The organism is Streptomyces sp. NPDC087901 (genome assembly GCF_044742205.1).
Lineage (GTDB): Bacteria > Actinomycetota > Actinomycetes > Streptomycetales > Streptomycetaceae > Streptomyces.
On the sequence record NZ_JBIUUC010000002.1, the window covers coordinates 628,440 to 685,503 of the forward strand.

Annotated in this window: 53 protein-coding genes (2 of these 53 only partly in view); 30 read left to right on the forward strand and 23 right to left on the reverse strand. The window is 70.0% G+C overall.

Going from position 1 to position 57,064, the window contains the following annotated elements:
• From ACIOEW_RS08210 to xylB, 5 genes are all read right to left on the reverse strand, one after another.
• Positions 1-680, reverse strand: partial view of a PQQ-binding-like beta-propeller repeat protein gene (locus ACIOEW_RS08210; protein WP_401962453.1) — the start only. 1,606 nt of this gene lie to the left of the window's left edge; the window shows 680 of its 2,286 coding nt (coding positions 1-680); the start codon lies at positions 678-680; the stop codon falls past the left edge of the window.
• A gap of 141 nt (positions 681-821) precedes the next feature.
• Positions 822-2,402 (reverse strand): aspartate:alanine exchanger family transporter, encoded by a 1,581-nt coding sequence (locus tag ACIOEW_RS08215; RefSeq protein WP_401962456.1) that lies wholly within the window; start codon positions 2,400-2,402, stop codon positions 822-824.
• A 210-nt stretch (positions 2,403-2,612) separates the two neighbouring features.
• On the reverse strand, positions 2,613-3,443 hold the full coding sequence (locus ACIOEW_RS08220) for a hypothetical protein (protein ID WP_401962458.1): 831 nt from the start codon (positions 3,441-3,443) through the stop codon (positions 2,613-2,615).
• The gene (locus tag ACIOEW_RS08225) at positions 3,443-4,717 is read right to left on the reverse strand and encodes a VWA domain-containing protein (RefSeq protein WP_362541997.1); all 1,275 of its coding nucleotides are present in this window, start codon (positions 4,715-4,717) and stop codon (positions 3,443-3,445) included. Before ACIOEW_RS08225 ends, ACIOEW_RS08220 begins: the two co-directional genes overlap by 1 nt.
• Before the next feature lie 169 nt (positions 4,718-4,886).
• A complete protein-coding gene (gene xylB / locus ACIOEW_RS08230) occupies positions 4,887-6,371 on the reverse strand; it encodes a xylulokinase (protein WP_401962462.1) in 1,485 nt (494 codons plus the stop codon).
• 257 nt (positions 6,372-6,628) lie between these two features.
• On the opposite strand from xylB, the gene xylA reads away from it, so the two are divergent.
• Entirely contained in the window at positions 6,629-7,798 is a 1,170-nt protein-coding gene (gene xylA, locus ACIOEW_RS08235; RefSeq protein WP_362541991.1) for a xylose isomerase, read from the forward strand.
• Positions 7,799-7,886: 88 nt separating this feature from the next.
• On the opposite strand, the gene ACIOEW_RS08240 is transcribed toward xylA, so the two are convergent.
• From ACIOEW_RS08240 to ACIOEW_RS08255, 4 genes are all read right to left on the reverse strand, one after another.
• Positions 7,887-9,131 carry an ROK family protein gene (locus ACIOEW_RS08240; protein ID WP_362541988.1) on the reverse strand — a complete coding sequence of 415 codons (1,245 nt, stop codon included), beginning with the start codon at positions 9,129-9,131 and terminating at the stop codon, positions 7,887-7,889.
• A 101-nt stretch (positions 9,132-9,232) separates the two neighbouring features.
• The gene (locus ACIOEW_RS08245) at positions 9,233-9,880 is read right to left on the reverse strand and encodes a DUF305 domain-containing protein (RefSeq protein ID WP_401962466.1); all 648 of its coding nucleotides are present in this window, start codon (positions 9,878-9,880) and stop codon (positions 9,233-9,235) included.
• Positions 9,877-10,527, reverse strand: a complete 651-nt coding sequence (locus tag ACIOEW_RS08250) for a DUF3105 domain-containing protein (protein ID WP_401962468.1) — start codon at positions 10,525-10,527, stop codon at positions 9,877-9,879. Before ACIOEW_RS08250 ends, ACIOEW_RS08245 begins: the two co-directional genes overlap by 4 nt.
• Before the next feature lie 74 nt (positions 10,528-10,601).
• Positions 10,602-11,030 carry a hypothetical protein gene (locus ACIOEW_RS08255; protein WP_362541979.1) on the reverse strand — a complete coding sequence of 143 codons (429 nt, stop codon included), beginning with the start codon at positions 11,028-11,030 and terminating at the stop codon, positions 10,602-10,604.
• Between the two features lie 122 nt (positions 11,031-11,152).
• Between ACIOEW_RS08255 and ACIOEW_RS08260 the strand changes: the two genes are divergently transcribed.
• On the forward strand, positions 11,153-12,037 hold the full coding sequence (locus ACIOEW_RS08260) for a phospholipid scramblase-related protein (protein WP_362541976.1): 885 nt from the start codon (positions 11,153-11,155) through the stop codon (positions 12,035-12,037).
• 432 nt (positions 12,038-12,469) lie between these two features.
• On the opposite strand, the gene ACIOEW_RS08265 is transcribed toward ACIOEW_RS08260, so the two are convergent.
• The gene (locus tag ACIOEW_RS08265; protein WP_401962471.1) at positions 12,470-13,426 is read right to left on the reverse strand and encodes a phosphotransferase family protein; all 957 of its coding nucleotides are present in this window, start codon (positions 13,424-13,426) and stop codon (positions 12,470-12,472) included.
• A 37-nt stretch (positions 13,427-13,463) separates the two neighbouring features.
• Positions 13,464-14,243, reverse strand: coding sequence for a VOC family protein (locus ACIOEW_RS08270; RefSeq protein WP_401962472.1), 780 nt, complete (start codon positions 14,241-14,243; stop codon positions 13,464-13,466).
• 142 nt (positions 14,244-14,385) lie between these two features.
• Between ACIOEW_RS08270 and ACIOEW_RS08275 the strand changes: the two genes are divergently transcribed.
• Positions 14,386-16,077 carry an FUSC family protein gene (locus ACIOEW_RS08275; protein WP_401962474.1) on the forward strand — a complete coding sequence of 564 codons (1,692 nt, stop codon included), beginning with the start codon at positions 14,386-14,388 and terminating at the stop codon, positions 16,075-16,077.
• Positions 16,074-16,580, forward strand: coding sequence for a MarR family transcriptional regulator (locus tag ACIOEW_RS08280; protein ID WP_362541964.1), 507 nt, complete (start codon positions 16,074-16,076; stop codon positions 16,578-16,580). The genes ACIOEW_RS08275 and ACIOEW_RS08280 overlap by 4 nt, the downstream gene beginning before the upstream one ends.
• 89 nt (positions 16,581-16,669) lie before the next feature.
• Here the strand turns inward: ACIOEW_RS08280 and ACIOEW_RS08285 are convergent, their stop codons facing one another.
• Positions 16,670-17,425, reverse strand: a complete 756-nt coding sequence (locus ACIOEW_RS08285) for an IclR family transcriptional regulator (protein WP_401962477.1) — start codon at positions 17,423-17,425, stop codon at positions 16,670-16,672.
• Between the two features lie 517 nt (positions 17,426-17,942).
• Here ACIOEW_RS08285 and ACIOEW_RS08290 point away from each other — a divergent pair.
• From ACIOEW_RS08290 to ACIOEW_RS08315, 6 genes are all read left to right on the forward strand, one after another.
• Complete coding sequence (locus ACIOEW_RS08290) at positions 17,943-19,541, forward strand: ATP-binding protein (protein ID WP_362541958.1); 1,599 nt, start codon at positions 17,943-17,945, stop codon at positions 19,539-19,541.
• Positions 19,538-19,945 carry a roadblock/LC7 domain-containing protein gene (locus ACIOEW_RS08295; protein WP_148016885.1) on the forward strand — a complete coding sequence of 136 codons (408 nt, stop codon included), beginning with the start codon at positions 19,538-19,540 and terminating at the stop codon, positions 19,943-19,945. The genes ACIOEW_RS08290 and ACIOEW_RS08295 overlap by 4 nt, the downstream gene beginning before the upstream one ends.
• Positions 19,942-20,313, forward strand: coding sequence for a DUF742 domain-containing protein (locus ACIOEW_RS08300; protein ID WP_326740158.1), 372 nt, complete (start codon positions 19,942-19,944; stop codon positions 20,311-20,313). The genes ACIOEW_RS08295 and ACIOEW_RS08300 overlap by 4 nt, the downstream gene beginning before the upstream one ends.
• Positions 20,294-20,908, forward strand: a complete 615-nt coding sequence (locus ACIOEW_RS08305; protein ID WP_401962481.1) for a GTP-binding protein — start codon at positions 20,294-20,296, stop codon at positions 20,906-20,908. Before ACIOEW_RS08300 ends, ACIOEW_RS08305 begins: the two co-directional genes overlap by 20 nt.
• A 105-nt stretch (positions 20,909-21,013) precedes the next feature.
• Positions 21,014-22,591: a cytochrome P450 gene (locus ACIOEW_RS08310; protein WP_401962484.1), complete on the forward strand. Its 1,578-nt coding sequence runs from the start codon at positions 21,014-21,016 to the stop codon at positions 22,589-22,591.
• A 183-nt stretch (positions 22,592-22,774) separates the two neighbouring features.
• Positions 22,775-24,115, forward strand: coding sequence for a 6-phospho-beta-glucosidase (locus ACIOEW_RS08315; protein WP_401962485.1), 1,341 nt, complete (start codon positions 22,775-22,777; stop codon positions 24,113-24,115).
• A gap of 479 nt (positions 24,116-24,594) precedes the next feature.
• On the opposite strand, the gene ACIOEW_RS08320 is transcribed toward ACIOEW_RS08315, so the two are convergent.
• Positions 24,595-28,206 (reverse strand): DUF4132 domain-containing protein, encoded by a 3,612-nt coding sequence (locus ACIOEW_RS08320; protein ID WP_401962488.1) that lies wholly within the window; start codon positions 28,204-28,206, stop codon positions 24,595-24,597.
• A gap of 91 nt (positions 28,207-28,297) precedes the next feature.
• Here ACIOEW_RS08320 and ACIOEW_RS08325 point away from each other — a divergent pair, with 91 nt between their 5' ends.
• Entirely contained in the window at positions 28,298-28,645 is a 348-nt protein-coding gene (locus ACIOEW_RS08325; protein WP_401962490.1) for a carbohydrate-binding protein, read from the forward strand.
• 65 nt (positions 28,646-28,710) lie between these two features.
• Here the strand turns inward: ACIOEW_RS08325 and ACIOEW_RS08330 are convergent, their stop codons facing one another.
• Positions 28,711-29,154 carry a hypothetical protein gene (locus tag ACIOEW_RS08330; protein WP_362541940.1) on the reverse strand — a complete coding sequence of 148 codons (444 nt, stop codon included), beginning with the start codon at positions 29,152-29,154 and terminating at the stop codon, positions 28,711-28,713.
• On the reverse strand, positions 29,148-29,606 hold the full coding sequence (locus tag ACIOEW_RS08335; RefSeq protein WP_362541937.1) for an ATP-binding protein: 459 nt from the start codon (positions 29,604-29,606) through the stop codon (positions 29,148-29,150). Before ACIOEW_RS08335 ends, ACIOEW_RS08330 begins: the two co-directional genes overlap by 7 nt.
• Positions 29,607-29,811: 205 nt before the next feature.
• Between ACIOEW_RS08335 and ACIOEW_RS08340 the strand changes: the two genes are divergently transcribed.
• From ACIOEW_RS08340 to ACIOEW_RS08350, 3 genes are all read left to right on the forward strand, one after another.
• A complete protein-coding gene (locus tag ACIOEW_RS08340) occupies positions 29,812-30,672 on the forward strand; it encodes a helix-turn-helix transcriptional regulator (RefSeq protein ID WP_362541934.1) in 861 nt (286 codons plus the stop codon).
• A complete protein-coding gene (locus ACIOEW_RS08345; RefSeq protein WP_350992886.1) occupies positions 30,672-30,908 on the forward strand; it encodes a DUF397 domain-containing protein in 237 nt (78 codons plus the stop codon). The genes ACIOEW_RS08340 and ACIOEW_RS08345 overlap by 1 nt, the downstream gene beginning before the upstream one ends.
• 78 nt (positions 30,909-30,986) lie before the next feature.
• Complete coding sequence (locus tag ACIOEW_RS08350) at positions 30,987-31,793, forward strand: SAM-dependent methyltransferase (RefSeq protein WP_401962493.1); 807 nt, start codon at positions 30,987-30,989, stop codon at positions 31,791-31,793.
• Between the two features lie 47 nt (positions 31,794-31,840).
• Here the strand turns inward: ACIOEW_RS08350 and ACIOEW_RS08355 are convergent, their stop codons facing one another.
• Complete coding sequence (locus ACIOEW_RS08355; protein ID WP_401962496.1) at positions 31,841-32,980, reverse strand: M48 family metallopeptidase; 1,140 nt, start codon at positions 32,978-32,980, stop codon at positions 31,841-31,843.
• A gap of 181 nt (positions 32,981-33,161) precedes the next feature.
• On the opposite strand from ACIOEW_RS08355, the gene ACIOEW_RS08360 reads away from it, so the two are divergent.
• Positions 33,162-33,602, forward strand: coding sequence for a YchJ family protein (locus tag ACIOEW_RS08360; protein ID WP_401962498.1), 441 nt, complete (start codon positions 33,162-33,164; stop codon positions 33,600-33,602).
• A 42-nt stretch (positions 33,603-33,644) separates the two neighbouring features.
• On the opposite strand, the gene ACIOEW_RS08365 is transcribed toward ACIOEW_RS08360, so the two are convergent.
• Together ACIOEW_RS08365 and ACIOEW_RS08370 are read right to left on the reverse strand one after the other, a co-directional pair.
• Entirely contained in the window at positions 33,645-35,717 is a 2,073-nt protein-coding gene (locus ACIOEW_RS08365; RefSeq protein WP_401962501.1) for an MDR family MFS transporter, read from the reverse strand.
• Positions 35,718-35,772: 55 nt separating this feature from the next.
• The gene (locus ACIOEW_RS08370; protein WP_401962504.1) at positions 35,773-36,600 is read right to left on the reverse strand and encodes a hypothetical protein; all 828 of its coding nucleotides are present in this window, start codon (positions 36,598-36,600) and stop codon (positions 35,773-35,775) included.
• A 78-nt stretch (positions 36,601-36,678) separates the two neighbouring features.
• Between ACIOEW_RS08370 and ACIOEW_RS08375 the strand changes: the two genes are divergently transcribed.
• The gene (locus tag ACIOEW_RS08375) at positions 36,679-37,935 is read left to right on the forward strand and encodes a cytochrome P450 (RefSeq protein ID WP_362541916.1); all 1,257 of its coding nucleotides are present in this window, start codon (positions 36,679-36,681) and stop codon (positions 37,933-37,935) included.
• A 7-nt stretch (positions 37,936-37,942) separates the two neighbouring features.
• Here the strand turns inward: ACIOEW_RS08375 and ACIOEW_RS08380 are convergent, their stop codons facing one another.
• The 5 genes from ACIOEW_RS08380 to ACIOEW_RS08400 form a co-directional block, all read right to left on the reverse strand.
• The gene (locus ACIOEW_RS08380; RefSeq protein WP_401962506.1) at positions 37,943-39,157 is read right to left on the reverse strand and encodes an acyl-CoA dehydrogenase family protein; all 1,215 of its coding nucleotides are present in this window, start codon (positions 39,155-39,157) and stop codon (positions 37,943-37,945) included.
• Positions 39,158-39,162: 5 nt separating this feature from the next.
• Positions 39,163-39,636, reverse strand: a complete 474-nt coding sequence (locus ACIOEW_RS08385; protein ID WP_401962509.1) for an SCP2 sterol-binding domain-containing protein — start codon at positions 39,634-39,636, stop codon at positions 39,163-39,165.
• Between the two features lie 97 nt (positions 39,637-39,733).
• Positions 39,734-39,997: a hypothetical protein gene (locus ACIOEW_RS08390; protein ID WP_362541907.1), complete on the reverse strand. Its 264-nt coding sequence runs from the start codon at positions 39,995-39,997 to the stop codon at positions 39,734-39,736.
• 216 nt (positions 39,998-40,213) lie between these two features.
• Entirely contained in the window at positions 40,214-41,431 is a 1,218-nt protein-coding gene (locus tag ACIOEW_RS08395) for a helix-turn-helix domain-containing protein (RefSeq protein ID WP_362541905.1), read from the reverse strand.
• Between the two features lie 549 nt (positions 41,432-41,980).
• The gene (locus ACIOEW_RS08400) at positions 41,981-42,355 is read right to left on the reverse strand and encodes a hypothetical protein (RefSeq protein ID WP_401962513.1); all 375 of its coding nucleotides are present in this window, start codon (positions 42,353-42,355) and stop codon (positions 41,981-41,983) included.
• A 28-nt stretch (positions 42,356-42,383) separates the two neighbouring features.
• Between ACIOEW_RS08400 and ACIOEW_RS08405 the strand changes: the two genes are divergently transcribed.
• The 14 genes from ACIOEW_RS08405 to ACIOEW_RS08470 all read left to right on the forward strand — a co-directional run.
• Entirely contained in the window at positions 42,384-42,653 is a 270-nt protein-coding gene (locus ACIOEW_RS08405; protein WP_401962516.1) for a hypothetical protein, read from the forward strand.
• 361 nt (positions 42,654-43,014) lie between these two features.
• Positions 43,015-43,650 carry a hypothetical protein gene (locus ACIOEW_RS08410; RefSeq protein ID WP_401962519.1) on the forward strand — a complete coding sequence of 212 codons (636 nt, stop codon included), beginning with the start codon at positions 43,015-43,017 and terminating at the stop codon, positions 43,648-43,650.
• Between the two features lie 166 nt (positions 43,651-43,816).
• Positions 43,817-45,340, forward strand: a complete 1,524-nt coding sequence (locus ACIOEW_RS08415) for a DUF6801 domain-containing protein (RefSeq protein WP_401962522.1) — start codon at positions 43,817-43,819, stop codon at positions 45,338-45,340.
• A 75-nt stretch (positions 45,341-45,415) separates the two neighbouring features.
• Entirely contained in the window at positions 45,416-46,369 is a 954-nt protein-coding gene (locus tag ACIOEW_RS08420) for a hypothetical protein (RefSeq protein WP_362541895.1), read from the forward strand.
• 846 nt (positions 46,370-47,215) lie between these two features.
• Complete coding sequence (locus ACIOEW_RS08425; RefSeq protein WP_356318569.1) at positions 47,216-48,211, forward strand: ATP-binding cassette domain-containing protein; 996 nt, start codon at positions 47,216-47,218, stop codon at positions 48,209-48,211.
• Entirely contained in the window at positions 48,208-49,056 is an 849-nt protein-coding gene (locus tag ACIOEW_RS08430; RefSeq protein WP_362541892.1) for an ABC transporter permease, read from the forward strand. Before ACIOEW_RS08425 ends, ACIOEW_RS08430 begins: the two co-directional genes overlap by 4 nt.
• A 3-nt stretch (positions 49,057-49,059) precedes the next feature.
• Positions 49,060-49,863, forward strand: a complete 804-nt coding sequence (locus ACIOEW_RS08435; protein ID WP_359082202.1) for an ABC transporter permease — start codon at positions 49,060-49,062, stop codon at positions 49,861-49,863.
• Positions 49,863-51,176 (forward strand): MCE family protein, encoded by a 1,314-nt coding sequence (locus ACIOEW_RS08440; RefSeq protein ID WP_401962527.1) that lies wholly within the window; start codon positions 49,863-49,865, stop codon positions 51,174-51,176. Before ACIOEW_RS08435 ends, ACIOEW_RS08440 begins: the two co-directional genes overlap by 1 nt.
• On the forward strand, positions 51,173-52,204 hold the full coding sequence (locus ACIOEW_RS08445) for an MCE family protein (protein WP_401962530.1): 1,032 nt from the start codon (positions 51,173-51,175) through the stop codon (positions 52,202-52,204). Before ACIOEW_RS08440 ends, ACIOEW_RS08445 begins: the two co-directional genes overlap by 4 nt.
• Positions 52,201-53,220 (forward strand): MCE family protein, encoded by a 1,020-nt coding sequence (locus ACIOEW_RS08450; protein WP_401962533.1) that lies wholly within the window; start codon positions 52,201-52,203, stop codon positions 53,218-53,220. The genes ACIOEW_RS08445 and ACIOEW_RS08450 overlap by 4 nt, the downstream gene beginning before the upstream one ends.
• A 1-nt stretch (position 53,221) precedes the next feature.
• Complete coding sequence (locus ACIOEW_RS08455) at positions 53,222-54,337, forward strand: MCE family protein (RefSeq protein ID WP_401962536.1); 1,116 nt, start codon at positions 53,222-53,224, stop codon at positions 54,335-54,337.
• A complete protein-coding gene (locus ACIOEW_RS08460) occupies positions 54,334-55,488 on the forward strand; it encodes an MCE family protein (RefSeq protein ID WP_401962538.1) in 1,155 nt (384 codons plus the stop codon). Before ACIOEW_RS08455 ends, ACIOEW_RS08460 begins: the two co-directional genes overlap by 4 nt.
• Positions 55,488-56,750 carry an MCE family protein gene (locus tag ACIOEW_RS08465; protein WP_401962540.1) on the forward strand — a complete coding sequence of 421 codons (1,263 nt, stop codon included), beginning with the start codon at positions 55,488-55,490 and terminating at the stop codon, positions 56,748-56,750. Before ACIOEW_RS08460 ends, ACIOEW_RS08465 begins: the two co-directional genes overlap by 1 nt.
• Positions 56,747-57,064: the 5' portion of a hypothetical protein gene (locus tag ACIOEW_RS08470; protein WP_362541873.1), read on the forward strand. The gene runs 204 nt beyond the window's last position; the window shows 318 of its 522 coding nt (coding positions 1-318); its start codon is at positions 56,747-56,749; its stop codon lies off the right edge, out of view. Before ACIOEW_RS08465 ends, ACIOEW_RS08470 begins: the two co-directional genes overlap by 4 nt.

A 57,064-nucleotide genomic window follows, 5' to 3' on the forward strand; every position in this document is an offset into this window, starting at 1 on the left:
AGGAACCCGAGAGTGTCGGGCGCGGTGAACGGCAGCCGCCCGGTGCGGAGTTCGAACAGGACGCAGCCCACCGCGTACAGGTCGCTGCGCGGCTCCGGGTAGCCGCGGGCCTGCTCGGGTGCCATGTACGCGGCCGTTCCGACGACGAGTCCGGTGCGGGTCAGCCGGCCGTCGGCGGCCGAGGGGTCGGCGGCCCGGGCGATACCGAAGTCGAGGACCTTCACCCGGCCCGATGACGCGACGAAGATGTTGGCCGGCTTGATGTCACGGTGCAGGACACCGACGGCGTGCGCCTCCGCGAGGGCCTCGCAGATCTGCCCGCCCCAGCGGGCCGCGTCCGCCCCGCCGACCGGGCCGCGGCGGACGGCGGCCTCCAGGCCCTCCCCGCGCAGCAGTTCCATGACCAGGAACGGTGTACCGCCCTCGGGGGTGGCGGCCGTGCCGAGGTCGTGCACGGTCACGATGTGCGGATGCTGCAGCGCGGCGGTGATCCGCGCCTCGCGCAGGAAGCGGGCGCGTGCCTCGTCGGCGGTGCTGCCGCCGCCCGCGAGCACCGAGATCACCTTGACGGCGACCGCACGCCCCAGGACCTCGTCGCGGGCCTCCCACACCTGCCCCATCCCGCCCTGCCCCAGCAGCCCGACGAGCCGGTACCGGTCGGCCAGTATGCGATCCACCACAGCCCCAAGTCCCCCAGATTGCACCGTGATTCCAGCAAACTGAACGCAGCGTAGCCCAGCATCCGGCGTGCGTACGGCCGGGTACGCGGCGGGATCATGGACCTCAAGGGGTGGAGTGGGCTGAGACGGCGGACGCCGAGCTCAGAGCCCGACGATCAGCTGAATGCAGACGATCTTGACGAGGATGGCCAGCGCGAACAGCGTCGAGTATCCGCTGTTGACGCGGCTGTCGCTGACCCGGCTGTTGGCGTACGCGGTGATCGCCGGGTTGCCGACGTACCCGGACAGCAGGCCCATCGTCCGCTCCCTGCTCTGTCCGAGCGCCTTCGCGATCAGCACCATGAGCGTGTAGCTGACCACCGCCCCGATCACCAGGACGGCCACCAGCTTCAGGCCGAACAGGGAGAACGCGTTCTGGCGGAAGGAGTAGCCGGAGGTGAGGCCGACGACCGCGAGGAACAGCAGCAGCCCGAGCTGGCGAAGCGTCAGGTTGGCCCGGGTCGGCAGGGTCCACACCAGCGGGCCGGTGCGCCGGCGCCAGCCCAGGATCATGCCCATCACCAGCGGCCCGGCACCCGTCCCGAGGGCAAGGGTGGTGGAGCCGACGGTGAACGAGGGAATGGCGATGAGGAAGCCGAGCGTGAGCCCGAGCCCGAGGCTCACCGCGCTCACCTCGCTGACCTTCGTCTCCGTGTCACCGAGATACGTGGAGACCTCGGTGATCCGTTCGCGCGGCATGACCACGCGTACCCGGTCGTCCAGCTGGAGCACCAGGTCGTCATGGGCGAGCATGTCGGCATCGCCGCGACGGACCCGGCTGACAGCAGCCCCGTACCGCTCGCCGAGCCCGAGTTCGGCGATCGTGTGGCCCGCGAGTGCCGGGTTCGTGAGCAGGACCCGGCGGTAGTCGACCGTCCGCCGGTTGTCGAGGAGATGGACGGGGGCGGGCGAGCCAAGCCGCTCGGTCGCGGTGCGTACGTCGTCCTCGCCGCCGACCAGCACGATCAGGTCACCGGGGCGCAGCCGCCCCAGTCCGCGCGCCACCTGTACGTCGCCGCCCTCGGGGCGGTACTCGCTGGCCAGCACCCGGTGGTCCGCGACGCCCGGTACCTCGTCCCACGCCGTCTCGTGATCCACCTGGACCGTACGGGTGACGAGGACGGGCGGCGGCCCGGAGCCGGGGTCGCGGCGGGCCACCCAGCGGCGGCGGGCCGCGATCGCGGAGACGAACAGGATGGTGATGACGACGGCCAGCGGATAGCCGATCGCGTAACCGACCGCGGGCTGCGCCGGATCGGCGGAGGCCTCCTGAGCGGCGGCCAGGCCCGGCGTGGTCGTGCCGATGCCCGCGTAGCCACCGGCCAGGAACGGCCCGCTGATCCCGAAGCCGCTGTGCCCCACATAGCCGACCACGACCGCGGTGAGTGCGAGCGCCACCACCGCACCGGCCATCACCGCCAGCTGGCTGCGCAGTTCACGGAAGAACGCCGGGCCCGATTCGAGACCCACGGTGTACACGTACAGGGCCAGACCCAGTGCCGAGACGCCGGCCGGTACGGCGGGCGCGATGTCCTTGTCGAGTGCCCCGACCAGCAGGCCGACGAACAGGACACCGGCCGCGCCGAGTTTCACCGGGCCGAACCGGACCATTCCGAGCAGGGCGCCGACGGTGATGACGGCGAACACGGCCACCCAGGGATTGTCCGCGAAGAACTGCCACACGGGGTGGGCCTCCCGTAGCGAAGAGCGGGCTGAGCCTGACCGGGTCATGATCTTCGAGGTGGCGGGAGGCTGCCAGTCGGGAGCACATGACGGTGCTTCGGTGCGCCGCGCGCCGCCGGAGGCGGATTCGCCCCGTGTCGGGACCGGCTCGCTCCGGCAGCGCACCACCTGGCGGGCCGGTCGCCCGGCCCGCCCGACGGCGACGCGTCGTCAGACGCCCGGCGGGACCCGGGAGGGGCGGCCGCTGCCGCGCGTCAGCGAGTAGCCGAAGACGGCCGCGAACGCGCCCAGCACCCCGCCGCCGACCGTCCACAGCCAACGGTCGGTCCACCAGCCGGAGGACCAGCCGTCCTCGGGTTCGCCCGCGAGTGCGACCGGGGCCGCCGACGCTCCGTCGGCGGCCTGCTCGACCGAGGACACACCCGGAACCAGCGGCTCGGAGAGGCTGCCGTCGACATCGGCCGCGCCGCCCTTGTCGGCCGCGGTGACCTCGACCTCGGTCCGCACCGGCAGCCCGAGGTCCGCCGAGGGCAGGTCGACGACCGTGAGGCGGACGTAGTAGCTGCCGGGCAGCGGGTCGTTGGCCCACGGTTCGGACCAGGCCCTGACCGTACGCAGGACGCAGGTGAGCTCGACGGTGCCGGCGTCGGCCGCGACCTTGCCGGTCTGCTTCCCGTACATGCAGGCCTGACGGCGTCGCAGCCCGTCGTACACGTCCACCTGCCAGGTCGAGGCGCCGTGCCGGGCGGTGCTCTCCGGCAGGGTGACCTTCGCCCGGACCGTGGCCCGCTGTCCGGCGTCGGCCGGGAAGACCCAGTACAGGTAGTCGCCGGCGGAGCCGCCGGCGGTGGCGAGCTGGTCCTGCTGGAGCGCCGTGGCGGTGCGGAAGGTGGTGCCCGCCTCGGTGGGGCCGGACCCGTCACCGGACTCGCTCGGGCTCGGACTCGACGACGGGTCGTCCGCGACGGCGGCACCCGCCCCGGTCAGCAGGGCGAGCCCGGTCAGCAGCGCACCCGCGAGCACGCGTCTCGTACGGAACATCAGTGGGTCCTCCAGACGGCGAAGCGCCAGCGCGAGATCCAGCCGGTCAGCAGGCCCGCGATCAGTCCGGTCAGGACGAGCACGCCCAGCAGCCACCAGCCGCGGCCGAGACCGAACGCGGCGGCGTCGGCCGCAGCGTCGGGGGCGTCCACCAGGTCGATCGTCAGCTCGACCGGCATGCCGGGAGCGGTCTTCACCGATGCGGGGGCGGAGAAGGAGTTGGAGACCTGGAGACAGACGGTCTCCGCGGCCGGCTTGACGTCGCCGTCCGTGTCCAGTTCGGGCCTGGGGTAGCGCAGACCGGAGGAGATGGCGTCGGTGCGTCCGGTGCCGGACTCCGCGCCTCTGACGATCTCGCGGCCGTGCACGGTCACCGCACGCAGCAGCATGCCGTAGTCGTTGTTGACGGCGCGGTCGGCGAACACGCTCACCGAGGCACGCAGTTCCTGGCCGGGCAGCACGTCCACCCGGTACCAGCGGTGCTCGGCGAACTTCTCGCGGTCGGTGTAGAGGCCCGGCTTGAGCTGCGGGGCGTCGGTGCAGCTGTCCGCGCCCTCGGTCGCGACCGGGGTGACGACGGGTTCTGCCGCCCGGTCCACCAACTGCTTGACGCGGCCGGAGAGTTCATCGGTGTGCTGGATGGCGGTGTACGTGCCGCCGGTGGCCTCCGCGATGCAGGTGAGCTGCTGGCGGATCTTCGCGTTGGGCACCAGGCCGAGCGTGTCGATGACCAGGTGGATGCCGCGTGCCGCGATGTCACGGGCGACCTCGCACGGGTCGAGCGGACCGCAGGTGTCCTCGCCGTCGCTGATCAGCACGATCCGGCGGGTGGAGTCGCCGCCCTCCAGATCGTCGGCGGCCCCCAGCAGGGCCGGTCCGATCGGGGTCCAGCCGGTGGGTGCCAGGGTGGCGACCGCGGTCTTGGCCTCGGTGCGGTCCAGCGGGCCGACCGGGTAGAGCTGCTTGGTGTCCTTGCAGCCGACCTTCCGGTCGTCGCCCGGGTAGTCGGCGCCGAGTGTCCGGATGCCGAGCTGCACCTGCTCGGGCACGGCGTCCAGGACCTCGTTGAACGCCTGCTTCGCCGCGGTCATCCGGGACTGGCCGTCGATGTCACGCGTCCGCATGGAGCCACTGACGTCGAGCACCAGCTCGACCTTGGGGGAGGCTTGGGTGGGGGTTTCATCGGCGGACGCGGGGAGCGCCGAGCCGAGCCCGGCGGTCAGGGTGGCGAGCAGAATACCCACCCCGACCGTCAGCCTTCTTCTTATGATCATCGCCGGATAGTAGTGAACATCAGTTCGCTATCCAAAACGGCCGGTGGCCGTCGCGTGCGCTTGTGTGCGGCGCGCGACGGGACATGACAGGCAGTCAGTCAGTTGGATCGGTCCGGTCCGGCGGTGCGCTCCACCGGCCCGGACGTGCCGTCGGCTCTGCCCGCCGGCATCAGCCGGCCGCGCCCAGCAGCGGCCCCGCCGCCCGCTCCAGGACCGAGCTGACCCGCTCCCAGGTGGCCACATCCCTTTCGATCGCTTCCAGGTGCACCTCTTCACCCGTGTCCCACCCGGTGACGATCGCGACCGGGTCCGCGCCCGTGACCGCCGCGGCGGCGAGCGCGGCCGCGCCCAGGGCGACCAGTTCGCCGCCGGCGGGCACGGTCACCGGCCGCCCGGAGAGGCGGCGCACGGTGTCCACCCAGACGCGTCCCTGGGCGCCGCCTCCGATCAGCCGGAGCGGCCGGTTCGCCACCTCGGGGTCGGCCGGGTCCAGCCCGCAGGCCAGCAGCAGTTCGTCGAGCGCGCGCAGCACGGTGACGACCGCGCCCTCGTAGGCGGCGCCCAGGAGTTGCTGCGGAGTGGTGTCGTGGCGCAGACCGGTGAGGAGGCCGGCGGCGCTGGGCAGGTCGGGGGTGCGTTCGCCGTCCAGGTAGGGCAGGAGCACGGCCTCGCCGCCGGGGGCCGCGTCATTGCGGTCCAGGCCCAGCAGGGCGGCCACCTTGTCCACGGCGAGCGTGCAGTTGAGGGTGCAGGCCAGCGGCAGGTACGTACCGTCCGCCGCGGCGAAGCCGGCGAGCGCGGGGGAGGCCGGCCGTGCCCGGGAGGCGGTGAAGACCGTGCCCGAGGTGCCCAGGCTGAGGACCGGGTGGTCGAGGAGTCCCGCGCCGCCGAGTCCGAGGCCGACGGCGGCGCTCATGTTGTCACCGGTGCCCGCTGCCACTGCGATGCCGGCGGGCAGGCCCAGTGTTTCGGCGGCCGCCTCCGTCAGTGAGCCGACGCGCGCCGCCCCGCCGGGCGCCACCTCCGGCAGCGATGCCGGGTCGATGGCGAGGAGCGCGAGGAGCTCCGGGTCGTAGGAGCCGGTCGCGGTGGAGTACCAGCAGGTACCGGACGCGTCGCCCGGATCGGTGGCGGCGCGGCCGGAGAGGCGCTCGGTGAGGAAGTCGTGGGGGAGCCGGATCGCGGCGGTCGCGGCGGCGGTCTCCGGTTCGTTCTCCCGCAGCCACTGCCACTTCGACGCGGTCATCGAGGCCACCGGCACCGAACCGGTGCGCGCGGTCCAGGCGTCGGCCCCGCCCAGTGCCGCGATGAGGGCGGCGGCCTGCGGGGCGGAGCGGGTGTCGTTCCAGAGGAGGGCAGGGCGTAGCGGGCGGCCCGCGCCGTCGAGGACGACCAGTCCGTGCTGCTGCCCGGCGACGGCGATCCCGGTGATGTCGGCGACGGCGACGCCGGACTCCTTCAGTCCGGCGGCGACCGCATCGCGCAGCGCCTGCCACCACACCTCGGGATCCGTCTCGCGGGCCCCGTTCTCGCCGGTGACGACATGCGGAGCACGGCCGACGGCGAGCAGCCGGCCGGTGGCGGTGTCGACGAACGCGGCCTTGGTGGACTGGGTGGAGCTGTCCACACCGATGACGACCTCATGCGGCGGCATGGCTGACCTCATTCTCTGGCTCAGGGGGTTCCCGGCCCGGGACCCTCACACTGCGGGCTCTCGCGTCGCCGGGATTTGATCGTGCGGTGAACAAATTACGCGATGGAGTCCGTTCGGAACAGGGGCCGCTCCGGATTTCCCGGGACGGGGGGTTACGTCGGAGGGGTGCTCCGTGCATGATTAGTCATGACAGTGAACAAATTGAGGTTCGGCCGCTCGACCGGCTGCGGACCCACGGCACCGAAGGCGGCTCGACCATGACGGAAAGCTTCACGCCCACCCCGCAGGACAAGTTCACCTTCGGTCTGTGGACCGTGGGCTGGCAGGGCCGCGACCCGTTCGGGGACGCGACCCGGGAGCCGATCGACCCGGTCGACTCCGTCAAGCGGCTCGCGGAGCTGGGCGCGTACGGCGTGACCTTCCACGACGACGACCTGATCCCGTTCGGCTCGACGGACTCCGAGCGCGAAGGCATCGTGAAGCGGTTCCGGCAGTCGCTGGACGCGGCCGGACTCGTCGTTCCCATGGCGACGACGAACCTCTTCACCCACCCCGTCTTCAAGGACGGCGCGTTCACCGCGAACGACCGCGACGTCCGTCGCTACGCCCTGCGCAAGACGCTGCGCAACATCGACCTCGCCGTCGAGCTCGGCGCCACCACCTACGTCGCCTGGGGCGGCCGCGAGGGCTCCGAGTCGGGCGCCGCCAAGGACATCCGCGTCGCGCTCGACCGCATGAAGGAGGCCTTCGACCTGCTGGGCGACTACGTCACCGAGCAGGGCTACGACCTCAAGTTCGCGATCGAGCCCAAGCCGAACGAGCCCCGCGGCGACATCCTGCTCCCCACCATCGGCCACGCCCTCGCCTTCATCGAGCGCCTGGAGCGCCCCGAGATGGTGGGCGTGAACCCCGAGGTCGGCCACGAGCAGATGGCCGGGCTGAACTTCGCCCACGGCATCGCCCAGGCCCTGTGGGCCGGCAAGCTCTTCCACATCGACCTCAACGGCCAGTCCGGCATCAAGTACGACCAGGACCTCCGCTTCGGCGCCGGCGACCTGCGCCAGGCCTTCTGGCTCGTCGACCTGCTGGAGAACTCGGACTACGCGGGCCCGCGCCACTTCGACTTCAAGCCGCCGCGGACCGAGGACTACGACGGTGTCTGGGCCTCGGCCGCGGGCTGCATGCGCAACTACCTGATCCTCAAGGAGCGCGCCGCCGCCTTCCGCGCCGACCCTGCGGTACAGGAGGCGCTGCGCGCGTCCCGCCTGGACGAGCTGGCCCAGCGCACCGCCGAGGACGGCGTGGCGGGTCTGCTGGCCGACCGCTCGGCCTTCGAGGACTTCGACGTGACCGCCGCGGCGGAGCGCGGCATGGCGTTCGAGGCGCTGGACCAGCTGGCGATGGACCACCTGCTCGGCGTCCGCTGACCCGGCGGGACACGCGACGGCGGTGACAAGAGGGGGACGGACGCGCACTGCGCGGCGGTCCCCCTCTCCGTGTGTCCGGCCCGTTCGATCAGACCCGTGCCCGCCCCGCGTACGCCACCGGATCGGCCAGCACGTCCGTCATCACCAGCGCCGCCGCGCCCCGTGCCGCGTCACCCGCGACGGACGAGGCGCGCAGCCGGGCGCTGCCCGGTGACCACAGCCCGGAGACCACCCGGTCCGTCAGCTCCTCGTCGGCCGACGGTGCCAGCCACGGCATCAGGTTCCGGTAGATCCCACCGAGCACCACCGCGTCGGGGTCCAGCAGATTGACCGCCCCCGACAGCACCCGGCCCAGTTTCCGGCCCGCCTCGGCGACCGCGGCCACCGACCGCTCGTCCCCGGCCCGGGTGCGCCGCTCCAGCTCGGCGACCCCGATTCCGCTGCCGGTCTCCTCGATCCCGGCCGCCCGCAGGAGCGCCGCCTGCCCCGCGTACTGCTCCAGGCAGCCGCGCGAGCCGCAGCGGCACTGCGGTCCCGCCGTGTCCACCACCACATGCCCGATCTCCCCGGCGAAGCCGTGCGCACCGCGCAGCAGTTCGCCGTTGACGACCAGGGCGCCACCGACGCCGATCTCACCGGTCAGATAGAGGAAGCTCCGGACGCGCCCCAGTCCGCCGAACCACAGCTCGGCCAGTGCCGCGAGATTCGCCTCGTTCTCCGAGCTCACCTTCAGCGCCTCGTGACCGGGGCGTTCGGCGGCCAGTGCGGCGGCGAACAGTTCCTCGGCGGGCACCTGGTTCCAGCCCAGGTTCGGGGCCTGGCGCACCGAGCCGCCGGAGACCAGACCCGGCAGCGCCAGGGCGACGCCGACCGGGAACAGTTCCTGTTCGCGCGCCGACTCCAGGGTGCGCGCGGCGATCCGGGCCGCCCGCGCCAGCACCTCGGCGGGCGGCGCCCCCCGGTTGTCCAGGTGCTCGGTGAGCCGGACCCGGCCGGTTCCGGCCAGATCGACGACCACCACCGACACATAGTCGATGTTGACCTCGACGCCGAGCCCGGCCGGCCCGGTGCGGGCCGTCTTGAGCGCGGTTCCGGGCCGGCCGGCCTGGCCGCTGAACGTCTTGCCCGACTCCGTGAGGAACCCGCTGTCGAGCAGCTGCTCGACGAGCGAGGACACGGCGGCCCGGGTCAGCCCCACCCGCGCGGCGACCCCGGCCCGGGTCGCCTCGCCCTCGCCCTCGTCGCGGACGGCCCGCAGCACGAGGCTGAGGTTGCTGCGCCGGACGGTGTCCTTGTCGGCCTTGGGCCCCAGCGGCGTGAGGTTGCTCTTCATATCGGTCCCGAGCCTATGCGATCCCGTACGTCAGTACGGTCGCGATGCGGGCAGACCGGGCCCCGGCCGCGCGGGGGGCGCGACCGGGACCCGGCGGCGGTTCAGGCTGTGGCCCCGCGCTCCTTGAGCATGTCCGCCATGAGCGCGATCTCCGACTGCTGGCCCAGGACCATGCCCGAGGCCAGGTTCCGGATCTCGTCGGTGCCCGCAGCGGTGGCGGCCGCCTGCGCCATCTCCGCCCCGGCACGGTGATGTGCGGTCATCAGCTTCAGGAAGCGCACCTCGGCATCTCTGCCCTCGGCCGCCCGCAGCGCGTCGAGTTCGGCGTCGGTCGCCATGCCGGGCATCAGCGCGCCGTCTCCGCGCGGGGTGATGTCATGCCCCATCCACGCCATGGGCGGCCCGGGGGAGCTCTTCGCCCGCCCCCACGTCTCCAGCCAGCCCAGCATCATGCCGCGCTGGTTGGCCTGGGTGTTGATGATGTCGTACGCGAGCCGGCGCACCGCCACGTCGGAGGTGCGGTCCCGGACGATGAACGACATCTCGACCGCCTGCTGATGGTGGACCGCCATGTCGCGCGCGAATCCGACATCGGCCGAGGTCTCGGCGGGAGCCGCCGTGGACGTCGCGGTGGCGGGGGCCGACGAGGAAGGGCGTACGAGCATCAGTACGACCAGACCGAGCGCGAGCAGCAGAACCGCCCCGCCGGCCAGCACCATCGGCCGTGACGCACGGGCCGCGGACGTCACTTGGCGATCCCGCCGGAGCAGGCGGCGCCCGGCTCCGGGGTCTGCGGGCCCTGGACGTACTTCGTGAAGAACTGCGCCACGCGTGCGTCGGCGGCGCTCTTCACGGCCAGCTGCTTGCCCCAGGCGCTGAGCATCAGCGGGGACCCCTGGTCCTCCAGCGGACTCATCAGGGAGTACGGGGTGGCCGAGACCTTCTTTTCGAGCTTCTTGACGTCGGCCGGGTCCGCCTTGCTCGTGTACGTGACCCAGACGGCGCCGTGCTCCAGCGAGTGGACCGCGTTCTCCTTCGGTATCTCCTTGGTGTAGACATCCGCGTCGCAGTTCATCCACACCGGGTTGTGATCGCCGCCGACCGGCGGGTTCATCGGGTAGTCGACCTTCTTCTCGACATGGTTCTGCGCGAGCTTGTCCCAGCTCTTCTCGCCCTCGACGGGCGAGGACTTGGCGGCCGTCTCGGCCTTGTCCTGCTCGTCGGCGGCGTTCATCAGGTAACCGCCGCCGACGACCAGACCGGCCACGACGGCGACGGCCGCGGTGATGGTGATGATGCGGCTGCGGCGCTCACGGGCCCGCTCTTTGCGGCGGGCCTCGTCCAGCTTGGCGCGGCGGGCGGTGGCAGGGGTGTTCTGCTTCTTGGCGGAGGCCATGGTGGGTCCTTGGGTTCGTGACGCGGATGGGTTGCGGGCACGCGGGAGCGTCCTCGGGACGTGCGAGGACGGTCCTAGATCCGTTGAACCTGCAGGCGCAGATGGTCGACGTCGCCCACGGCGTCGTTCGACGGGCCACGGATGGCGGCGGCGCCGGTGAGCGGGGCGGAGGGGAGCGGCGCGGCGCCGGACGGGAGCGCCGCGGGAGCGGGCTGGCCGGGCAGCACGACGGGCGCGGAGTGCTCGGACGCGCCGTGGCACGAACTTCCCGGGCCGCGACTGTCGGGGGCGTCGGCCCTGACCACCGGCGCGGACACCGCGAGGGTGGTCGTGACGGTGGTGAGGTGCGCGGCCGCCGAGGCGGGACCATGATGCGGGGACGAGGTCTCGCCGGAGGCCGGTGGGCAGCACGCCACCATGGCGATCAGGACGAACACCCAACCGAGCACCACGGACGCGCGGGCGCTCCGCCGCCGGTCCGTGCGTTCGCTCAGCCAGTTCACCCCGGCATCGTACCGGTGTGTGAAGTTTCAATGAGTGCGGGACCGGGTGAGCCGTGACGGGTGAAGCTGTGGATCCCAGGGGCAGGGGTTCCCATTGCGGCGCGCCGGGATAGTGTGCCCCGGTGACAACGCACTCGAACGTATCTGCGGGCTGGTATCCGGATCCGCACGGCGCGCCCCAGCTGCTGCGCTACTGGGACGGTTCCCAGTGGACCGAGCACACCAATCCGGCCGGCGGGCAGCAGCAGGCTCAGGCGCCCGCCCAGGTACAGCAGCAGGCCGCCCCGCAGCAGCACCAGCAGGGTGCCCAGCAGCAGGCGGCGGTGCCGCAGCAGGGCATGCAACAGCAGCAGCCCGCTGTGCCGCAGCAGGGCATGCCCCAGCAGCAGGGCGCCGCCTCGGGAGCGGGTTCGCTCTTCAACCAGCAGGTCCTGGTCGTGAACCAGAAGGCCAAGCTGATCGAGGTGACGAACGAGTACAGCGTCTTCGACCAGCACGGCAACACCGTCGGTTCGGTCGTCCAGGTCGGCCAGAGCGCGCTGCGCAAGGTGCTGCGCTTCCTGACCAGCATCGACCAGTACCTGACCCACCGGCTCGAGATCCGCGACGCGTACGGCCAGCCGCAGCTGCTGCTGACCCGCCCGGCGAAGTTCATCAAGTCCAAGGTCATCGTGCAGCGCCCCGACGGGCAGCCGGTCGGCGAGATCGTCCAGCAGAACGCCATCGGCAAGATCAATTTCGCGATCATGGTCGACGGCCGGCAGATCGGCGCGATCAAGGCCGAGAACTGGCGCGCCTGGAACTTCGCGATCGTCGACCACAACGAGGCCGAGATAGCCCGGATCACCAAGACCTGGGAAGGCCTCGCGAAGACGCTGTTCACCACGGCGGACAACTACGTGCTGCAGATCCACTACCAGCTGCCCGAGCCGCTGCTGAGCCTCGTGGTGGCGACGGCGCTGACCGTGGACACGGCCCTCAAGCAGGACGCCCGCGGTTTCGGCTGATCTTCCGGCCCCTCCCGTACGCACAACCGCCCGCGCTCCCCACACGACTGTGTGAGGGGCGCGGGCGGTCTCGTCCGCCGTCGGGCGGCCCCGGCCTGGAGAACACCGCGGCGAGGATCGCCGCGGCCAGGGCCCCGGCGGCCACGCCGCTGCCGAAGACGGTCCGCGCCCGCACCGGCAGGCCCGCGTACATCTCCGCGGCGAGTACCGGCAGCAGACCGGCGCAGGGGGCCCGGCGACTTCTACTGCCTGGAGCGGGGCGACACGCTCTGCTGCGCCGGCGGGCTCCTCCACCGCCGGCGCCCGATCGAACCGGGTACGCGAGTCCTCGTGGTCGGCATCGGGGACCACGTCCAGGTGACGGACGAACACACAGCGGCTGACGGCGGCGTTCCGCCCGGCGGCGGGGCGGAACGCCGGAGCGGGCGGCTCTCAGCCGTAGCGGAGGAACAGCTCCTGCACGTACTCCTCCAGCCGCCGGGTCAGCAGCTCGGGCGTCAGGTCGTCCCGTCCCAGTTCACGCCAGGGGCCGGCCACCTTCTCGGCGTCGGGGGCGAAGGCGAGCGCGTCCAGCAGGCGCCAGTAGAGATGGTCGCCGGCCTCCTTGGCCAGCAGGCCGCCCGCGCCGAGATAGGCGTCGGCGAACGCCATGCCGGAACCGGCACCGTGCAGCAGGGCCAGCGCCGTCGAGCAGTGGGCCACGTCCAGGTCCGCAGGACCCCACGACGTCTCCACCCAGTCGACGACGCCGGTGACGCGCAGTGAGTCGCCCTCCCCGTCGAACAGCACGTTGCCCGGATGGAAGTCGCGGTGGAGGAAGCGGGGCCGGTACTCCGGTGCGTCGCGGCGGATGATGTCGACGGCCCGTCGCCACAGCTCGGGCCGTGCCGTGGCCTCCGGCACGCGCACCCGGTCGGGCGCGGTCCAGGCTTCGTAGGTGCGGGGCCGGTTCTGCGCGGTGACCCGGACCCGGTGGATGCGGACCAGTTGGCCGGCCAGCAGCTCGGCACGGGAGCCGGCTCCCTCGTCGGACAGGCGCACGGTTCCGGGCAGCAGGGACATCAGCAGCGACGGGTGATCGCAGTGCGCTGCCGTCGCGTCCACCCCGTGAAGGACCGCCGCCGGCACATCCGTACGGCCCAGCAGTGCCAGCACGTCGGCCTCGCGGGTGAGCAGGCCCTCCGCGTGCCGGACGAAGAACGGTTTGACGAAGGAGCGCAGCACCAGGCGTCCGGGGGCCTCACCGCCGGTGATGCTCAGCTGCCGCATCTGCGAGGTCCAGCCACCGCGCAGCCGCTCGGCGGCGACGACGCGCGTGCCTGCGGGCAGCCCGTCGTCCACCCACGCACGGGTGTTGGCCCACTCGTGGTCCCGGTCGTCCGTGCTCATCCCGCTCACCGTTGCCTCCCTGTTCCGTGCGGGGAGACTATCCAGGCCGCGACTGCTCCTCGTCGCCCGCCCGGTAGATGCCGAACACGGCGCCCTGCGGGTCGCGCACCAAGGCGATCCTGCGGCTGTGCGCGATGTCCGTCGGGGGCATCAGCAGGTCACCGCCCCCGCTCTGCGCAGTGGCCGCGGTCGCGTCGACGTCCGCGACGGCGATGTACGGCAGCCAGTGCGGCGGCACCTCGGGCGGGACGTTCTCGTCCATCGTCAGCAGGCCGCCGAAGTCCTCCCCGCCGACACCCCACTGCGGGTACGTCTCCGAGGCCCTGGCCGTCCAGCCGAAGACGTCGGCGTAGAAGGCGAGCGCCTGCTCCCTCTCGCGGGTGACGAGCTCGGTCCAGCCCAGCGCGCCCGGTTCGTTGAACAGGTCGGCGCCGGCGAAAGCGCGGCCCTGCCACAGGGAGAACACCGCACCGGACGGGTCCGCGAGGACGGCGAACCTGCCCTCCTCGAAGACCTCCATCGGGCCGGCCAGCAGCGAGCCGCCTGCTGCCTTCGCCTTCTCGGCCACCGAGTCCGCGTCCTCCACGGCGAACGAGACCGTCCAGGCCGGCGGCTGCCCGGGCCGGTACACGGGGCTGAGTGCCGCGACCCGGGCGTCCCCCAGGTGCGCCATGGTGTAGCCACCGGCCTCCTCGCGAGGATCCGTCTCGGTCTGCCAGCCGAAGAGAGCGGTGTAGAAGGACTTGGCCGCCGGGACGTCGGAGGTGCTCAGCTCGATCCAGCAGGGACCGCCGGGCACCGGTGCGGTGAGTTTCATTCGGACTCCTCCGTGCGTGGCTCGATGTGCGCATGGCTTCCTGGCACAGCTGAACGCTAAGACCGTGCGCCGGGGCGGGCCATCGGGGGAGGGGCCACTCGATTAAGTCGTTTACATGTGTAATACCTGCTAAAGTATTTGAGTGAGTAATACAAGCATCCGGTCCCGGCAGCCCTCCGTCCGCAGAATCACGCTGGCGGCGCCGTTGCGCCTGGCCCGGCCCTCGGACATGTGGTTCAAGCCGGCGATCAGCGTGGTGGTGGCCACGGCCATCCCCAACCTGGTGCTGTACTCCCTGGACCGCCTCGACCTCGTGATGTACACGATGGCCGGCTCGCTCTGTGCCCTGTACGGCCACAATCTGCCGTACGCCCGCCGCGCCAGGACCGTCGTCGGAGTCGTCCTCGGCATGCTCGCCGGCCTGGCGGTCTCCCTGGTCACGGCCTCACTGACCGGTTCGACCGCGGTCCTGATCGCCGTCGGCGCACTCCTGGCCGCCGGCCAGAAGCTGCTCTGTGACGCCACCCGCATCGGACCCCCCGGACCGGTGATCTTCACCTTCGTCAGCTCCGCCGCCCTGTTCACCCCGCAGGAGATCGGCCAGGTGCCGGGCCACCTCGCCCTGACCCTCGGCGCCGGTGCGGTGTCCTGGCTCGTCACCGTCGCCCCCGCTCTGGTCCGCCGCGAGGGACCCGAGCGCCGCGCCACGGCCCGCGCCCTGAACGCCGCAGCGGCCTACGTCGCCGAGCCGGACCACCGAACCCGCCGCGCCGCGGTCGCCGCCGTGCACGCGGCCTGGCAGACCCTCCTCGCCGCCGGACGGCCCACCCCCGTACGCAGCGCCCTGGAACGCCTTGTCGTCCACGCCGAAACCGCGCTCTCCGCGAGCGCGGGGGACACGGCCGAGTACGCCGGCCGGCTCCGCGAGTGGGCCCGGCAGACGCGGTCCCGCGGTCCCGTCCCCACACCCGCGCCCGCCCCCGGAACCGCCGCCGAACTCTTCGGTGTCGACGCCGAACGCGCAGCCCGGCGCCGCACCTCCCACAGCGGGGCCCTGCGCGCCCTGGTGCACCGCCTCGCCCCCGGCTCCCCGCTGCTGCCGGTCGCGGCCCGCACACTCATCGGCTGCGCCCTGGCCGGGTACATCTGCTCCGCAGCCGGCGTCGGCCGCCCCTACTGGGCGATCGTGACCGCCGCCTCGCTCTACCAGGCCAACGTCACGCTCTCCTGGAACCGCACCCTGCAGCGCACCCTCGGCAACCTGCTCGGCGTCCTGGTCTTCGCGGCCGTGCTCCCCGTCGCCAGGATGGACCCGCTGGCCCTGATCGGCTTCTGCCTCCTCTTCGGGTTCGCCGCCGAGGCCCTGATCACCCGCAACTACTGGCTCGGCTCCGTGGCCGTCACCCCGATGGCGCTGCTCGTCCTGGAGTACGCAGGCAGCCACCCGGCCGGCGAACTCATCGGCGACCGGGTCCTCGACACCGTCATCGGTGCCGCCGTCGGATTCCTCGCCGCGGCGCTCGTCACCAACCGCCGCGCCACCGGCCGCGTCGAGAAGGCCCTGGCCGCCGCCGAGCAGGCCCGCGCCCACGCGGTGCAGACCCTCGCGGCCCCCACGCCCACGCCCGCCGCGCTGGACGCGGCACGCCGCAGGCTCACCGGATCCCTGGTCGAACTGCGCGAGGCGGACGACACAGCGGCCGGTGAATGGTGGCAGCGCGCCCTGCCGCAGGAGGCGGTGCTCGCGGCCGAGCAGGCCGGACACCGTACGCTCGCGGCGACAGCGACACGGCAGGGGATGATCGCCCCGGCCCAGGAGAACGGAGCGGTGTGACCGACGACATCGTGGCCTCGGTGGTACGGCAGTGGCAGGCCGTGAACCCGGAACTCGACACCGGGCCGATGGAACTCATCGGCCGCATCAACCGCTGCTCCGCCCTGCTCCAGCAGGCCGAGGACGCGCCGCTGCGGGCGGCCGGACTGACCCGCGCCGAGTTCGACCTGCTGGGCGCCGTGCGGCGAACCGGCCGTGAACTCACCCCGGGCGAACTGGCCAGGGAGACGTTCTCCTCCGGCGCCGCCGTCACCAAACGCCTCCGGGTCCTCCAGGAGAGCGGCCTGATCGACCGCCGCAGCGACGCGCGGGACCGCAGGGTCGCGCTCGTCCGCCTCACCGACGAGGGTCGCGAACTGGTCGACGGACTGCTGCCCAAGCAGCTCGCGTACGAACGCGCGTTGCTCTCCGGTCTCGACGCGGAGTCCCGCGACCGGCTCAGCGCACAACTCAGCGAGCTGCTGGTCCAGCTGGAGGGCCGCATCGGCGGCGCCCGCCGCTGACCCGCCGGGCTACCCGGCGTGCTGCCGGCCACCCGGTCGTTCCGGACAGCCGCCGGGCTACTCGGCCGTGCGGGACAGTCGCCGGGCTACTAGGTCGTGCCGGACAGCGCGGCGGAGCGGAGCAACTCCCCGGCGCGGCGCTCCAGTGCCTCGTCGTCGCCGCGGCCGGCCGGTGAGCACGCAGCCAGTGCCAGCCGGTCACGCCAGGTGGAACCGGTCAGAGGTACGGCGACCGCGTTCATGCCCTGCACCGACTCGCCGCGACTGAGCGCGTATCCGCGCTCACGGGTCCGGGCCAGTTCGGCGAGGAGCTCCGGCCGGGAGGTGAGCGTGTGAGGGGTGACCGCGTCCAGCCGCTCCCGCGGAAACACGGCGCAGACCTGTTCGGTGGTCATCCGGGAGAGCAGTAACTTGCCGCCTGCCGTGGCGTGCGCGGGGCGGGTGCGGTCCCGCTCCAGCATGACCCGCACCGGATGGCAGGACTCCCGGCCGTCGGTGACGATGACCTGATCGCCGATCAGGGCGGCGCTCAGCACGGTTTCACCCGTACGCAGCAGGGCGTCCTCCAGTACCGCACCGACCTGTTCCCGGACGGGGGCCCCGAACCCGGCCGGGCGGCCCAGCCGCACCAGCTCGGGACCGGCCGAGTAGCCCCGCCCCGACGCCTCCCGGATCGCGAATCCGCGCCCCTCCAGGGTGCTGAGGACCCGGTGGGCGGTGGAGCGGCCGATGGAGAGCAGGTCGGCCGCCTCGGAGACGGTCAGTGAGTCATGGGTGAGGAACAGCCGCATCAGCCGGAGGCCGGTGTCGAGGGATTCGATGGTGTAGCCCCGCGTCGGCCCCATGAGATGTGTGTTCCCCTTCGTGCCCCGGATTGCGCTGCACCCTTGCGGTGGTCATGAATCTGCTCCTTTCGATCCGCTTCGATCACATGTGCCCTTGTCCCTCCCTGTGGGACATGAAGGATCGCCCTGAAGTCGGATTGCTCGGCAGATCACGCCTTGACCGTACTGCTTGCGGTGCTGATTGCCGTACTGCTTGAGCGGGGAGAGCCGGTCGGCGCTCGGCGATTGGCTCGCTTCCGTCCCTCAGGAGAGGACAAGCGCAGGCGATTTGCTCCACTCCCTCCACCTCGTCACTCCCCGCACACGTCTGTTGGCGGTGCGTGCAAAAACTCGTGAGTGTATTACCGCGGGAGCGCTCGCGCAGGGGGTTGGGTGAATGTGCCGAAGCCCTGTTTCGATCTGACTAAGCTCACGCACAGTGAAGCCGAGTTGATATGAATTCGAGCGCTTGTTCCCTACTGCCCTGCAAGCGCCGTACCTCCTGATTACCTCCCGAATCAACCGCCAGAGGTTTTAGATGGTTCGTGTCGAATCACCGCCGATCGACCGAGAAACACCTGTCGTCCGCGCCGTGTTGCTGCCCGTCGTCGTGATGGCCGGAGCAACCGCGGCCGCCGTGGCGCTGGTTGCCGAGGCCGCGCGGATACCAGTCGTCTGGTGCGGCGTCTTCGCCACCGTCGTGGTCGCCGTGCTCACCGCCGAACTCGCCCGCCGCTCACGCAGGATCCGGCGGCAGCGCGCCCACTACGAGCAGCGCGTCACCGCACTGGAGCGGCGCATCGCCAATCACGACGAAGAGACCGTGCGGATCAGCAAGGAGCTCCTCCCCGCGGCGATCCACCGTCTGCGCGTGGGCAATTCGCCCGACGAGGTGCTGCGGGACGTCGTGGACGGCGACGAGGCCTACCGACATCTCCCCGACGCGCAGCGCGCCCTCGTCTACACCGTGCTGGACATCATCGACAACGAGGAGGCGACGCGTGACTCCGCGCAGCGCGCCTTCGTCAACGTCGCCCGTCGTGTCCAGGCGATCGTCCACCGGCAGGCCAGCGAACTGCGGGAGATGGAGGAGCACCACGGACGCAACCCCGACGTCTTCGACGACCTCCTCCGCATCGACCACGGCACCGCGCTGATCGGCCGGCTGGCCGACTCCATCGCGGTGCTCGGCGGCGCCCGCCCCAGCCGTCAGTGGCCCAAGCCCGTACCGCTGTTCAGCGTGTTGCGTGGCGCCATGTCGCGCATCCTGGAATACCCGCGCGTCGATCTGCACTCGATCGCCAAGGTGGCCATCATCGGCACCGCGGTCGAACCGCTCATCCACGCCTGCGCCGAACTCCTCGACAACGCCACCCGGTACTCGCCGCCGCAGACCCGCGTGCACGTCACCGCCGTCGAGGTCCAGACCGGCATCGCCATCGAGATCGAGGACGGCGGCGTCAGTCTCAGCGAGGAGGCCCGGGCCCGGGCCGAGAACATGCTCGCCAGGGCTCAGGCCGGCTCCAGCATGAACGACCTCGGTGAGTCACCCCGCCTCGGTATGGCGGTCGTCGGCCGGCTGTCGCGGATGTACGACCTGCAGGTCTCCCTGCGGCAGTCCGCGTACGGCGGTGTCCGGGCCGTGCTCATCGTGCCCCGTGCCATGATCACCACCGGACCCGCTCCCGGTATCGCCCACGGCATCGGCGCCACGTCGCGGCCCACCAGCGACATCGACCTCGCGGACATGAAGCACGTCGTCCCGGCCCGCAGCTCCCATCGCAAGCCGCAGCCCGTCGCCGCCCGCCCGGCCACCGGACCGGTCGCACCCGACACCCGCCCGGCCGCCCCGGCCGTCGCCATGGCGGACGACGTCCCGGTGGTGACCGAGTGGACCTCGGGCGGACTCCCGCAGCGTCGCAGCCGCGGCCGTGCACCGCTGGGTTCGCACAACCTTCCCGCCCAGACCACGGAATCCGGTGCCGGCCGGAGCAACGGCAACGGCCAGGCCAACGGCAAGGAACCGCCGCCCGGGATCTGGCTGGAGGCGTTCACCAAGGCCGCCAACGGCACGCCCCAGGAGCCCAGGGCAGACGAAGACTCTGACGATACGTGGGACAAGGGAGACCTGAAGTGATCCAGCAGCGGGGCAACATGGACTGGATGCTCAAAGAGCTCGCCGACGACGTCCCCGACATCCATCAGATCGTCGTGCTCTCCGCGGACGGCCTGCGCATCGCCCGGCACGGCGGCGACCCCGACGTCGCCGACCGGCTCGCGGCGGCCTGCGCCGGGCTGCAGAGCCTGGCCGCCGCGGTCGCCTCGGAAATCCCGTACAGCGACGGCAGAATGCGGCTCGTCGTCATCGAGGTGACCGGCGGCTTCTTCTATCTGATGGCCGCGGGTGCCGGCGCCTATCTCGCGGTGCTCGCCGGTGAGACGGTCGACGCGGGACTCGTCGGAGCGCGGATGCGCGACATGGTCGTACGCATCGGCGCCCACCTCACGAGCCCGCCCCGACACGACGGGCAGGCCGGATGAGTTCTTCCCGACGAGAACGCCGCAAGGCCGATCCGGCACTGAGCGATCCGGAACGGCTGTACGTCATCACCGGCGATCCCGACGGCAGCGAGCGGGCAGCGCTCGACCTGGTCACGATGGTGGTCTCGAAGTCGCAACCGAAACCGACGGTCCAGCCCGAGCAGGCCGTGATCCTGCGGCTCTGCCAGGCACCGTTATCCGTCGCCGAGATCTCCGCCTACCTCAGCCTGCCCTTCAGCGTGGTGACCTCGCTCCTCACCGAACTGCTCGCCACGGAACTGATCGAATCGCGCGCGCCCATCGTCCGCGCGACCCTCCCGGACAGGTCCCTCCTCGAAGCGGTGATGCATGGACTTCAGAAGCTCTGACACGATCACGGGCCCCCGGAGCGAGGACGTCCTCCCCACCACGGCCACCGCCGCGGTGAAGGTCGTGATCGTCGGCGGGTTCGGGGTCGGCAAGACGACCATGGTCGGCTCGGTCAGCGAGATCCGGCCGCTGACCACCGAAGAGACCATGACCCAGGCCGGCGTCGGCGTGGACGACAACTTCGGGGTGGAGAGCAAGACCGCCACCACCGTCGCCATGGACTTCGGCCGGATCAGCATCAGCCAGGAGCTGATCCTCTACCTGTTCGGCACCCCGGGCCAGGAGCGCTTCTGGTTCCTGTGGAACGGACTGTTCGAGGGCGCACTCGGCGCCGTCGTGCTCATCGACACCCGCCGGCTCGAAGTCAGCTTCGACGTCATCGGGCGGCTGGAGGAGCGCGGTGTGCCGTTCGTCGTCGCCGTCAACACCTTCCCCGATGCGCCGAACCATCCCGTCGAGGCGCTGCGCAGCGCCCTGGACCTGCCGGACGAGGTCCCGATGATCGACTGCGACGCCCGGCTGCGCGCCTCCAGCCGCGATGTGCTCATGACGTTGATGCGCTATCTGCACAGCCTGGCCGTCCCGCTCGGCTGACGTCGCCGCACGCGATGCCCGCACGCCCAGCCCGCAACCGATCCGCGCGCCCCCACCGCGTACCCCATTCGTCCGGCCCTTGGCAGCCTGATCCCTGGAGCGATCGTGACAACCCCATTCCACTACGAGCCCGGCGAGGCCACGGGGCCGGTTCCGCCCCCCGAGTGCCCGGCCCACGGCCTCGGCATCGGCCCCGGTGGCCTGCGACGGCTCTACGGCCCCGAGGCCGAACAGGACCCACACGGCCTGTACGGGAAACTGCGCGCCGAACACGGCTCGGTGGCACCCGTACTGCTGCACGGCGACGTACCCGCCTGGCTCGTCCTCGGGCACAGCGAGAACCTGCACATGACCCGTACGCCCTCGCAGTTCTCCCGCGACTCGCGCCGCTGGCGGGCCCTGCAGGACGGCACTGTCGCACCGGACCACCCGCTGGCCCCGATCTTCACCTGGCAGCCGGTCTGCGTCTTCGCCGACGGCGCCACCCATGAGCGTCAGCGTGGCGCTGTCACCGACGCCATGAGCCGGATCGACACCCGTGGCGTGCGGCGCCACGTCAACCGCTACAGCAGCCGGCTCGTCAACGAATTCTGCCGGGAGGGCCGCACCGACCTGGTGAGCCAGTTCGCCGAGCGGCTGCCCATGATGGTGCTGTGCGCGATCATCGGCATGCCCGAGGAGTACAACGACCGGATGGTGCAGGCCGCCCGCGACATGACCAGGGGCACCGCGACCGCAGTCGAGAGCAACGCCTATGTGCTGGACACGCTGAACCGCCTCGTCGAGCGGCGCCGCCGCGAACCCGCGGACGACTTCGCCACCTGGCTCGTCGAGCACCCGGCCGAGATGAACGACAAGGAACTGGCCGAGCATCTGCGGGTCATCCTGATCTCCGCCTACGAAGCGACCACCAACCTGATCGCCAACGTGCTCCGCATGGTGCTCACCGATCCGCGCTTCCGGGCCCGGCTCAGCGGCGGCCACATGACCGTCCCCGAGGCGGTCGAGCAGACCCTGTGGGACGAACCGCCGTTGACCGCGGTCTTCGGCCGGTGGGCGGTGGGCGACACGGAGCTGGGCGGGCAGCGCATCAAGGCGGGCGACGCGCTGATCATCGGTATCGCCCCGGCCAACACCGACCCGGTGGTACGGCCCGACCTGAACGCCAGCATGGAGGGCAACCGCGCCCACCTCGCGTTCAGTGGCGGACCCCACGAGTGCCCGGGTCAGGACATCGGACGCGCCATCGCGGACGTGGGCGTCGACGCCCTGCTGATGCGCCTGCCCGACCTCGAACTCTCCGTCGACGAGAGCGAACTCCGGTGGGTCGGCAACTTCATGGGCCGCCACCTGGTGGAACTCCCCGCCGATTTCGCGCCGCGCCCCCCGCAGGACGACCGGGAACCGCCCTCCATGGGCAAGCCGAACCCGTCGCGCCAGGACTGGGAGGTGCACTCCGCGGTACGGCACACGGCACCGACCCCGGTACGCGCCCCGGTCCCGGCGGAACCGGCCCGCGCAGCGGCCGGTGCGGGCCCGGCGGGGGCGACCGTCGCCGTCGACGGATCCGTCGACGGAGGGTCGGGCGGCGGCTCCGCGACAGGAATGATCCCGCAGCAGCGCAGGCCCGCGGCCCCGGCCAGGCTGTGGCGCGTCGTGACCCGCTGGTGGAACGGCTACTGACCCGGGAGCGCCTGACAACGACAGCCCGGTGGAGGCGGACCCGCGGGTCCCCGCTGCCGGGCCGTCCCCGTGGTCCGGGCGCACCGGTCGGCCTGTGCTCGTGGTCCGGACGCACTGACCACGGGGACAGACCTGCCGGTCGCTCGGTGCCCCGCGCGATCACCCCACGTACCATGCGGAAGCGTGAAGCTGACAATTCTGGGCGGCGGCGGATTCCGGGTACCACTGGTGTACGGGGCGCTGCTCGCCGACCACGCCGAGGGCCGCGTCTCGGCCGTCACCCTCTACGACACGGATGTCGACCGGCTCACTGCCGTGGCCCGGGTCCTCACCGAGCAGGCCGAGGGAATCCCGGACGCGCCCGCCGTCGTCGCCACCACCGAACTGGACGAGGCCCTGCGCGGCGCCGACTTCGTCTTCTCGGCGATCCGGGTGGGCGGCCTCGCGGGCCGGGCCGCGGACGAACGGGTGGCCCTCGACGAGGGCGTGCTCGGCCAGGAGACGGTCGGCGCGGGCGGAATCGCCTACGGGCTGCGCACCGTGCCGGTCGCCGTCGATCTGGCCCGGCGCATCGCCCGGCTCGCCCCGCAGGCCTGGGTCATCAACTTCACCAACCCCGCAGGCCTGGTCACCGAGGCCATGTCCCGTCACCTCGGCGACCGAGTCATCGGGATCTGTGACTCACCCGTCGGCCTCGGCCGGCGCATCGCCCGGGTGCTCGGCGCCGACCCCGACCGGGCCCGGATCGACTACGTCGGCCTCAACCACCTCGGCTGGGTGCGCGGGCTGTACGTCGAGGGCCGCGACGAACTCCCGCGCCTGCTCGCCGACCGGGAACTGCTCGGCTCCTTCGAGGAAGGCCGGCTCTTCGGCGCCGACTGGCTGCGCTCCCTGGGCTCGGTCCCCAACGAGTACCTGCACTACTACTACTTCAACCGTGAGGCCGTCCATGCCTACCAGGAGGCGGAGCAGACCCGCGGGGCCTTTCTCCGCGAACAGCAGGAGGGTTTCTACGGCCGGATGAAGGACCCGGCCACGCCCGCGCTGGCCACCTGGGACCGCACCCGCGCCGAGCGCGAGGCGACGTACATGTCGGAGAACCGTGAGGTCGCGGGGGCGGGTGAGCGGGACGAGAGCGATCTGGACTCCGGTGGCTACGAGCAGGTCGCGCTCGCCCTCATGCGCGCCGTCGCCCGGAACGAACAGACGTCCCTCATCCTCAACGTCCGCAACCGCACCACCCTTTCGGTGCTCGACGCGGACGCCGTCATCGAGGTGCCGTGTCTCGTCGACGCGAACGGCGCCCGTCCCGTCGCCGTCGATCCGCTCCCGTACCACGCTGCCGGGCTGGTCACTGCGGTGAAGGCCGTGGAACGCGCGGTGCTCGACGCGGCAGCGAGCGGATCACGCACCGATGCCGTCCGGGCCTTCGCGCTGCATCCGCTGGTCGACTCCGTCTCGGTCGCCCGCCGGCTGGTCGACGGCTACACGAAGGCCCATCCGGAGCTCTCGTATCTGCATTAGAGCCTCTGGGTCGGGCCTGTTCCGGACCGGTTCGGACCGGTTCGGACCGGTTCGGTTCGGACCGGATCAGGCCGGATCCGGTCCTCCGCTGCCAGGAACTCGCTGCTGACCAGGACATGGAGCTGAGCCGCCGGCCAGGCGTCGCGGTGGCGCCGCGCCCCCTGCGAGTGAGTTCCTCCAACGGGCAGCGGCTGGTCCCGCCTGCGGGCCCCCGACGACAACCGCTGCGCGGCGCGAGGCTGAGCTCCAGCCCGGCGGCCGTGAATCACGGTCAGCGGCCGGAGCCCGGCCAGTTCCTCGGCGTACCGCACCTTGGCGTACCGCACCTCGGCGGGGCGGACGCTGCAACGGGGCCGCAGCGCTGTCCGTCCCGCCGACGCACGATAGGAGACGTCGCTGCATCCGTGCAGGTCAACGGCTCGGGCGCCGCGACGACGCAAGCCGCTGACCTGCGGCGATGCCTATCGTGCACGAGGTCGTCAGGCGAGTCCGGCCAAGTCGGCGAGGAGCTCGGACACGGTCACCGCGTCCAGCCCGCCGAAGCGCAGCTGATAACTGCGGCGCGGCCAGTAGTCGCCGGGCTGCGTGCCGAGCCAGACGGTCTCCAGGGTCTGGTCGGGGAACATGTCGACGACGCCGACCGCGATACCCGTGTCCAGCGCGATGACCAGATAGCAGTCGTCGCCGAGCCGCTTGGAGATCCAGCGCTCCACCCCCGCGTCCTGCGGCACCCCGCGTTCCCAGCCGCGGCGCTCCAGGCCGAGGACCTTGCCCGTCGGTACCTTGAGCCCCTCGAAGCGGGTCAGGCGGTGGTTGCCGGCTTCCTCCTCGGTCAGTGCGAATACGGCGCGCCCCAACTGGGGGAACGGCTGCAGGATCTCGTGGTTCGCGAACAGCTCCGACCAGGTGGTCAACTCCTCGCCCAGGTGCAGTGGATGGGCCAGGCGCACGGTCGCCTTCACGGAGAGAACGAAGGTCTCGTCCTCGGCATCGGCGAACGTACGGTCCTCCGCCACCCGGAACGCGGTGTTTTCCCCGTCTTCCTCGCTCAGCCACACGAGGCGCCGCACCAGGTGCCCCAGCAGCGGATGGGCGACGAATAGCTCGCCGAACTCCTGCGCCGTCCAGGACCGGCCCGCCACCATCGCGGCCTCCAGCCGCCGTACCTGGTCGGACGCGACCGTCCGCACATCCTTCTTCAGGGCCATGAACCGCTTGTGCTCGGCCGGAGCCGATTCCGCGTCGTCCCGCGCGCCCGGCTTCGGCAGGTCCTTGCGGCGCTTGCCGTCGCTGTCCTGGACGTACGGCCGCAACTGCTCGTCGAAGCCCACCGTGAACGTCCGGGCACCGTAGTCGACGACCGTGGAACCATCCGTGTCCAGGCCGAAGTCGGGCACCAGTCGGTCGGACAGCTGTTCCCCGGTGAGCCCGAGGCCTGCTGCCACCTCGGCGATCTTCTCCGTCGCCCGGACCTTCAGGGCCTTGAACTTCACTCGCTGGGAGATGCCGTGCAGATGCAGGAGTGCGACATCGCTGCCGATCGCCGCCAGCACGTCCAGGCCCTCGACGGCGCGATGGTGGGCGCCCTCGCCGGGCCAGGACCGGATCACCGGTGTCAACCGGCGCACCGTCCCGTCGTCACCCAGCAGGCCCAGGGCGTACAGCGCCCACGATTCCTTGGCGGGCAGAGCGGCGAGCCGCCACTGCTCGAAGAGCGCCCAGGCGAACTCGGCCAGCGAGGCGGCGTCCGCTGCCCGCATGACATCACCGAGACCCGGATACGGCTCACCGGGTCCGGACATCGCGAGCATGGTCAGTACATGGCGCACGGACTCCGGCGGCAGGGCGCCGCCCGACGTGACGGTGATCTGCGGCAGCAGCGCCGGATCCGCCCACCCCGGCACCGTCGGCATGACGGCGGGCAGCGCCCGCTCCAGCGGATCCGCCGTCAGCAGCTCGGCCACCGCGTCCGCCACCCGCGCGCCGTATGCCTCGGCGGCACCGCGGACCACGGCATCGCCGTGCAGCGCGGCGATCTGGACCAGGGCCTGTTCGGCGGCGCGTCGCGCCCGGCCGACCTTGCCGACTGCGTCGGGCACGAGCATCGGAGCGGCCCGGACACCGTGCCGCTCGAACCAGGAACGGGCGTCGGCCGCAATCGACTTGAGCCGTACCGACCAGTCGGCCATGTGCCGGGCGACCGATTCGTCCACGAAGGGCAGCAACAGCGAAGCGAGGGAACTCGGCTGCCGGGGCACGACGCGCAGCAGCAGCGGGAGAGCTGCGAGACCGAAGCGGGCGAGAATCGGCTTGAGGGTGTCCGAGCCGTCCCACAGGTCCGTCGGATCCCAGGTGGCGAGCAGCGGCGTGACCAGCTCCTCGGGGCCGTGGACATAGACCCACGCCGGTTGCAGGTTCGGCGCGTCGAGGGGATGGCGCAGCGCGGCGACGTCCTTCTCCCAGTCGCCGTCACCGTGCCGGCGGGTGTACCAGCTGGTGCAGGCGGCCCACTGCTCCCGTTCGCCGGGCAGCCACTGCACCGCGGGCTCGCCGACAGCCGTCAGACCGGTCACGACCGTGGGCTTCGGCGTGCTCGGCTGCCGGGTCCACGGCGGGGACGTCAGTACGGCCGGCAGGGTGCCGGCAGGTGCGTCGGCGATCCGGTTCGCCGGGTTGAGGAGCGGTTCGATGATCTCCGCCAGGTCGCTGTCCAGCGTCGGCCGCACCCGTTCCACGAGAGACCGGTGGGCGGCGATGTGCCCCGTCAGCAACTGGCGCGAGATGCCCGACGCCGTACCGCCGTGGTCACGGACCTCCTCGGTGAGCAGTCGCAACCCCCGTACCGGATAGCGGTGCATCGCCTCCATGAGGGCGGGACGGACGTGCTTGGTGTCCGAGTGGCCGAGCAGCAGGAGGAACGCCTCGTCCGTCGGGAACTCGACGAGGGCGTTGGCGACCTGTTTCACCAGGTCCGCATAGAAGTAGTGGTCCTGCAGGTCCTCGCCCAGCAGCGGGGCGACGGCGGCGCCGATGCCCTCGGCCACGGTCGCGATCAGGGCGGTGCTGTGACTGATGACGGGCTTGTGCGTGAACGCCCGCGCCTGGTCCGCGGAGTTGAGAGCGCAGAAGGCCAGGGAGAGGATGGCGTCGTCCTGTTCCGTGGTGACTTCGGGATCCGCGCAGAGTCCGGCGACCCAGTCGGTCTCGCTCGGTGCCAGATAGGCCGTGATGATCCTGCGGTAGGCGTCGGTGCGGCACCGGGCCAGCGCCTCGACCGTGGCCCGGTAGGTCTCCTCGTCCGCCGCGGCGAGCAGCGAGCGCACCCGGTCGGCGGCCGGACGGCACGCCCGCGTCCAGTGGGCCTGGGGGGCTCGGGTACGGGCCTCCAGCCAGGGGTCGTAGCGCCTGGCACCCCTCTGCATCCAGTGGGCCTCGGTCAGGAAGAGCTCCACCGTGGCCCGGGCCGCGAACGGCAGTCCGCCCAGTCGCACCCAACTGTCGGCCCAGGAACCGGCATGCGGCGAGACGAGTCCGACGATCGAGGCCACCGCGGCCGCCCCCGCCGGCGAGCGGCTGCCGGCGAGGTGTACCCGTACGTGGTCCACGAGCCCCGCATCGCTGCCCGGCGCGTCCAGGAACTCCTGGATCCACGCACTTTCCTCGGCTGTCCGGCCGTCGACGGCGTCCAGCTCCTTCTTCCGGGCCCGGCCGGGAGCGCGCACCACTCCGCCCCGACGGGGGTGAAGTGAACGCCGCCAGCCGACCGGCAGTACGAAGGTGTCCTCGTCGGGCAGAGCTGCGGGCTCCCGGCCCCCGTCACCCGCCTCGCCCGTCCCCGGCCCGGAGGACGGACCCGGACCCGCCGCCGAAGGCACCGAAGCGGGCGCCCCCACCTCCCGGTACCCCTTGCGTTCCTTCTCCGCGATCGACTTCGCCACCTGCGCGTCCGCCGCCTGCGCGGATCCGTACTCCTTCGTCTGCGTACGTCCCTCGCTTCCGCAGCGCCCGTAGGAAACGGTCACCACGGCGCCGTCCGCCCCGGTCTCCCAGAACTTCGACGCACTTTCCTCGACGTACTCCCAGCGACGCACAGGTCCGCCCCCTTCACACCCGTTCGACCCGTACTGCCACGGGCTTTTCGATCAGTGGTTCCACAGTAGAACCGACCACTGACAACGCAGCGTGACCAGGGTTCGGGACGGAGGGAAGAGCAGGTCAACCGCTGCGTGCCAGGTCAACGGCCACAGCGGCGTCAGCCGCGGGGTGCAGTTCGGGGCGGGAGCCGACCGGCTGACGGCCCGCGTCGCCGCTCCGGGACGGGGCGCGACCGGTGCGCTCCAGGTGCGCCTGGACAGCCCGAAGGGCCGGATCGTGGGGGTGCTTCCGGTGCGGGCCACCGGTGGCGCTGGCACCTGGCAGGAGCAGTCGGTGAAGCTGCTGCACACCGTCACCGGTGCGCACGACGTGTACGTCGTCGCGGCCGGTGGCGCGAAGACGGCGGCCATCGACTGGCTGACGTTCCGCAAGTAGGTACGCGAGGGGGGCCGGGGCATCATCCGACGCCCCGGCCCCCGTTCGCGCACACGGAATGGGGTTCAGGGAGCGGCGGAGACGACGCGCGCTCCGCCCGCGGGTGCCCACGAGGGCGTCACGCCCGTCACCTGGCAGACCATGAGGAACAGCGGGATGGGCGGGGTGTACGGCGTACGGCCGTCGGGCTGGTGGATCAGCCGGGGCCGCACCGCGGGGACGTACGCCCCTCTCGCGTAGGCGGCCTGCGCGGGCCAGTCCAGATCGAGGTCGGAGCCGGACGGGACGATCCACCACCAGCGGTCGGCGTCGGCGAAGACGCAGCCCGTACGCGGCAGATGAGACATGAGCCGGAAGCCGTACCGCGCGGGCACCCCCACCGCGTCGCAGCCCAGGCTCGCCGAGAGAGCCGTCGGCAGCGGCAGCTGCACCATGCCGCCGCCCGGGGCACAGCCGGGTTCGCGGGAGCGCCGGGCTCCGAGCAGATGGGACATGGCGTTCTTCAGCATGAGCGCTCCGAGCCGTGCGGCAGTTCCGCCCAGACGATGCGGCCCGAACCGTCGCCGGCATCGCGGGATCCCCAGGCGCTGCACATCGCGTCGACGAGCAGCAGGCCGCGTCCGTGCTCGTCGTCGGCGCCGGCGCCCAACCGGGGGCCGCCGGGCTGGTGCCCTTGGTCCTGTACGGCTATGCGCAGTCGGGTCTCGAGGCGGCTCAGCTCGCACACGACGCGCGCGCTGGCGGTGTGCACCACTGCGTTGGTGACCAGTTCGGACACGATGAGGATCGCCGCGTCGTGGGCGTCGTCGTCCAGCCGCCATGCGTCCAGCCGGGCCCGCGCCAGCCGCCGGGCACCGGCGACCGACTCGGGGTGCGCGGGCAGCGCGAAGCCGTATCGGAGCGCTTCCGTCCCGGGGCTGAGGTCCATGAGCCGGGGGATGAGCGCACTGCCAGGTGCCACGACCGAATCCTCACAGTGGGGGCTGTATCACGCTTCGCGATCTTCCTGAGGAAGGGCGGGCATGACGAGTGAACTGGTTCACTCACCAACTCTCCCCCTGTCGCGAACACTTGGCAAGGGGCACTCTGAAAAATTCAGAGTGGCAGTGTTCTTGGTGGCACGCCCATGGCACACTCTTGGCAAACAGCGCATGGGGAGGTCTGAAGTGAGCGAACCGCGGTCCGCCCCGACCGTGGGTCAGGTCGTTCTCGGCAAGCGTCTGCAGGATCTGCGGGAGCGTGTCGGCCTGAGCCGGGACCAGGCAGCCAAGGTGCTCCGCGTCGCCCCGGCGACGATACGCAGGATGGAGACCGCCGAGGTCGCTCTCAAGATCCCCTATGTGCAGTCGCTCCTGAAGGCCTACGGGATCACCGAGGAGGAGGCCGACGCCTTCGTCGACCTCACCGAGGAGGCCAACAAGCCGGGCTGGTGGCAGCGGTTCCACGACGTGCTGCCCGACTGGTTCAGCATGTACGTCAGCCTGGAGGGCGCCGCGAGCCTCCTGCGCATGTACGAGCCGCACTTCGTCCCCGGACTGCTGCAGACCGAGGACTACGCACGCTCGGTGATGCGCACCGGAGCCGTCGGCCAGACCAGGCCCGAGGACATCGAACGCCACGTGGCGCTGCGGATGGAGCGGCAGTCCCTGCTGACCCGGCCGGACGCTCCGCGGCTGTGGGTGGTCATGGACGAGACGGTGCTGCGCCGCCCGGTGGGCAGCACCGACGCCATGCGCGCCCAGACGGACCGGCTGCTGGAAGCCACCGAGATGCCCAACGTGACCCTGCAGATCGCCGAGTTCTCGACCGGCCATCACCCGGGCACCTACGGGCCGTTCGTCCTCTTCCGGTTCGCCGTCCCCGAACTCCCCGACATGGTCTACAGCGAGTACCTGACCGGGGCCGTCTACTTCGACGCGCGCCCCGAGGTGGCCTCCTACCTCGAGGTCATGGACCGCATGGCGGCCCAGGCAGCGACTGCACAACGCACGAAGGAAATCCTCCGGGACTTCCGCAAGGAGCTGTGATGACACCCATATACAACGGCATGCCGGCCACCGATCTCGGCTCCGAGGGCTGGTACAAGCCGTGGAGCGGTGGCAACGGCGGCAACTGCGTCGAGGCGATGAAGCTCTCCGACGGAAGAATCGCCATGCGCCAGTCCGCGGACCCCGACGGCCCGGCCCTCATCTACTCCCACCGCGAGATCGCCGCTTTCATCCAGGGCGCCAAGGCCGGTCAGGCAGACTTCCTCCTGACCTGACCCATCGCGCGGACGGTTCCCGGTCGCCGCGCACCGCATTCGTTCTCTGTTCGCCGACACGGATCCAAGGAGCGCGCTATGACCGGGCACGAGCCCCTCGTCGAGATCGACACCAGCAAACCGCATCCCGCGCGGATGTACGACTGGTTCCTGGGCGGCAAGGACAACTATCCGGTCGACGAGCAGATGGCCCGGCAACTGCTGGCAGTGGACTCGCGAGGCCGTGACATGGCACGCGTCAACCGGGCGTTCATGCACCGCGCCACCCGCTGGCTCGCGGAGAACGGCATCCGGCAGTTCCTCGACATCGGCGCCGGGATTCCGACCGAACCCAACCTCCACCAGATCGCCCAGCGAACCGCGCCGGAGGCGCGCGTCGTCTACTGCGACAACGACCCGATCGTCCTCGCCCACGCGGCGGCTCTGCTGCGCTCCACCCCGGAAGGTGCCACCGAGTACATCCAGGCCGACGCCCGCAGGCCCGAGGCCATCCTGGAAGCGGCCGGCAAGGTCCTCGACTTCGACAAGCCGATCGCCCTGTCCCTGCTGGCCCTGCTGCACTTCCTGGATGACGAGGACGGTGCGGCCGAACTCGTGGACCGCCTGGTCGACCAGCTCGCCCCCGGCAGCTACCTCGTCCTCTCGCAGACCACCGGCGACTTCGACCCGGAGGGCGCGGCCCAGGCCTCCGCCATGTACAGGGCACGCGGCATGACCCTGCGCCCGCGCAGCCGCGCCGAACTCACCGCCTTCTTCCACGGTCTCGAACTCGTCGACCCCGGCGTCTCGCTCTCCGCCGACTGGCACCCGGAGCTCGGCGAAGTCGTCGACGTCCCGGGCGACGAGCCGATCCCGGGCTACGCGGGCGTGGCCCGCAAGGCCTGAGGGGTGACCGGCAGCTTGGTGAGGGCATCGCCTCGCGATCCGGCGTCTTACAGCCGCATGCCGTCACGCAGCACCCGTTGCGCCACTGTTTGCTTGGGTAGGTGAAGCTCGTCCTCGATGCGGGCCCGGCCGGGCCCGTCGAGCGTGATCGCTGCGGGGTGCTGCGGGGAGCGGGCCAGCCGTTCGATGCGCAGGGCGTCCGCATCGTTGCCGGTGGAGCCGGGCACGCCACTCGGTGAGTGGGGTTCGGAGGGCCGGGTCATGGCCTGTTCACGCAGACGTGCCGCATGCGCGCTGATGACCTCCCAGAGAGTGTCCTGCGTGACCGCAGCGGTGTGAGCCTTGACGATGGTTCGCTTCTCGATCGCCAGCCGATGCATCTCAAGGCTGATGGCACGTGCCAGGCGCCTGTCACGCAGCGCGGCGAGAGCAACTGGCGAGGAAGCAGCGCGGGCCGACGCGTCGTCCGCCTCGAACTGTGCACGCCGGGCGGTCGGCTCCGTGAGCCACAGCAGCAGGCGGGCCGTCGCCGCCAGTGCCGTTCGTGGAATCCACAGCAGCCACTCACTCTTCCGCGACCGGGCGTTGAAGCGCTGCGTTCCGTCTGCCACGGCGGCCGCGCCCAGGGAGACGGAGTTGCGACTCGGCGACGTGACGAGAACAGAGCCTGCTTGCAGGGTCTGTGCCGCGGCTGTCAGGGACCCTAGGGCCAGACCGACGACGACACCGCACCGGACGTTGCGGGGAGCACTCCGGCCCAGCGCCTGGGTCATGGCAGCAATGCGCTGCTGAGGAGAATAGGCGGCCCAGAGCGGGAGGCCCAGGACGAAGCAGCGTTTGCGACGGAGCCCGTACGGGATGACGCTCAAGGCGAAGTCCGCAGTGAACTGGACAGCGTCGACGCGTCGCACTCCGGCGCTGTCCGCTGCTCTGTGCAGCAGTTCGAACAAGGCCGGCGCATCGGCTTCCCGCAGTGTCGGCGCGTCAGGATCCAGCCGCCCGAGGCGCGGGCGCAGGGCAAACGCCAGGCCCAGCAGTAACAGACCTATCACTGGCTGAAAGAATGTGCGAAAACCGAGAACGGTCAACATCAGGCCGCTGATGAACAGCCAGGCCGTGAAGAGTTGCGCTGCTCCCGCGACGGCGTACGCGGCTAGTGTCGCGCACCTGACACCCAGGACGTTCACGGGTCGGTTGTGATGATCGGATTCCACAAGGCCCCCCGGCGGTGAAAGGCTGACACCTCTCGAACATGCGTCGATCTGATCAACATTGCGAAGCAATGACAAGCGATTGGAGCGTGTTCTGAGAGTGGGGCCGACGGCCCCCGGCACACGTTCTGGCGCCGCCGCAGGCCACAATGGACCCATGTCCCGACGCACCGCACGCCCCCGGCGGCCCTCCGCCGCTCCCGTTTCCCGGGTCACGGCCACTTCACCGTGCCCCTGCGGGCTGCCCGCCGCCTACGGCGAGTGCTGCGGGCGGTTCCACGCCGGGACCCCGGCACCGACGTGCGAGGCGCTGATGCGCTCGCGGTACACCGCCTTCGTCGTCCGGGACGCCGCGTACCTGCTGCGCACCTGGCACCCGGACCACCGCCCGGACGTCCTCGAACTCGATCCCGGGCAGCGCTGGCAAGGGCTGGAGATCCTGGAGACGACGGAGGGCAGCGCCTTCCACACCACGGGCACGGTCACCTTCCGGGCGCATTACACGTCCGGCGGCCACCCCGACTCGCTCCATGAGAAGAGCCGCTTCGTCCGGCACGAGGGCGCCTGGGTCTACGAGTCCGCCGTCTTCGCCGACTGAGGTCGGAGACCGGGCAGGCCTCGGGTCGGCCTCGGACCGGCCTCAGACCGGCGCGCCCGCCGGGGCCACCGGGGAGAGCTCCTGTGTGAGGTCCTCCGCCAGCAGCCGCTTGGCGATCACATCGACCGCGGCGCGCAGCCGGGCGTCGTCCGCCTGCTCCTGCTGGTCGCCCAGCTGCTCGGTGAGCCAGCGGGACCACGCGTCGTTGATGGTCCCGGCCTCCCGGCTGCCCGCCTCGGTGTGCGTGAACAGATGACCGTCCCCTGTGAGGTAGCCCTCCTCGATCATCCGGTCGAAGACGGGCACCAGTACCTCCGGCGGAATCCGGTGCCGGGCCGCGATCAGCCGGAGCCCCGCATGCCCGACCATCCGCGTGAACAGCTCGACCTGCATCACCGCCCAGGCCCCCGCCATGTCGAGCCGGGTGTCGGACGAGGCCACGATCCGCCGGGCCGTGTCCGGGTCCACCCGGCGCAGGACCCTGGCCACCGAGGACTCCAGCAGCCGGGCCGAGTCACCGGCACTCGGCGAGGCGAACCCCTCGCCCATGTCGGTCGAGCCGGCCCGCGCGGTGTCCCGCAGCTTCACCTGTTTCAGGAACAGCGCCACGACGAAGCCGAGCACCGCGACCGGCACCGTCCAGAGGAACACCGTGTGCAGGGTGTCGGCATACGCCTGGGCCAGCGGGGCCGACTGCGCGTCGGGGAGGGAGTGCAACCCCTCCGGACTCTGCGACGCCTTCGCCACCACCGCCGGATCACCGCCCGCCCGCACCGCCGCCGCGACCCCGTCCTTGAGGTTCGGGCCGAGCGAGTTGGCGTAGATGGTCCCGAACACCGCCGTACCGAAGGAGCTGCCGAGCGTACGGAAGAACGTCACGCCGGAGGTGGCTGTGCCCAGGTCCGCGTAGTCGACGGTGTTCTGCACCGCGATCGTCAGCACCTGCATGCACAGCCCGATGCCGAGCCCGAGCACCAGCATGTACAGCGACTCCAGCCACACCCCGCTGTCCGGTCCCATCCGGGAGAGCAGGAACAGCCCGACCGCCATGACCAGCGATCCCACGATGGGGAAGATCCGGTAATGGCCGGTCTTGCTGACCACGTTGCCGCTGAAGATCGAGGCGGCCAGGAGACCGATGACCATCGGCAGCGTGCGGACCCCCGACAGCGTCGCCGAGTCCCCGTCCACGTACTGCAGATAGGTCGGCAGGTAGATCATCGCGCCGAGCATCGCGAAGCCCACGATGAAGCTGAGGATCGAGCAGACCGTGAAGACCGGATTGCTGAACAGCCGCATCGGCAGCATCGGTTCCTTCGCCCGGAACTCGACGAAGCAGAAGGCGGCCAGGGCGACCAGGCCGAGGACGAACAGGCCGATGATGACGGGCGAGCCCCAGAAGTACTCGTTGCCGCCCCAGCTCGTCGCCAGGATCAGGGAGCTCGCCCCGACCGTGACCATCGCAATGCCCAGGTAGTCGATGACCGGACGTCCCGCCGCCTTCACGGACGGGATGGTGCGGGCCGCGGCGATGACCACCACGATCGCGATCGGCACGTTGACGTAGAACGCCCAGCGCCAGGTCAGATGATCGGTGAAGAGCCCGCCCAGCAGCGGCCCGATGACGGTCGCGACGCCGAAGACGGCACCGATCGCACCCTGGTACTTGCCGCGGTCGCGCAGCGGGATCACGTCGGCGATCAGCGCCATCGACGTGACCATCAGGCCGCCCGCGCCGATGCCCTGCAGACCGCGCCACACGATCAGCAGCGTCATGTTGGTCGCGAGACCGCAGAGGAACGAACCCGTGATGAAGATGATCGCCGAGAGCTGGAAGACGATCTTCCGGCCGAACAGGTCGCCGAACTTGCCGACCAGCACCGTCGCCACGGTCTCCGCCAGGAGATACGCGGTCACCACCCACGACATATGGGCGGCGCCCCCGAGGTCCGAGACGATCGTCGGCAGTGCGGTGCCCACGATCGTCTGGTCCAGTGCCGCCAGCAGAATGCCCAGCACGATCGTCGCGAAGACGATGTTCCGGCGGCGCGGATCCAGCAGGGGCGGTGCGCCGGCAACCTGCGCGGCGGGGGCGGTCTCGCTGGCAGTGGTCACCTTTGCACCCTCACACCGCCCCCTGTCACCCGCATGCGGGGGACGGCCGGACGTGTCAGCCCAGCAGATCCTTCAACGACGACGTCATCCGGGCCGCGAATGCCTCTCGCGCCGGCTTGCCCACCCGGTCCAGCGAGAGATACGGATTGAGGTCCTCCAGCTCGACGAGCAGCAGCTCACCCTCGGCGGTCCGGCACGCGTCGACCCGCTGGATGCCGTGATCGAGGGTGTTCCAGTCGATGAACGACCGGGCGAACGCCAGATCCGCCGCGCTCGCCCCGTACGGCTCCAGCACCCACCGCTGCTCCGGGTGCGGCGCGTTGAGCGCGTACTGGAAGTCCTGGTCGACGAAGTAGAAGGACACCTCGTAGCGGAAGTCGATCCGCGGCTGGACCAGCTGTGTGCCGTCCGCCTCGGGCGAAAGTGCGGGGGTACGTACGAACTGCAGCCCCACCGAGTCCGCTCCCAGCTTCGGCTTGATCACATAGCCCTCTGCCTCGGGCAGCAGCCCCAGATCCGCCGCCCGGTCCACGGTCGGGATCACCGGGTACCCGGCCCGGCTCAGATCGACCAGATACTGCTTGCCCGCCATGTCGCCGCGTCCGGTCAGCGGGTTGTAGACGCGGGTGCCCAGCTCCCGGGCCCGCGCGCAGAACGCGTCGTACGCCTCCTGGTAGTGCAGCACCGGACCGCTGTTGCGTACGACGACCGCGTCGAAACGGTCCAGCAGCGCGGCGGCGTCGCGGGGGTGACAGAGAGCGATGTCGAAGTCCTCGCGCAGCCGCGACGTCAGGTGGATGTCCTCGTCGCAATAGCGGCGTCCGCGAGCCTCGTAGGCGAGATCGGTGACGAAGAGAACGGACGGGCGCGGGCCGGCGGGCATGGGTCCCCCAGGGGGTGTCAGGTCGGACGATGGGTCAATAGCCTGGGCGGCGTTGCCCGTCAACGACCCTGGAGCGTCATGACATCTGCCCCACAAGAGTCACTCGCCTCGCAAGCACCGCCCGTACCCGACATTCTCTCGCCGGCCTTCGCGGCCGATCCCTACGGGTCCTACCGGATCATGCGAGAGAGTCACCCGCTGATCCGGCACGAGGCCACGAACAGTTACGTCGTCTCCCGGTACGAGGACGTCGAGCGGGTCTTCAAGGACAAGGCCGGGGAGTTCACCACCGACAACTACGACTGGCAGATCGAGCCCGTCCACGGCAAGACCATTCTCCAGCTCAGCGGTCGTGAGCACGCCGTGCGCCGGGCCCTGGTCGCCCCCGCCTTCCGGGGCGCGGACCTCCAGGAGAAGTTCCTCCCGGTCATCGAGCGCAACGCGCGCGAGCTGATCGACACCTTCCGGCACACCGGCGAGGCTGATCTCGTCGACGCGTTCGCGACCCGCTTCCCCGTCCTCGTCATCGCCGACATGCTCGGCCTGGACAAGGCGGACCACGACCGCTTCCACGGCTGGTACACCAGCGTCATCGCCTTCCTCGGCAACCTCGCGGGCGACCCGGAGGTGGCGGCGGCCGGAGAACGGACCCGGCAGGAATTCGCCGCGTACATGATCCCGGTCATCCAGGAGCGGCGGAAGACACCCGGCGACGACCTGCTCTCCGCGCTCTGCACCGCCGAGGTCGACGGCGTCCGGATGAGCGACGAGGACATCAAGGCGTTCTGCAGCCTGCTGCTCGCGGCCGGCGGCGAGACCACCGACAAGGCCATCGCCTCGATCTTCGCCAACCTGCTCACCCACCCCGAGCAGCTCGCCGCCGTCCGGGAGGACCGCAGTCTCATCGACCGGGCCTTCGCCGAGACACTGCGGCTCACCCCGCCGGTCCACATGATCATGAGGCAGACGGCCACGGACGTGGAGCTCGGCGGCGGCCGGGTTCCCGCGGGGTCGACCGTCACCTGTCTGATCGGCTCGGCCAACCGGGACGCGTCCCGGTACAGCGACCCGGACCGGTTCGACCTCTTCCGTACCGACCTGACCAGCACCACGGCGTTCTCCGCGGCGGCCGACCATCTGGCGTTCGCTCTGGGCCGGCACTTCTGCGTCGGTGCGCTGCTGGCCAGGGCCGAGGTGCGGACCGGGGTGAACCAGCTGCTCGACGCGATGCCCGACGTACGGCTCGCGGACGGGTTCACCCCGTCCGAGCAGGGCGTCTTCACCCGGGGTCCGCAGTCGCTGCCGGTGCGGTTCACCCCGGCCCCCGCCCCATGACCCCGCGTCAGCGGATGTGGCGGCCCGAGATCGCCCGCGCGATCACCAAGCGCTGGATCTCGCTGGTCCCCTCGAAGATCGTGTAGATCTTGGCGTCGCGGTACATCCGCTCCACCGGATGCTCCCGGCTGTACCCGGCGCCCCCGAGGATCTGGATGGCCTTCTCCGTCGCGGACACCGCGAGTTCACCGGCTCGCAGCTTGGACATGGAGCCCTGTCCGGCGTCGAAGGTGCGGTCGTTGCGGGCCATCCAGGCGGCCTGCCAGATCAGCAGCCGGACGGACTCGATCTCCGTACGGATGTCGGCCAGTGCGAACGCGATCGACTGGTTCTCGATGATGGGCCGGCCGAACGCCTCGCGCTGACCGGCGTACTCCAGCGCGTACTCGTACGCCGCGCGCGCGATGCCCAGTGCCTGGGCGCCGACGGTCGGGCGGCTGACCTCGAAGGTGGCCATCGCCGCCTGCCCCTTGGCGTTGCCGCCCTCGCGGGCGCGGGCGAGCCGGGCGTCCAGCTTCTCCTTGCCGCCGAGCAGGCAGTGCCCGGGAACGCGTACTTCGTCGAGGAAGACGTCCGCCGTGTGCGAGGCGCGCAGGCCCAGCTTCTTGATGGTGCGGCTCGCCTCCAGGCCCTTCGTCGCGGGCGGCACGATGAACGCGGCCTGTCCGCGCGCACCGAGCGACGGGTCCACCGAGGCGACGACGACATGGATCTCGGCGATGCCGCCGTTGGTGATCCACGCCTTCTGGCCGGAGAGCACCCACTCGTCCTTGGCCTCGTCGTAGCGGGCCTTCGTGGCCATCGCGGAGACGTCGGAGCCGGCCTGCGGTTCGGAGACACAGAACGCAGCCACCTTCGGGTCGTCCTCGTCGCCGTAGCACTGGGGCACCCACTCGGCGAGTTGGTCCGGGGTCCCGGAGGCGAAGATGCCGGCGACGGCGAGGGAGGTCCCGAAGAGCGCCATGCCGATGCCGGCGTCACCCCAGAACAGTTCCTCGTTGGCTATCTGGAGGGAGAGACCGGACGGGTCGCCGTACATGTCGGCCAGCGACTCGAATCCGTACAGACCGATCCGGGCCGCTTCCTGGATGACGGGCCAGGGCGTCTCCTCGCGGGCGTCCCATTCGGCAGCCGCCGGGCGCACCACCTGGGCGGCGAAGCCGTGCACCCAGTTGCGCAGGTCCTGTTGCTCCTCGGTGAGAGCGAGGGAGAAGTAGCTCATCGCGCTCAGGCCTTCGGGATGTCGAAGTAGCGGGTGAGACCCGAGGCGAGGCCGACATCGCCGGCCACCTTCAGCTTACGCATCATGAACATCGTCACGGGATTGCCGTTTCCGGAGACCAGCTTGAGGAACTCCGCGTCGGCCATCACCAGCGTCGTGCGCGGTTCGGCGTCGGAGCGGCCCTCGCTGATGGCGCAGGTGCCGTCCGCGATCGATGTCTCGTAGACCGCGTCCGTGTCACCGGTGATCTTCCAGCGGATCAGCGCCCTGAGCTGGCCCGCCGCCTCCGGGCGGAACTGCTGCCTCATCCGGCCGAAGACCTCGCCGAGCACCCGGGCGCGCAGTTCGCCGTGCATGACCTCGCCGAGCTGTTTGGCGGAGAGGCCCTTCACGATCCGCGCGAACTCCGGCGGGGAGACGGCCGCGAAGTCGAGGGCGGTCAGTTCGTCGGTGAGGTTGCCGCTGCTGTTGTCGGCCACGCCAGTTCCTTACTCTGGAGTAAACTTACTTCCGAGTAAGGTAAGCGCCGGGCGGCGCCTCCGCAAGACGGAGGCGAGGTGGGGGAGCGGCGGGGAGTCACCAGGAGCTGCCGGGGCGCACCGCCAGCCGGGGGTGGTGGGCGGAGAGCACCTTGTTGGCGCGGGCGAGCTCGGACAGGGCCTGCTCGCGGTCGGCCTGGTCCTCGATGCCGAGCCGCGGACCGCGGAACCTGCGGACCTCGCGTGCGGCGCACTCCGCGTCGAACTCCGCCTCCAGGATGCGAGCCGGGATGCAGGAGCCGATCAGGGCCGCGATGCGGTCCGGGATCGGAACGGGGACGAGCAGGTGTGAGGCGGTCATGGGGGTTCCCTCTCGAATGGTGGCCAGGAGGTCGTGCGCCGCGGCCGCCGGGTGGGCGGTCGACTCCTCCATATGTACGGGACGCAGTTCCGGGTTTCTCGTTGAGAACGTCTCCGTGTGGCAACCGTTTGGGAGTGACCGGGAATTTCCCTTTACTCGTAAGTAAGTTGACGCGCAGTGAAGGCCGTGATCCGGCCGGAAGCCGTTCTGTGTGGACTACGGGGTGGTGGAATCCCTGGTGCGGGCCCGCAGTTGAAGCGCCCGCAGAACCGCCTCGGTGGAGAACCGGCTCTCGGGGTCGATCAGTTGCTCACCGAAGATGGACTCCAGGTTGCGCATGCGGTAACGGACCGTCTGGGGATGCACGTCCAGTAGTTCGCCCATGTGGGCGGCGGTGCCTCGGGTGTCGAGCCAGATGCGCAGCGTTTCGATCAGCCGTTCCCGCCGGGTGGTGCTGATGCCCGCGATGGGTGCGAGTTCCCGCTGGGCGAGCTGGTCCAGGAGGATCGGATCGGAGAGCAGCCACAGGGTGATGAGGTGGTCACCGCAGAGGATGATCGGGGCGTCGTCGATGACGCCCGCGTCGACGAGTTCGAGGACCCTCCTGGCCCAGCGGATCGAGTCCGCGGCCAGAGCGGTGGGAACGGTCAGCCCGATCGCCGCACGGGTGCCGAGCAGCGTCTGGTCGAGCATGGCTCTTCGTGCGTCGTCGAGCGGTCCCGGGATGAGTAAGTGAGGCTGGGGGTCGCTGAGGTCGACCAGGATGTCGCGGTCGGCGCCGGCCCGGTCGAAGCCGGCGGGGGACCGGGCCGCGACGAGGGTGACCTCCTCGGGCAGCGTCCACCCGGTCTGCTCGCAGAGCTCGGCGATGGCCGAACGGGGGACGGGGCGCCCGGCCAGAATCAGATGGAGCAGGCGTCGGCGCATGGCCTCGCTCTGTTCGCCGGTCTGGGACTGCACCTCCAGGAAGCCCTCGCGGGAAAGTGATTCGAGCTCGTCTATGTAGGTGAAGAGCGCGTCGGCGAAGCTGAGCATCAGGGTCGGGGAGAAGTTGTAACTGCGGCCGACCTTCTTCGCCCGTCGCAGCGCGACGCGGGCACCGAGCCGATAGGCGCCCTGGAGCGTTTCCATGGTCCGGCCTTCGTAGGCCTCGAAGCGTCCGAATCGACGGCACATGTCGTCACGCAGCGAGGTCGACGTGGATGGTTCGGCCACCAGGTCCACGAATGAGGACAGGCTCCGTTCCACGCCGACGCGAATGGCCTGGCCGTTGGGCCCACTGAGCAGGCGCGCATATTCCGGATAGGCGCGGGTGACCTCGACGCCGATCTCCTTGATGAGGCTGGGCAGTTCGGGCCGCATGATCGCGGCGAATTCCTGGGGGAGCGGTCCCAGCGGATCCCCCGTGTCCAATGGCGAAATGACTTTCGGCATGACGTGTCCCCTTGCTCTCCGGTGCCCGGTGGGGGTATGGCAGTGGGGGAAAGCGCTCCCACGAACCGACAGGTGCGTACCAAGTCCGCGATGAAGATAGACCAAGTCAACAGCCGTGCCCACAACTTGTACAAGATCGAAGTGCACGGGCCACGCATCGTGGCCTTGTCATGGTGCTTCGGTGCAGGTCGGACGGGAGTACTCACTTCCGGACAATATTTTCGGCCGCGTGGTCTGCCGGAAAACGACGAGGTGGGCGCCGGGTGCCGGTGGCTGTGCCGTTGACGGGCGCGACGACCGCGTGAAAGGCATCGGTGGGCATCCGGTGGATGCGCCGTGGGCGCGCAGAGGCTGATCACTCCCCGGGGTCGGGCCACGGTTGGCGCAGCGGATGCGTGGCGGGGGACGCGGGTCCCGCTGCTCATGAACTGACAACGCGCGCGGTGGCCTGTGCATTCGGAGCTGACGGTGTCCGCACTCTGAAGGTTTATATCGCGCAGGCGTTGAGGATTCCCGAGCTCCTCTTCTAGTGTTCCGTCCCTGAATGGATCAGGAGAATGCGAACGGGTAACGGGTCGAAATGCGCACATTCATCAGAAGAATTCTCCTGCTGGGCGGGGCGGCTGCCGCCGCCCTGAACATCGCGGTGACGCCGGCGATGGCCGCTCCTGTGGCGTGGACGGTAGGTCCGACGACTCCCGCCGTCTTCGGGGCGAACTCGGCAGACATGGTCTTCCAGCTCGGGTATATACCGATGACGTGTCCGGTCCTTCCGGTCAGGGGCAGCCTGTTCAGTGCCACGGGGTCACCCGGGCACGTCGGCAAGGTCACGTCCATGGTCTTCGGGAGTTCCGGCAGTCCCTGCACGACGGCGCTGGGCACCGTCACGCCCGTGGCCGATGCGAGTACTCCGTGGAAGGTCATGGCCGCCGAGTACGATGCAGGAAGAGGCGTGACCAGCGGGTACGTCACCGGGGTCGAGATCAGGTTCACCGTTCTCACCTGTTCGGCCAGGATCGCCGGCGAGTTGGCGATGACGTACACGTCGTCGACCGGCGTGATGGCGCTGAGGGGCGCCCCGAACCATCAGTTGCTGTTTGCCGACACCACGCCGGCGTGCAAGGGGCTCTGGGCCGACGGGGACGTCGCGACCCTCACCGCGAACCTCGGCGTTGTCACACCTGCGGGAGGTGTCGTGCACCCGGCCGTCACCGGGAGCTGAGGTCCGCCCCAACCCCGTGCGCGAACCGTGATGCAGGGACGCCGCTGCCCGGCACGGTGTCCGGTAGATGCGGGCGGCATCATGGGCCCCAGCGGATATTGCGCACCAAGTGACAAGTGCGCCAGGAGAATTAGTAAGCCAGGAACGAGAAAAGAACTCGGGCTGAGCAATTTCGGTGAGCAGGATTGTGCTCCAAGTTTCCCGCTAGTAACGTCCCGGCCTGTCACAGAGCGTATGTGGCTGAGAAGCAGCACGGCCCCACGCAACACGGTTCATAGCCGCACGTCCGCCGCTTGCGCGGTACCTGGCGTGTGTGTCCCCGCAGCAGTGCACCCGCATTGTCGAATCGGAGGAACTAACTGTGCGCAACTCCCTCAGGAAGATGGCGGTGGCAGTCGGCGCCGCAGCCGCAGCTGTCGCCCTCGCAGCACCCGCAGCCACCGCAGGCGTCGCGGCCGGACAGTGGACTGTCGGCCCCAACTCGCCCGAGTCGTTCTCGGCCACCGCGGGAACCGTCACGCTGACCCTCAACAGCATCCCGATGACGTGTACGTCGTCCGCGGCAGGGGGCAACCTGCAGTCGGCCGCCGGCACCACGAACGTGCAGGTCGGCACCATCGCTCCGCTGACCTGGAGCGGGTGCACCAGCCCGTTCGGTCCCGTGTCACCGTCCTCCAACACGTCCACCCCGTGGAAGCTGTTGGCGAACACCTACAGCGCCGGCGTCACGAACGGGGCCATCACCGGTGTGAAGGCCTCCGTGACGGTACTCACCTGCACCTTCACCGTGGAGGGAAGTGTTGCCGCCACCTACACCAACTCCACCGGCAAGCTGGCCGTCAGCAACAACAGCACCTACAAGCTGAGCGTCATCACCGCCAGCGCGGGCTGTGCCGGGATCGCGAAGGTGGGTGACAACCCCACGTACACCGCCAGCTACGCGGCGGTCACGCCTTCCGGCGGTACGACCAAGCCGACCATCACCTACACCCCCTGATCCGGTCTCACACCGGTCTTGGGTGATCAGGGATCGCACGGCGGGTGGGAGCCCGCCGTGCGATTCGCCGTCCGGCTCCGTCCGGCCCGTCCGAAGGGGGACACCGCAAGTGAAGCGCAGTGGTACTAGGACGGGAGCGCCGCGGCGCACAGCACGGGGTGCCGCCGTGGCCACCGCGGTGCTGCTCGGGGGGATGATCCCTGGGGCGCAGGCCGCAGCCGGTGCGCAGGAGATCGATGCACACCTGGCCTATACCTGCGAGTTCCCGACGGGCACGTACCCCGTGACGGTGGGTATCACCGCCAAGGTCGCCGAGTCGGTCCAGGTCGGCCAGGCGATACAGCCCGAGGACGTCTCCATGGATGTGGTCCTGCCCCAGGGCGCGCTCACCGGGTCGCCGGGATCCGGGCCGGCGGAATCCGGGTCGCCGGGATCCGGGCCAGCGGAATCCGGGTCGCCGGAATCCGGGTTGCCGGAATCCGGGCCGGCCGCAGAATCCGGAGCCGCATCCGTGAGTGCCGAGTTGCGGCTGTCCACGGACGTCTCCCAGGGCGGCCGGAACGCGCAGGCCGAGTGGATCGGTGCGACCGCGCAGTCCGCAGCCATCCCGGCCGAGGGCGGCCTGACACTGAGCACCTCGGGGACCGTTCCTTATGTCAGACCGGGAGGGTCCGGCGACCTCTCGCTCAAGGCGGCCGGCCTGACCGGGGTGCTCACGACCAAGACAGCCGCGGGCGCCCCGACCGAGCCGCAGACCATCGCCCTGACCTGCGAACTGGACGCCGACCAGGATCCGACCCTGGCAACGGTGAGCGTTACCGGTGGGGCCGAACCGTCAGCGCCCACGCCGTCCGTGTCCGACGACTGGCCCGACGGAGCAGCCGAGCGGCGTGACGCAGGCGCACCGGAGGTCGGGGCGAAGGCCGAGGAGCCGGCGTCGGTCGACGCACCCAAGTGTGTCGGGGACGTCGCGAACGACGTCGAGATGGTCGCCTACGTGACCGGCTATGCGAACGTCACCAAACTCAAAGGCGCCAACAAATTCCCGCTCGCCTGCTCGCGGATCTACACGTATCCCAGCGTTCCTCCCGTGATAGAGCCCCCCTACATTCACATATACATGACGGCGGCGATGGTGCTCGACTACCTGGGGAAGCCGCAACTGCCGCCCACCACGGGCACATTCTTGACATTCGGTTTCATGCCGACGACGGCGACTCTTGAGATGACGCAGATCCCTCCCAGGACCGACACTCCGGACGCCCCCAATGTGCACGTCCACACCGTTACCGATCTCACGACCTTCACCACCAAGGCCGTCACCACCATCGACGTCAAACTCGTCCTCAGGCTGCGCGACGTCGAAGTCAACGGCGTTCCACTGGAAGTGGGAGACAACTGCCGTACGGAGCGGCCCTTCACGCTCCCGCTGGAGGGCGTGGGGAACGTGGTCGGCGGGGTCCTGGACGGATACCAACTCACCGCAGGGGGGCCGCTTACGGGGTCGGTGACGATCCCACCCTTCCAGGGGTGCGGTGTCGATGAGGACCTGGACAGCCTCTTCACCGCATCACTGTCCGGTGTCCCGGGATTCGTCAAGCAAATACAGGGAGCGCCCTGCATAGCCTCGGCTTCGAACGGCTGCGGGTCCGACAACCAGCCGTCGGACGTACCCAAAGCGGCACGCTGAGTCTCCTGACTCCGCCCGCCCGCCACCGCACCGAGCACAGCAATCACCCAGAGCCGCAATCGAATTGAGGGAACGATGAGACCTGTCTCGAAGACCTGGATCAAGGGCGCCGCTGCCGTCGCCGCCTCCGCCGCACTCGTCATGCCCCTGGCTGCGACACCGGCCGGCGCCGCCACGGCCGCGGCCCAGCTCAACGGTGCCTGGGCGCCGTTCGACCGCTGCCCGGTGGACGACCCCGCCATGCTCGCGACGGACGGCGAAACCGACGTCGCGCTGTGCGTGACCTCCGTCTCGCCCAGCGGGACGATCAAGCTGGGCAACACCACTGCGACGACCGGCTCCACGAATCTGCAGTTCGGGGTCATCCAGCACCCGGCGCAGAGCACGTACACGGTTGTTCCGCCACCGGCCGGCTCCATCATCAGCGGCAAGACCACGATCCCCGGTGGGCTGCTCGGCATCATGTGCCCGAGCAACATTCCGGTCGTCTCGGCCGTGTGCGGGCAGATCACCGACGCGACTCTGAACAAGGTGACCGCCACAGTGGAGTCGGCCGGTACGCCGTCGGACTTCAGCCTGATCGCCGGGATGTCGTCCGGGCCCATCGTGAAGCTGCCGATCAAGATCCGCCTGGACAACCCGCTGCTCGGATCCAAGTGCTACCTCGGCACCAACAGCAACCCGATCTTCCTGAACCCCGGGAACCTCAGCGCGCCGAGCCTGGGCATCTCCAGGTTCGACGGTGACGGTACGGCGAACCAGGAGGAGGGGTCGATGATCAAGTTCGCCCTGACCGGCGCCGCCCAGGGCGACAGCGCGTTCTCCGTGCCGAAGGCCAGTGGCTGCGGTCTGGGCGGGCTGCTCAGCTGGGCGATCGACCTCAAGGTCGGCCTGCCTGCCGCATCCGGGACGAACAACCTCGTCCTCAACGATGCGGTGACCTCCACGGCCGGTCTCGCGGCCCCCGGCCTCGCGGTGCCCGGTGCCGGCAAGCTGCTCGCCGAGAACTGGCACTCCGCGGTGAAGTAGTTCCGGCGGCCGAGGCGAGGCGCGTTGCCTGCCCCGCCCGGCTCCTCCTTGTGATGCCGCTGCCCGTCCCATCCGGGGATCGACCGGATGGGACGGGCTTTGTCGTGACGAGCGGGCGGCGGAGGATGTGCGAATCCGGATTCCGTACATCCTCATAACCGTATGGGATATGTGTCGAATGCACGCTGCGGAACACCGTGAGCGCGGCGGGCTCGGCATCGGTCATATCGATATACCTCCTTTCGGCGGGTGCGGAGTCACAGGGGCACTCCCTTCGCCGCCTCGGCTCCAGAAATGCTCACTTGTCGATAGTTGCGTGAGGGCCTCTACTCACCTGCGTGCAAAAATATCCTCACCGTCAACAGCTGTGCAGAAAGTTCGGGAACCGCTATTGCGGAGGCAGGTTACTGAGCCGTAGCGTCCCAGGTGAGCAGCGCGGAAACGCGTCCGCAGCTGTTCGTTCGACTCATGTCGGGGTCCAGGTCGCGGCCCCCGTGACCTGGAATTCGCACCGGGGACGCAGCCGCCTTGAACCCTCCACTCAGGGGGTGGTGTTCCCGTCGTCGGGGTCTCACGGCTCCGGCCCCATGGGTCGGGGTCCCGACTCGCACGTCGGAGATCTTGCGCAGATTTCGACAAAGTCGTCCAGCGACTTTGTCATTCCGTGACAAGTGATCCACATCGAGCACCTGGTTCGTCGATTTCCGCTGTTCAACGGCTTGTCCTAGCGGTTTCGGCGGACATAACGTGCGCCTCCTGGTGCATGTGTGACGAGCCGCCATTGGATTTCTCAGAGCCGGAGCGCTGACAGATGACTTCGTTCACCGATACGTCGAGGGAGGGCCGATGGGAATCGAAGTAGTCGTTGAAGGCCTTACGAAATCCTTCGGCAAGCAGAACATCTGGCAGGACGTCAGCCTCACCCTGCCCGCCGGCGAAGTGAGTGTGATGCTCGGTCCTTCCGGCACCGGAAAGACCGTATTCCTCAAATCCATCATCGGGTTGCTGAAGCCGGAGCAGGGGCGCGTGCTCATCAACGGCGTCGACATGGTGAACAGCCCCGAGCGCCAGATCATGGAGACTCGGAAGCTGTTCGGGCTCATGTTCCAGGACGGGGCACTCTTCGGGTCGATGTCCCTCTTCGACAACATCGCCTTCCCGCTGCGCGAACACACGCGCAAGAAGGAATCGGAAATCCGCCGGATCGTCATGGAGCGTATCGACATCGTCGGTCTCCTCGGCGCCGAGGACAAATTGCCCGGTGAGATATCCGGCGGCATGCGCAAGCGGGCCGGACTCGCCCGAGCCCTCGTTCTGGACCCGCAGATCATCCTCTGCGACGAGCCGGACTCCGGACTCGACCCGGTCCGCACCGCGTTCATCTCGCAGCTGCTGATCGACCTCAACGCGCAGATCGACGCGACGATGCTGATCGTCACCCACAACCTCGACATCGCCTCCACAGTCCCGGACAACATGGGCATGCTCTTCTGCCGCAACCTCGTCACCTTCGGGCCGCGCGAGGTGTTGCTGACCAGCGATCTGCCGGTCGTCTCCCAGTTCCTCGCCGGGCGCCGCGAAGGGCCCATCGGTATGTCGGAGGAGAAGGACGCCGCCACCCTGGCCGCCGAGGAGCTCAACGGCTACGGGCGAGGCATCAGTTCGGCCAACGCCCCGCGCACCGTCGTCCCGCAACTGGAACCCTCGCCGGGCCTGCCTGTACGGCAGGGCGCCCTGCGCCGCCGTGAGCGGGTCATGTCGATGATGGGACAGCTGCCGGAGGCCGCCCGTACCGCCATCCTGAACAGCTACAGCCCCGCGGCGGGCGGTGGGCGCCCGTGACCGCCCCCATGCCGGTGCGGCCCCCCGAGCCGCCGGCGGACCGGGTGCCGGAGAAGGCGCCCGAACAGAGACGGCCGACGCGGCTGCTCGCCCCGCTGCGCGAGACCGGGAGGCTGTTCACCCTGGCCGGGACCGTGTGCCGCGAGACCTTCCGCCGGCCCTTCCAGGTGCGGGAGTTCATCGAGCAGTTCTGGTTCGTCGCCAGCGTCACGATCCTGCCCGCCGCCCTCGTCTCCATCCCGTTCGGCGCGGTCATCGCCCTCCAGGTCGGCTCCCTCACCCAGCAGCTCGGTGCCCAGTCCTTCACCGGCGGTGCCAGCGTCCTCGCCGTCATCCAGCAGGCCAGCCCGATCATCGTGGCGCTGCTGGTCTCCGGGGCCGCCGGTTCGGCGATCTGCGCCGACCTCGGATCGCGCAAGATCCGCGAGGAGCTCGACGCGATGGAGGTCATGGGCGTCTCGCCCGTCCAGCGCCTCGTCGTCCCGCGGGTGCTGGCCACCATGCTGGTGGCCGTGCTGCTCAACGGCCTTGTCTCCGTCGTCGGCACGATGGGCGGCTACTTCTTCAACGTGATCATGCAGGACGGCACCCCCGGGGCCTATCTGTCCAGCTTCTCCGCCCTGGCCCAGCTGCCTGACCTGTACATCAGCGAGATCAAGGCCCTGATCTTCGGCTTCATCGCCGGCATCGTCGCCGCCTACCGCGGGCTCAACCCGCGCGGCGGGCCGAAGGGGGTCGGGGACGCGGTCAACCAGTCCGTCGTCATCACCTTCATGCTGCTGTTCTTCGTGAATATGGTCCTCACGGCGATCTATCTCCAGGTCGTCCCCGCGAAGGGGAGCTGACCGATGTCGATGCTCAGCTGGCTCGACCGATCCGGTGACCAACTCACCTTCTACGTACGGGCCCTGGTCTGGATTCCCCGAACACTGCGGCGCTACCTCAAGGAAGTGCAGCGCCTCCTCGCCGAAGTGGCCTTCGGCAGCGGCGGCCTCGGCGTCGTCGGCGGCACCATCGGCGTGATGATCGCGATGACACTCGCCACCGGCACCGTCGTCGGCCTCCAGGGGTACGCCGCCCTCAACCAGATCGGCACCGCCGCCTTCACCGGGTTCATCTCCGCCTACTTCAACACCCGTGAGATCGCCCCCCTCGTCGCCGGGCTCGCGCTCTCCGCGACCGTCGGCGCGGGCTTCACCGCCCAGCTCGGCGCCATGCGCATCAACGAGGAGATCGACGGCCTGGAGTCGATGGGTGTGCGCTCCATGCCCTATCTCGTCACCACCCGGATCATCGCCGGGGTCGTCGCGATCATCCCGCTGTACGCGATCGGGCTGCTCTCCTCGTACCTCGCCTCCCGCTACGTCACCGTCCTGTTCAACGGCCAGTCCGCGGGCACGTACGACCACTACTTCAATCTCTTCCTCTCCCCGCAGGACGTCCTGCTGTCGGTGCTCAAAGTGCTGATCTTCAGCGTGATGGTGATCCTCGCGCACTGCTACTACGGCTTCCACGCCTCCGGCGGACCCGCCGGGGTGGGTGTGGCGGTCGGCCGGTCGGTGCGCAACGCGATCGTGCTGATCAGCGTCACCGACTTCTTCCTCTCGCTCGCCATCTGGGGCGCCACGACGACCGTGAAGGTGGCCGGCTGATGAGTAACCGGACCACGGAGTCGGCCCGCCGCCGACTCGCCGGAGTCGCCTTCCTGCTGGTGCCCGCCCTGCTCATCTGGGTGTCGGTCGCGGTGTACGAGAAGGAGTTCACGGACGACGCCACCGTCACCGTCCGGACCGGCAGCGTCGGCAACGAGATGCACGACAACGCCGACGTGAAGCTGCGCGGCGTCGTCATCGGACAGGTACGCGACATCGCGGCTGACGGCGAGGGCGCCCGCCTCACCCTCGCGATCCAGCCCGGCAAGCTCGAGCGGATCCCGGCCGACGTCACGGCCCAGATGCTGCCCACCACGCTGTTCGGCGAACGGTTCGTGGCGCTCGTACCGCCCGCCGTACCCTCCGCGCAGACCCTGCGGGCCGGGGCCGTCATCCCGCAGGACCGCTCCAGCAACGCCATCGAGCTGGAGGAGGTCCTCGACAACGTCCTGCCCCTGCTGACCGCCGTACAGCCGGAGAAGCTCTCCGCCACACTCAATGCGGTCTCCCAGGCACTCCAGGGACGCGGCGAGAAGCTCGGCGACACCCTCGTCACGCTCGACGCACACCTCCAGAAGTTCAACCCCCAGCTCCCCACGCTCAACGCCGACATCAAGGAACTCGTCAAGGTGACCAGGGTGTACGGGGACGCCGCCCCCGACATCCTGGACGCGCTCACGGACTTCACCACCACCAGCGGCACCATCGCCGAGCAGCAGGCGGAACTCGCCGATCTCTACGGCTCAACGACGGCCACCGCGCAGGACGTCACCTCTTTCCTGCGGGAGAACAAGGACAACCTGATCCGGCTCTCCGCCACGAGCAGGCCCACGCTGGAGCTTCTGGCGAAGTACTCCGACGAATTCCCCTGCACCCTGCGGACCGTGGCCGGATTCGTCCCGGCGATGGACAAGGCGCTCGGCAAGGGAACGGACCGGCCCGGCCTGCACGTCACCGTCAAGTCCGTGAGATCCAAGGGGAAGTACGTACCCGGCAAGGACACCCCGGTCTACGACGCCACCGGCGGACCGCACTGCTACTCCGTGCCGTACGTCGGGACGGCCGAACCGACCGCCGCCGGGCGGGCAGCCGGCTCGCCCGCCCCCGGTGACCGGGCGGACGCCGCGGAGCGGACCGCCACCGCGCCCACGGCCCAGGACACCGCACTCGGCATGCCCAACTCCCCGCAGGAGAGCCGGCTCGTCAACGAGCTGGTCGCTCCCTCACTGAAAGTCCAGCCGCAGACCCTGCCCGACTGGAGCAGCGTGCTCATCGGTCCGGCCTTCCGCGGTGCGGAGGTGAAGCTCAAGTGAAGCGCCGCTCCCTCGCGGGACCGCTCGCGAAATCGATCGTCTTCATCGTGGTGACCGTGCTCGCCACCACCGTCCTGGGGCTGTCGATCGCCAGCACCGGGGTCGGCGACACCACCACCTACAAGGCCAGGTTCACCGACGCCACCGGCCTGATCGTCGGCGACAGCGTCCGGATCGCCGGGGTCAAGGTCGGGCAGGTCGAGTCCATAGAGGTCGCCGACAAGCGGCTTGCCGAGGTCGGCTTCGCCGTCCGCAAGGGGCGCAGCCTCCCCGCCTCGGTAACCGCCTCGATCAAGTACCTCAACATGGTCGGCCAGCGCTACATCGACCTCGACCAGGGCGCCGGACCGGTCGGCCGGAGCTTCGCCGCCGGAGCGACCATTCCGCTCTCCCGCACCACGCCGGCGCTCGACCTGACCCAGCTCTTCAACGGCTTCCAGCCGCTCTTCGAAGGACTGTCGCCGCCCGACGTCAACCAGCTCGCCGGCTCCATCGTCCAGGTGCTCCAGGGCGAGGGCGGCACCGTCGACAGCATCCTCCAGCACGTCGGCTCCCTGACCAGCACGGTCGCGGCCAAGGACAAGGTGATCGGCGAGGTGATCAAGAACCTCAACACAGTGCTGAAGACCGTGAACGACCGGGAAGCCGGCTTCGACGACCTGGTCGACACGCTCCAGGAACTCGTCACGGGCTTCTCCGGCGACCGCAAACCGCTCGGAGAGGCGGTCACCGCGATGGGCGCACTCACCACGGTCACCGCCGACCTGCTCCAGGACGGCCGTAAGCCGCTCAAAGAAGACATCAAGCAACTCGGGCGCCTGTCGGACCAGTTGGACAAGGGCTCCCCGCAGATCGAGAACATGCTGAAGAAGACGCCGGCCAAGATGGAGGCGATCAGCCGCCTCGCCTCGTACGGCTCCTGGCTCAACCTCTACCTCTGCGAAGCCAAGGTCAGCGGCGTGACCACCGAGGACGGCAGCGCACCGCCCACCGGCATCACGATCACCCAGCCGAGGTGCCTGGCATGAGAATCAGACCCCTGCGGGAACGCAGTCCCGTCGCCGTCGGCATCGTCGGACTCCTCGTCCTTGCCCTCCTCGGCTACGGCGCCTACCGCGCCGACTCGCTGCCCTTCATCGGCGGCGGCACCACCTACACCGCCGACTTCACCGAGTCCGCCGGACTCGGCGAGGGCGACGAGGTACGGATCGCCGGCGTCAAGGTCGGCGAGGTCACCGGCGTCTCCCTCGACGGCGCGAAGGTCAAGGTCAGCTTCCGGGTCAAGGACGCCTGGATCGGCAACTCCTCCACGGTCGGCATCGCCATCAAGACCCTCCTCGGCGAGAAGTACCTCGCCGTCGACCCGCTCGGCACCGGACCCCAGGACCCGGACGCCCGCATCACCGCAAGCCGCACCACCTCCCCGTACGACGTCACCCAGGCGTTCAACGGACTCGGAGAGACCATCGGGGAGATCGACACCCAGCAGCTCGCCAAGAGCTTCGAGACGATCTCCGCCACCTTCAAGGACTCGCCCCCCGACGTGAAGAGCGCCGCCGACGGACTCTCCGCACTTTCCAGAACGGTCTCCGAACGGGACGCCCAACTGGTCACCCTCCTCAAGGGCAGCAAGCAGCTGACCAAGACCCTCGCCAACAAGAAGAGCAGCTTCGAGACCCTGCTGAAGGACGGCAACCTGCTCCTCGGCGAGATCCAGGCCCGTCGCGACTCCATCCATCTGCTGCTCACCGGCACCCGGCACCTGGGCACCCAGCTCACCGGTCTCGTCGCGGACAACAACAAGCAGCTGAAGCCGACGCTCGACTCGCTCGGCCGGGTCACCGCCGTCCTGGTGAAGAACCGCAAGAGCCTCGACAAGGTGCTGTCGCTGGCAGGGTCGTACAACCGGCTCGTCGGTAACACGCTCGGCAGCGGCCGCTGGTTCGACAACTACGTGTGCGGGGTCGTCCCCAAGGACTACCTGCCCGCAGGCACACCTCCGGCGACCGGATGCATGCCACCCAAGCAGCAAGGCGGCCGCTGACATGAGACTCACGCGCATCGTCGGCATCGGCGCCGGGCTCGCCGTCGTGGCCGTGGCGGCCACCACCGGGGTGATGGCCATGGACGAAGAGGGAACGACGACCGTCACCGCCTACTTCGACCAGGCCACCGGGGTGTACGCCGGATCGGACCTGCGGATCCTCGGAGTGAAGGTCGGCCGGGTCGAATCGGTGCAGCCGAAGGGCAAGGAGGTCAAGGTCAGGCTCCGCATCGACAAGGGTGTCAAGGTGCCCAAGGGCGCGCACGCCGTCGTCGTCGCCCCCAGCCTGGTCGCCGACCGGTACGTCCAGCTCGCCCCCGCGTACGACGGGGGGCCGGTGCTGGCGGACGAGGCCGATCTGCCGGCCGCGAACAACGCCACCCCGGTCGAGGTCGATCAGCTCTACGCCTCCATCACGGAACTCTCCACCGCGCTGGGCCCCGACGGGGCCAACGCCGACGGCGCGCTGGCGAAACTCCTGGACACCGGCGCGAAGAACCTCGACGGCAACGGAAAGGCCATCGGCGACTCCATCGAGCAGTTCGGCAAGGCGACGAAGACGCTCGACAAGAGCAGCGGCAACCTCTTCGACACCCTCTCCTACCTGCAGACGTTCACCACCATGCTGAAGGACAACGACGGCAACGTCCGCGCCGCCGAACAGCAGCTCAACTCCGTCACCGGATTCCTCGCCGACGACAAGAAGAACCTCAGCGCCGCCCTGAAGGAGCTGGGCACGGCCCTCGGCCAGGTCAAGACCTTCATCAAGGAGAACCGTGGCGCCCTGAAGGCGAACGTGGACGCCCTGGTGCCGATCACTCAGACCCTGGTGGACCAGCGCGCCTCGCTCGCCGAAGCGATGGACACGCTCCCGCTCGCCGCGGACAACGTGATCAACGCGTACGACCCGGCGAACCGCACGCTTAACGGCCGCACCAACCTCAACGAACTCTCCATGGGCGGACCGCTCACCCAGGAGCCCGCCGCACTGTCCGCCCTCTCACCCGTGGACGCGGCCCGGCAGAAGGCACTGCCCGCGCTCCCGCTGCCCGCGGTGGGCACCGTCTACGGGACCCCCGAGAAATCCGCCACGCAGAAGAAGGGGGCCAAGCAATGAGCCGCGCGCTGCGCCGACCCGGCGCCCGCACGACCGGCGTAGCCGCCGTGCTCGCGGTGGGCGTCGGTCTGGCCCTGATCGCCACCACGGTCGACCTGCCGACGTTCACCGGCGTCGACCAGATACCCCTGCCGGGCGGCGCGGACCTCGGCGACCATCCGTACGAGATCACCGCCGAGTTCGCGGACGTGCTCAGCCTCGCCCCGCAGTCCTCGGTGAAGGTCAACGACGTGGCCGTCGGCAGAGTCACCAGGATCTCCCTGGCCTCGGGCAGCTGGAACGCCAAGGTCACCATGCGGGTCAACGGGAAGATCAAGCTGCCCGCGAACGCGTACGCGCACCTGGAGCAGTCCAGCCTCCTCGGCGAGAAGTACATCCAGCTCTCCCCGCCGGCCGCCGGTACCGCCCGGGGGGCACTGGCCGACGGGGACCGCATCCCGCTGACGCGGACCAACCGGAACCCGGAGGTCGAGGAGGTGTTCGGCGCCCTGTCGATGCTCCTCAACGGCGGTGGCATCAACCAGCTCAAGACCATCACCACCGAGCTCAACAAGGCACTCGCCGGGCAGGAACCCCAGGTCCGCTCCATGCTCAAGCGGGTCAACACCCTCGTGACCAACCTGGACGGGCACAAGGAGGACATCACCGACGCCCTGGACGGGGTCAACCGCCTCTCCGCCACCCTCGCCACCCGCAAGCAGGACGTCGGCACGGTCCTCACCGGGCTCAGCCCCGGCATGAAGGTCCTGGAGAAGCAGCGCGGATCGCTCATGACCATGCTCCGCTCGCTCGACACGCTGTCCACCGTCGCCGTCGACACGGTCAACAAGAGCAAGGCCGACATGATCGCCGACCTCAAGGCCCTCGCCCCCACCCTGCAGGCCCTCGCCGACTCCGGCCAGGACCTGCCCGACTCCCTTCAGGTGCTGCTCACCTATCCGTTCACGGACGAGGTACTGCGCGGAGTGAAGGGCGACTACCTCAACGTCTACCTGGATGTGACGGCCATGCCCGGCACACAGATCATCCCGCCACTCGACCCGTCCGGCACCGCGCCCCCGGCGGCATCGGGCAGCACCGCCCTGAAGTCCGGCTCGGCCCTGCCGCTGCCCCTTCCCTCGGTCACATCGAGTTCCAAGGGGAGCAGCTGATGATCACCATGGCCATCCGGCTCAAGAACATCGCCTTCCTGATCATCGCGGTCCTCGTCCTCGGCTACCTGGGCGTCCGCTACGCCGACCTCGGCCACTACGTCGGCATGCGCAGCTACTACACCGTCAAGGTCCAGCTCCCGCGCACCGGTGGGCTGTTCACCCACTCCAACGTCACCTACCGGGGCGTGTCGGTGGGCCGGGTCGGACCGATCGAGCTCACCGACGACGGGGTGGAGGCCGAACTGCGCATCGAGAAGGACGCCCCGCCCATCCCGGACGGGCTGAGGGCCGTCGTCGCCAACCTCTCGTCGGTCGGCGAGCAGTACGTCGATCTACGGCCCACCCGAACCGAGGGCCCGTACCTGGCGAACGGCTCCGTCATCGATCAGGCCGACACGACCGTCCCGGCGCCCGTCACCGACGTCCTCACGAGTGTCGACGACCTCGCCGGCTCCGTCGACCTGGAATCGCTGCGCACAGTCGTCGACGAGTTCGGCACCGCTTTCGAGGGACGCGGCGACGACCTCCAGGTCCTGCTGGACACCGGAAGCGACTTCGTCCAGGCAGCCGATGACGCACTGCCCGTCAACACCCGGCTGATGGTCGACGGCGAGACCGTACTGCGCACCCAGGCCGAACAGGGCGAAGCCCTCAAGGGATTCGCCTCGGGCGCCAAGGAACTGGCCGCCGAACTCAAGGGATCCGACACCGACCTGCGCAAGCTGATCGCGGCCGCCCCCGACGCGACCAGTCAGATCAGCGGACTGCTGAGGGACGTCGACCCGAGCTTCGGTGTCGTCGTGGCCAACCTCCTCACCACCTCGGACATCGCCGTCACCCGGCAGCGCGGACTGGAGGAACTGCTCGTGAAGCTCCCCGCCGTCGCGGCAGCGGGTTCCAGCGCGGTCGACGAGAACGGCGCCCGGTTCGGGATGTCGGTCACCTTCTTCGAGCCGCTGCCCTGCACCTCGGGCTACGGCGCCACGACCTACCGCAACGGCCTCGATGTCACGGCTGGTCCCGCACTCAACACCAAGGCCCGCTGCACCTCGTCACCCGGAACCGGCATCAACGTCCGCGGCAGCGCGAACGCCCCGAAGGGCGGGGCGCTGCCCGCACCGGCCAAGCCGGGATCCATGCTCCTGTCGGACGCCGCGGAGAACCGTCTCCCCGGCGCACTCGGAGTCCCCGCCGACGCGGCCCCTGCCTCCGACGGCATGGCCGGTCTGCTGGGCCTCGGGCAGGGGGGCGGCTCATGACACCCCGTACGAGGACCCTGAGCGGGTGGGCCGTGCTGCTCGCCGCCGTACTGATCTGCGCACTCGGGGGCTGGTCGTACGCACAGGCGCGCGGTGACGACGACCTGGCGTACGCCAAGAGCCGGGACACCGCCCTCGCCGACGGGAAGCGGAACCTCGCCCTGCTCAACAGCCTGGACGGCAAGGACGCCACAAGCGTGGACACCGGACTCGGGGCGTGGCTCGACTCCTCGACCGGTCCGCTCCATGAACAGCTGAAGCGCACCCGGAGCAAGGACGCGAGTGACCTGACGAAGTCCGGATCCACGGCACGC

Bases quoted from the DNA above. Each gene is read 5' to 3' on its own strand.
- ACIOEW_RS08290 (WP_362541958.1), top strand. From the start codon at position 17,943: ATGGTTCGTGTCGAATCACCGCCGATCGACCGAGAAACACCTGTCGTC.
- ACIOEW_RS08425 (WP_356318569.1), top strand. From the start codon at position 47,216: ATGGGAATCGAAGTAGTCGTTGAAGGCCTTACGAAATCCTTCGGCAAG.
- ACIOEW_RS08460 (WP_401962538.1), top strand. From the start codon at position 54,334: ATGAGCCGCGCGCTGCGCCGACCCGGCGCCCGCACGACCGGCGTAGCC.
- ACIOEW_RS08225 (WP_362541997.1), bottom strand. From the start codon at position 4,717: ATGATCATAAGAAGAAGGCTGACGGTCGGGGTGGGTATTCTGCTCGCC.
- ACIOEW_RS08440 (WP_401962527.1), top strand. From the start codon at position 49,863: ATGAGTAACCGGACCACGGAGTCGGCCCGCCGCCGACTCGCCGGAGTC.
- ACIOEW_RS08265 (WP_401962471.1), bottom strand. From the start codon at position 13,426: ATGAGCACGGACGACCGGGACCACGAGTGGGCCAACACCCGTGCGTGG.
- ACIOEW_RS08375 (WP_362541916.1), top strand. From the start codon at position 36,679: ATGACATCTGCCCCACAAGAGTCACTCGCCTCGCAAGCACCGCCCGTA.
- ACIOEW_RS08390 (WP_362541907.1), bottom strand. From the start codon at position 39,997: ATGACCGCCTCACACCTGCTCGTCCCCGTTCCGATCCCGGACCGCATC.
- ACIOEW_RS08455 (WP_401962536.1), top strand. From the start codon at position 53,222: ATGAGACTCACGCGCATCGTCGGCATCGGCGCCGGGCTCGCCGTCGTG.
- ACIOEW_RS08305 (WP_401962481.1), top strand. From the start codon at position 20,294: ATGGACTTCAGAAGCTCTGACACGATCACGGGCCCCCGGAGCGAGGAC.
- ACIOEW_RS08465 (WP_401962540.1), top strand. From the start codon at position 55,488: ATGATCACCATGGCCATCCGGCTCAAGAACATCGCCTTCCTGATCATC.
- ACIOEW_RS08270 (WP_401962472.1), bottom strand. From the start codon at position 14,243: ATGAAACTCACCGCACCGGTGCCCGGCGGTCCCTGCTGGATCGAGCTG.
- ACIOEW_RS08380 (WP_401962506.1), bottom strand. From the start codon at position 39,157: ATGAGCTACTTCTCCCTCGCTCTCACCGAGGAGCAACAGGACCTGCGC.
- ACIOEW_RS08330 (WP_362541940.1), bottom strand. From the start codon at position 29,154: ATGCTGAAGAACGCCATGTCCCATCTGCTCGGAGCCCGGCGCTCCCGC.
- ACIOEW_RS08240 (WP_362541988.1), bottom strand. From the start codon at position 9,131: ATGAAGAGCAACCTCACGCCGCTGGGGCCCAAGGCCGACAAGGACACC.
- ACIOEW_RS08395 (WP_362541905.1), bottom strand. From the start codon at position 41,431: ATGCCGAAAGTCATTTCGCCATTGGACACGGGGGATCCGCTGGGACCG.
- ACIOEW_RS08370 (WP_401962504.1), bottom strand. From the start codon at position 36,600: ATGCCCGCCGGCCCGCGCCCGTCCGTTCTCTTCGTCACCGATCTCGCC.
- ACIOEW_RS08435 (WP_359082202.1), top strand. From the start codon at position 49,060: ATGTCGATGCTCAGCTGGCTCGACCGATCCGGTGACCAACTCACCTTC.
- ACIOEW_RS08345 (WP_350992886.1), top strand. From the start codon at position 30,672: ATGACACCCATATACAACGGCATGCCGGCCACCGATCTCGGCTCCGAG.
- xylA (WP_362541991.1), top strand. From the start codon at position 6,629: ATGACGGAAAGCTTCACGCCCACCCCGCAGGACAAGTTCACCTTCGGT.
- ACIOEW_RS08450 (WP_401962533.1), top strand. From the start codon at position 52,201: ATGAGAATCAGACCCCTGCGGGAACGCAGTCCCGTCGCCGTCGGCATC.
- ACIOEW_RS08220 (WP_401962458.1), bottom strand. From the start codon at position 3,443: ATGTTCCGTACGAGACGCGTGCTCGCGGGTGCGCTGCTGACCGGGCTC.
- ACIOEW_RS08420 (WP_362541895.1), top strand. From the start codon at position 45,416: ATGAGACCTGTCTCGAAGACCTGGATCAAGGGCGCCGCTGCCGTCGCC.
- ACIOEW_RS08300 (WP_326740158.1), top strand. From the start codon at position 19,942: ATGAGTTCTTCCCGACGAGAACGCCGCAAGGCCGATCCGGCACTGAGC.
- ACIOEW_RS08250 (WP_401962468.1), bottom strand. From the start codon at position 10,527: ATGGCCTCCGCCAAGAAGCAGAACACCCCTGCCACCGCCCGCCGCGCC.
- ACIOEW_RS08350 (WP_401962493.1), top strand. From the start codon at position 30,987: ATGACCGGGCACGAGCCCCTCGTCGAGATCGACACCAGCAAACCGCAT.
- xylB (WP_401962462.1), bottom strand. From the start codon at position 6,371: ATGCCGCCGCATGAGGTCGTCATCGGTGTGGACAGCTCCACCCAGTCC.
- ACIOEW_RS08285 (WP_401962477.1), bottom strand. From the start codon at position 17,425: ATGGGGCCGACGCGGGGCTACACCATCGAATCCCTCGACACCGGCCTC.
- ACIOEW_RS08360 (WP_401962498.1), top strand. From the start codon at position 33,162: ATGTCCCGACGCACCGCACGCCCCCGGCGGCCCTCCGCCGCTCCCGTT.
- ACIOEW_RS08400 (WP_401962513.1), bottom strand. From the start codon at position 42,355: ATGACCTTCCACGGAGTACTCGCATCGGCCACGGGCGTGACGGTGCCC.